The following is a 57,671-nucleotide window of genomic DNA, read 5'->3' on the forward strand; positions in this document are numbered from 1 at the left end:
CAATATTACTTGACTTAATTATATCATATATTTTCATACCGTATTATTCAATTTTCAAAGACTATTAGTTCGTAATAATTACAAATTGCTATTTAAAATGGCATTGCTTCTCCATCTTCCACTTCTACTGGTAATGCAAATATTGGCTCTACTATTTCAAATAGCTTTAGTTCTCTTAATTTCTCGGCATTGTATTCATCCATTCTTACAGTTTTAAAGTTGCCTGCTGGTTGTTTCATGCTTGTGGGAACACTTTCATTTATTAAATATCCCGCTTTCTTAGCCTGTTTCTTGAAGTCTTTTAATTTTAATGGAATTATATCCGCTCCAAATCTTTGAGTATGCTCATAAATTAAATTAATCATTTCACTAGTTTTTATATATGTCCTTATATTTTTTTCAGTAAATACACTATCTGGATAAGCAACTCTTGAATCTTCAATCATCTGATTAAAAGTTATAAGCATTTTCTCGACTACTGAATTAACTTCCTCGGCTCCTTCAAGAACTTCATTTTTTATATTATCTACTAAATGTTCTTCAAATCCCTTTATCTCTTTTTCTCCTAGCTCTTCAGCAACTTTATTAATTATTTGCATACCGCAATGAATATTTATCGCAGTTGTAAGTGTTCTATTTGAAAGTTCCTTGATCTTAGCATTTGCTGTTTCCCTCATTTTTGCATATTCTTCTGCTGATAAATTTAAAACTACATCAATTAAACTTCTTCCTAGCTTATTAAGTAATTCTTGATTTTTTATTATCCATTCCATTGATTTTGTATGAGATTCTAATCTTTCATTTCTTGATAGATATACAATACAGCTTCTTTCTATAAGTGCCTTTTCTGAATTTGGATAACTTTCTTCTCCTACTAAAACTATTGGTCTATCTAACTTAAACTCTACTGTTTCAAGGCTTCTATTTCCTTTTGATACACTTGTCCCATCGTAAGCATTTCTCAGTATTTCCGAAAGTTTAAGAATTTTAAATCTATCTAAAGATGAGGGCTTGAATTCTTCTAACAACAAAGTATAATTTCCCTCGGATAAACTTTTTATTAATCCAAACGGTGATGTTAATCCTATAGACTTAATATCATTCTTACTCATATTCAGTAATGGAACTATAACGTTATCTAAAATTGTACTTTTCCCTGATCCAGACTCTCCTACAATTAAAAGGTGATGTAATTTGTTTTTTACAGCTCTGCTTTGATATATTGTTAAATTATTTATTAATGTTCCTATAATACTTATACTTTTTTCAGGAGTAGCGAATTTAAATATGTGTTTTCTTAACTCATTGAATTCCTTCTTGCTTATTTTCTCTACTGAGTTTATTCCACTAGCTATATTACTATCAGTCTTAATTGATATATTAAACTTATTTTTTGATATTGCACCTTCCTTAGTTATCAATAATAATTCATCATTACTTTGTAAAAACTTAGTTCCTCCATGGATCTCTTCATTTTCAACTGCAAAGTATTTATTTATCCATATCTTTAACTCAGTAAGAACTTTAACGTCTCCTATAAATGATAGATCCATCGTTCCTAGAAAGTTTTTAAAACTTTTGGTATCATCAAACACTGTTGAAAATCCATATTTTTCAAAAGTCTCTCCTGTATTAGATTTCAGCACTAGTTTTATTCCTTCTCTATCATCATCTACAAATCTAATTCTTTTTGCTTCCATTACTTTGAAATTAGTAATATACTCCTTGTAATAATCATCTTCTTTTTTGTTCCATATCCATTTATAAACACCATTTTGATTTTGCTGCATTTCATATCTAGACTTTAAATCCAAACTTCTATTAAAGGCTTTTTGTAAATCTTTTTTAGTGTGTCCGTATTCAATCCAATCAGTGACATCTTTATTGTCACCTAATGAAGATAGTCCTGGTAATTTTATAAATTTAAATTCAGCTGATCCTAGGAATAATTCATTATAGATTTTCCATGCATATTGCTCCCCAGCGTTTCCAGTATCACTGCAAACATAAATTCTAGCACCTGCAAAGTCTATATTTTCTGTTATTCCTTTAAAGCTTGTAGATTCATACTCAATACCTTTAAAGAGTGAATTTATTGTATTTGCATCCTTTTCACCTTCAACTATTACAATTACTTTTCCATCTTTAATAGCTTTTAATGTTCTGTAGTAATTATAAGGAACTTCATCGTGTCCTCTATTAGCCTTGACTTTATCTTCTTCGAAATGATAGTAACCATGCTTCTTTTTACCCTCTTTATGGTCAAAAAACTTAGCTTTATAATAGATAGGCTTATTATCTTTATTTACAAAAGTAAATAATCCTAGAAGCTCTTGGTCTTCTCTATATTTTGTTAGTTCCCATCCTATGAAACTTTTAACTTTATCTTCTAAAATTTCTATGTCTGACTTTTCTAAAGGCATCCCTAAATATTCTCTAGTCTTTTTGTAATCCAGATCTTTAAGTTTAGATATAAAGTCTATTGCATCACCACCAGCATCACATCCAAAACACTTAAATTTATATTTATTTTTATCCGGGAAAAACTTTATACTCATAGAAGGAGTTTTTTCTCCATGAAAGGGGCACTTAATGAACCCCTCTCTATTGAATCTCTCCCCTGTTTCTCTTTCTATTAATTCCTTTAAATTTATATCTTCTAGCAAAAGTTACTCACCTCCTCAAAAGCCTTTTAGTATCTCTTCTTTAGTCATTTTCCTACCTAATCTATTTTCTATATTTGTTCTTAAGTTACTTAACCCTATTATTATTTTGTAAAGTTCTAGTATGTGTTTTTTCTTAACTTCTCCCTTTGAAAAGAATTCTTCTGCTTTATTATTTCTATTCAATAAAGCATTGTATTCTTTCTTTAGATCATCAAGGCTCAAATTATCACCCTCTTGCTCTTCTATATCTGTAATCCAAAACTCCTTTTTTAAGAAGCTCTTTTCTTTTCCAATCAACACTTGCTAAACTTCTACCTAGTTCCTCAGCTATTTCAATATCAGTTAATCCTTTCTTTTTCATATCTATAAGTAAATTAACTTCTACAGGTTTCCACTTTATTTCAATAACTTTAGACAATCCTAGTTTCCTAGATTTAATCTGAACTGAGCTTACAGTTCTATTTAGGTCTCTTGCTATTTCATTAAAGGTCTTTATTTTATGATTAGCCTTTAAATAATCAACTTCTGCCTTAGTCCAGTTTTGATTATATCTGGTCTTATTCCTTATATCTTCTTTCCGCTTTTTATCAACCCAATCTGGCTCAGGACCTAACATATTCTTCTCCAAGTTAGACAAATCAATTAAATCTTTATTATTTTCTAACCATTTCCAAAAATCGCTTATATCTATTCTCCAGAATTTCTTTTTGTTAAGTACCACTTTTTTCTTACCTGGTAATCCTTTCTCTTGTATATAATTCCATACTGTTTTTCTATCAATTCCTAATGCCCTACCTATATCACTAGTATTCAATAATCCAGTATTTCCTAATGCACTTGTCAAACCTAACCTTAAACACTTTCCTCTTATTGCACTTTCAGTTCTATTTAAGTTTTTAGCTAATGTCCTCAAAGAATATTTCCCATAGTTTTCTTCTAAATAATATACTTCTTCGTCTGTCCAAAACTTAGTACTTTTTATTCCATACTCTTTGCAATAGTTCCATAAAGTTGATTTAGCTATTCCAAGCTTTTTAGCTGTTTCATCTTTAGTCAATCCTTGGTTTATATAAAGCTGTTCAATTTGATTCTTGGTAACTAAAGGCATAGATCATCAATCCTTTTTGATAATGTCTTTCTATCTATCGCACTAACAATTGCATGGTTACTCTCAACAATGATAACTGATGAAGATTTTTTCCCATGAGTTGCATCAATTAACATCATTTCATCTTTTGCATTTTTTATCAATCTTCTTGCTGGAGCACTATCTACATCCAATATAGAAACAATTTTATCTGTTGACACTGTATTGTTATATCCAATGTTAAGCATCTTCTTCAAAACTCCATCCCCTTTCAATTAACTTTTTGAAATGTTCATCTTGTCCGTTAGCTATTATCTCTATTGGAATTCCTAATAATCTTAATGCATTTAAAGATGATGTAATCTTATCGTGAAATTCTTCAATGGCATTTCCTAAATCCCCTCTAACTATTGCAGTAAGAAATTCTTTATCTTCTTCTTCACACTTATGAATTTGACTTAATAGTGTAGGTTTGATTTTAAACTTTAAAGGCTTCAACACTATTTTCATTGATTTTCTTCCTCCTCCAAATCAATCTCTCCGTTCTTTAGTAAGTTTCTAATTGAATAATATAGCTTACTATAAATAATAGCCGCGCTATCATCTTTATTGACAAATGTGCTCCCTTTTAAATACTTGTCCTCTAAAGAATTGAATTTCCCCCATAATGCCTTTGGCTTGTATTCACTTCTATATTTTCCAGCTCTCATATTTTGAATTCCGTCTTTTTCTTCCACTACTAAATAAATCTTAATTCCTTTGACTAGGGCCCTATTAAATTCATCTTCAAACCTATCTGCATCTTTTATACTTCCTATAAGTTCATCTATGCTATTTTTACGTTCTACAGCTACATTGAAATATAAATCTCTGCTGATTCCCATTTCAGGTCTAGCAGTAATTATTCCTGTATAATCTCCTTCATCAACCTTTTGCCTTTTGTACTTTATACCCTTTTCATCAAACACCTTTAATATGTGATCATTCTTTTGTTCTCTTGTATCATAAATAATTACTAAATTTTCTTTTAGTAGTTTATTTATCTCTGTATCAGTAAATTTATATCTATACATATTTTCCTCTCTTTCTTTCTTCCCATCTACTTATTCTGCTGCTATTAATACATAATGCTAAGTCAATAAGAACAAATATCACTCCTATTATTATTAATAACGCTCTCATATCCTTGCCCCCTTCAAATTAAAATGGCATATCTCCGTCATCCACTGGGGTCATATCCTCCTCAAAATTATCTCCTAATCCATTTCCTGAGTTATTAAATCCTCTAGAATTGCTACTATTCATGTTATTATTTTGATTGCCACCTATAAACTCAAATGAATCCACTACTATGTCAGTTGTATATCTTTTAGTTCCATCTTTAGCATCATAACTTCCAGTTCTGATGTTTCCAGTAACCGCTAATTGTCTACCCTTTGTGAGATATTGTGCTATTGTTTCACCAGTTTTACCAAAAGCTATACAATTGATAAAATCAGTTTCATCTTTTTTAAAAGGTCTTGTTACTGCTAAAGTAAACCTTACCACTGCTTTCCCTGTTCCTGCCGCATGATTAAGCTCTGGATCTTTTGTTAATCTACCTAATAGAATCACCTTATTCATTACTTCACCTTCCTCATGCAATATTCTTTTCCATTTCGAGCATCTTGAACTACTACCATTAATTGCCCTTTAACGTCTTTTGCTATAAGTCCAATTTCTGCTTCTTCACACAACTTATGAACCATATCTACAATAAAATTTATTTCATTAATTCTATCTTCCATTACTAAGCCTCCCTATGTTCTTCCATTAAGTAGCTTGCTTCTAAATCTGATGTGTGAAGTAATACTGCTGGTCTACACATATTCCAGGCTGCACTAATTGTATTTAGATTTTCTTTCGGCTCATATCCACCCATATGCCATCTAATGCAATAAAGTTCTTCCTTCGTAAGCTTTATAAAAGTTTGAAGTATTAAACAGCTTTTTTCTCCATGTCCTAAAGGATTTTGGTCCTCTACTGTGTAGTAAGGTACTTGTATCCACTTTCCATCTTTTTTTACATTCCTGGTGCTAGGTACATAATAATTTGCCTTACAAATATCATGTAATAAAGCTGCAATTATTATATTATCTCCGTCCAATCCAGCTTCATTATCTTCGCATTTTTTCTTGAATACCTCATAGACATTTAAACTATGTTGGCATAATCCACCTTCATAATTACTGTGAAATCTTGTAGATGCTGGAGCTGTAAAAAAGTCTGTGTTTTCTAGCCATTTTATTAAATTTTCAATTCCACATCTACCGGTCTTTCTAAGTAATTCTAAGAACTTTTCCTTGTTATCTAAAGTAAACATATCCATATCTTATCTTTCCTCTCTAAATCTCAACTCCTGGAGCTGCTATAATTGTTTTAATTCCTGTAAGAGATTCTATCTCTTCTTTAAATCTTTCTGGGTCTCCATTTCCATCACTTATGTGTATTAAGGTAATATCTTTAGTCCTTGATAAATCCCAAGAACTAAGGGTTTCTTTTAATGTTTCTAAATTCATATGGCTTTTTAATAATCTAGCTCTATATGCTTCTAAATTCTCCAATATATTCTCGCTGTAGTTACACTCTATCAACACATGATCTACGTTTCTAAATTTGTATTTAAGATAATAAGTATCAGTAGCAAAAATTACATTTCCAATGTCTTTATGATATATTAAGAATCCAAAAGGCTCTTTAGTATCATGTTGAGTATTAAATGGAACAATCATAAAGCCACCAATTTCAAAAGGTTTATTGTGTTCAATCTCAAAACAACGTCTATTTATAATAAATCGTTCCTGTATCTCTTCTTTTGTCCCCTTACTTGTGAATACATCAGTGAATTTTAAAACTTCTTCTATAGCCTTGCAATGGTCATTGTGGCTATGTGATAATAAACAACCTACAATTTTACTTAAATCGAAATTTAAAGCTTTTTTTATATCTTTTATACTAATTCCACATTCTAGAAGGAGAATTTCTTCTCCAGCTTCTAGAATGTAAAAATTTCCTCTTGATCCAGTTGCTATTACTTTAATCATTAGAAGTCACAATCATCATCTTTATTTGAAGGTTCTTTTACTATTTCGACTTCGACTTCTTTGGGTTGTATTTCTTCTACTGGAACATCTATAAATTCTTTATTGGCTTCTTCCTTTATTTCTTCTTTTACTTCTGCTTGAATAGTTTCAATAATATCTTCCTGATTATATTTATCCTCTAAGCTATCATTAGTGTTATATAGAGATTCAACTAATAAATCATTATCATCACTTGTATTAAAGAACTTCTTACAAGCCCTATTGATTACAGTTTTCTTAGCCATTTCTTCAGTAAAATCATTGTGGACCTTTGATTCATTCTTATATGTTTTACTCATAGACCAAGCCTTCTTTATTTGCTCCATAGTCATTATTTCTGTATGAAGCTTTTCTCCGTTATCACCAATTACTATTGCAAATGCACCTTTGATTTTCTTGTTATCAATGTTTTGGAATTTAGGCTCATACTCAAAATCAATATTATAAGTATCCTTGTTAAAAGCCATATCGAATTTATCCCCTTCATATATAGCAAATGCCTTAACATCCTTAACACCTTTTAATCTTTTTGTTACTGCTACAGTACCCATATAAGACCTCATGAGAGTTAATTTTCCACTATAGGGAACAAAGTAGCATTGTTTCTTTACTGGATTTAACCCTTGTATTGTCATGTTGTATAATGCTTCTACAATTGAATTTTTACTACATACTTCTAATGCAGGCTTATAATCATTTCCTACTTTACATTTAACATCTTGTAACATTAACCATGCTGCATTAATTGCATTTGCTTCATTATAATTAGCTGGTAAAACTATCTCGTTACTCTTCTTTAAACTTTCTATTTTTGCAACCACATTATTTAGTGCATCTTCCTTTGTTAAAGTTAATCCTGTATCTTTATTTCCCATTAATCTATTACCTCCAATATTATTGCTCCACCATCATTACTGCTTAATACTTTACTAATAATGTCATCATTAGGCTTGCATAGAATTGTATACTGCTCCTCGTATGGTGCAATCTCATGTGCTTTAACTCCTTCTCTTGTTTTTAGTTCATTAACTAAATCGCATGTTGGAATATCATTTATTTTAAAATTTCTATTTATATTTTCTTTGCACTTTTTGTTATAAAAATCTAATATACTCTCTAGTTCGTATATTTTATTTTCAATTGCTTTCTTCATATGAGGTGGGACTTCGGAATTCATATTTCTTGTATGTGCATCTATTAAAGCTTGTATATATCCTTCTAACATTATTGAATTACCTCCACTTTTATTTTTTTATCTAAAGTAACTATCAATTTAATTAATTGACTATTACATAACTCTAGGTTGTTTACACTTTCTGCATTATCTACGAATATAGGAGCAGTAACGTCATAGTGTTCACACAATGTATTTATAATTTGTAATCCTGCATTAATCTGACTTGCAGTATTAGCAGCAGTAAATGGAACACCATCTACTAAAGCTTCACAAGTTTCTTCAAGTCCTCCATTAACAAGTTGATTGAATAACTTGAATGAAACTCCTTTGAACTTTCTATTAATATTGCCCTCTAAAAGCTCTACTTTAGTTCTTATGAACTCTTCACACATAAAGTCTTGTCCTTCTAATTCAGCCTGTTTCACTGCTAATTCCTTCTCTTCTTGCTCAAGTTCTTTAATTCTTAACACAAGCCTTTCATTATTGGACTTCTTTCCTAGTTGGGTATTTATTTCATCAATCTTATAGTATAATGAATTATATTTAGCTTTTAATTCAAGATTATTCTCTGCTGATATGTTTTCTATTTCTTGAATAAGTAAGTTAATTTTATTTTCTAGATCTTCTTTTCCTTCAAATGTAACTTCTTGTGATACATTACATTTATATAATTTTGCTTCTATTTCTTTACCTTCTGTTTTCAAAACTTCAAGTTTAGAGTTTAACTCTACTAAATTATCATTATATTTTTTCATTAGTTTTTTATCTTCTTCTATAGTCAATTTAATATTTTCTATTACTTCACCTAATGCTTTACCTTTAGTTCTTATTCTGTTAATAACTGTATTTTTATAGTTCTCAAACTTCTCTTTGTAATCTTCTCTTATTTCATCTAATCTCTCATGGTCATACTCTCTCATGCAAGTAGGACAATATTTAGCATCTTCATCAAATTCAAAAGTCTTAGCTTTTTCTTCTTTGAATCGAATTCTTAATTTCTCTTGCTCTTTTTCTTTTTCAAGAATACTTTCTTCACTAAATCCTATTCCCTCATTAGCTTTAAATATTTTTCTTTCAGCTCTTTCGATCTCAAGCTCTATATCTTGAACTTTATAATTAATATTTCTTAATTTAGATTGAAGTTCCTTTAAAGGCGCATTTAAAGTATTTTTAGCTTGATTAACCTTATCTGAGTATTCAGTTTTTAATTTATATAATTGGTCCTGCAACTTTAACTTTTCTTCATTAACTTTGGACTTGTCTATCATTAATGCATTAATATTTTCCATTTCAGCTTTTATAGATTTCTTCTTTTCTTCCAAAGCTTCAAAATCTTCTTCTACTATCTGTAAGTTGCATTCATCTATTCTGTTTGGTATAGCCTTAATTTGCTCTTTAATTTTCGCTATTTTAGCCTTAACTTGCTTTCTTAATGTTTCTACATCATCACTTCCCAAAAGCTTCTCTAATGGCTTAAGAGATTTGTTATAATTAATTACATTCTCTGTATCTACATCACCAATTATTTCAAGAAGTATTTCTCTTTGCTTTTTCCAATCTAAAGATGTAAAATAAAGTGGATTAGTAATCAACTTGAAAGTGTTATCCGCCAAGATATCATTTACTTTCTCGTTGTATTCTTTCATTGTGGCAGGCACATCATTTATTGAATAGTCAGTAGTGTGTCCTTTTAATTCTGATGTTGCTTGTCCCCTTTGTTTAGTCCATTTTTCTTTATGGGTTCTTTGTAACTTAATTAAAGTTCCGTCAACCTCTAGCGTTCCAATAACTGTGTGTTCCAATCCATGAAGCTCTTCCCCGCTATCATCTATTGTTTTTATCTTATAATCTTTTCTATCCTTGCTATCCTTTCCAAATAGTAACCACATAAATGAATCCATTATTGTAGTTTTACCTGTTCCATTATCACCACTAATTCTTGTTACTGATCCAAAATTGATTTGCAATTCCTTAACTCCCTTAAAGTTCTTAAGTTCCAACCTTCTCAAAAATATCTTCACTATTATTTCTCTCCTTTTTGATTATTAAATTTTCTAACAGCTTCTCTTAATGCTGCTTCATTGTTTAAACTACTGTTTAAATAAATATCTTCAGTGTCCTTAGCTACCTTATAGGCTTCTTCAACTGATAATTGAGTTTGACTTGGTGATATAAGTTCTTTAATCATAGCTGATTTAAACTTTTCCATGATTCCAAAATACTTTCTATCTATAACTAGTCCATTACTATTGAGCAACAAAGTTCTATTCATTTTTTCACCACCTATCTTCTTTTTAATTTCTCTTTTTAAATCTTTAGCCTTACAGCTAATTACAAAACTATTCATGGTTCACTTCCTTCCCTAAGCTACTAATTCTTTTTTCATCTTCTTTAAAGAAGTTCTTATTATTCTACTAACATGTGCTTGAGATATTCCTGTATTTTCTGATATTTGACATTGACTTAATTGTTTATAGAAATACAGATACACTATTTTCTTATCTCTTTCACTTAATAAATTAAATAGCATTTTAACAGTCATTCTATTTACAACGTTATCTTCAATATTTTCTTCATCTTCTAGAATCTCTTGCATTTCAATATTATTTGTATCATCTATCACATAATTTGTTGAAAGCATTACCTGAGAAACTCCACGTTTTACAAAGTACCATTTATCATCTCTAAACATCTTTTGTATTTCCCATTTAATGTTTGGGATTGCATAAGTAGAAAACTGAACTCCTTTTGATTCATCAAATCTTTGTCCTGCTTTTATTAATCCAATAAATGCTGTTGATTCAATTTCATCATAAGAATATTTCTCTTTAGAATACCTATAGTATTGATGTGCTACTTTTCTAGCTAAGCCTAAGTGATCTTCTATGTTAATCATCTTGCAACAACTCCTTTCTTATAATGTATTTATATCTTTCCAATTCCTCACCTTAGCATCTACTGGTGTGCGGTTTGTAGTAGAGCTTGACTAATATTTTGTTATGTTGAATTAAATATTATTGAAGTTTTTCAACTTTTAATCTTTAGTATCTTTTACTTACCACTTTCTTTAGAATTTACTATTTCTAATAATTTCTTTATGTTTTCAGCGCCATACCTATCAATTAATATTTTCGCAGCACACTGATTACACATTTCTATAGTCTCTTGTGTTGGTGCAATCCCAACTTTGAATTTAAACTCCTTCATATATTCCCTCTAAAATTAATCATTACATTATATTTCTTCTTTTATAAATTGGTGAATATATACTTTAATTTTTTTCAAATTAATCTTTTAGCTATGATAAAAATAGCTCTTTAGACTCATTTCCGTTTATAGTTGGTTAATTTCTTTTATTAACTCATTAAACTGTCCCAAACTCTCAAATCTTATTTCCAATCCTGTATTTAGTAAACGTAATTCTTCAAGTGCCAAATGTACTGAAAAACCATTAGTCAAACTAAACTCTTTAGAATTTATTGAAATATATGGTTTTTCATTAATACTTTTTATTTGTATGTTCATTAATCATTCCTCCTTTAAATCTGGAAACAATTCTTTTATATCTACATTTAATGCAATAGCTATTTTATTAGCAGTATCTAATTTAGGAATTTGATTTCCACTCATAATATCGTAAAAACTACTTCTCCCTATTCCAATGGCTTGTACTATTTCAGTAATGCTTTTCCCTTCTTTCTTTAGATTATTTACATATTCAGCAATATTATTATTCACGTTAGTCCCTCCTTTTAATATCCGGTCAACCGATATAATAATCATAATTCTCCCTCACCGGATAATCAACATTCAAATATCCGGTTTTCCGGTTGAGTTGATAGAATAAATCTCTAGTTATCAAAATTTCTCTATAAATCTTAGATTTTCTATTTGCTTTACCGGATTTCAAGTGTTATAATTGTACTGTTAACCGGACTTAAATAATGTTATAATGTTACAAGGAGTGTTTTTATATGACAAAACTAGGTGATAACATAAAAAAATTGAGACTTCACAATAAATTAACTTTAGCTAAATTATCTGAGCTATCAGGAGTTGGGCAAAGCACAATAAATGATATAGAAAATGGTAAAGCTAAAAATCCTAAAACGGATACGTTAACTAAGTTAGCTGATGCCCTTGGAGTGAATATAAATGAATTACTATGCCAATATTGGGATGATTCTATTAATACTAATCAAGTAAGAGAAGAAGTTGAACTTTATGAAACTGGAGAATTTAAAACTGCTGAAGCAGCTATGCAATTTATTTTAAAACAACCAGCTATTATGGGATATGGTGGATTTGATGCTGATAAGCTATCAAAAGAAGAAATCATTGAATTTGCGAATGAATTATTAAACCAATTACAACTATTGGGATTAAAATATAAAAAATAATTTTAAAGGTGACGACATATGTATTTGTGGGTAGATGAAATTATAGTTGGTTTAAAAGAAATGTATAATACTGATAATGTATATGAAATTTTTGATTATATGAATATAAAAATACATAAAATTGAGAATAATAATATCTTATTAAAAAATAATGATAGCTTTTATTATAGAGATTATTTAGGAAATGAACTTATTTTTATTAGGAATGATTTGAATATAAATCTTGAGAAATTTATATTACTTCATGAATTAGGGCATGCTCTTTTACATACTAATAGTTATGAAGCTGCTTTTAATATCAAACATATTAATAAAGGGAAGCTTGAAAAGCAAGCCAATTACTTTGCTTTTAAGTTATTACAACCTTCTTTTGATCCAACAGATTTAGAAGGATTAACTTTACAACAAATAGCTTCACTATTAGAATTACCATATAAACAACTATTAGAATTTATAGAAATCGGGTGATATTATGAAAGGAATTGCTATTTATACTCGTAAATCTAAATTTACAGGTAAAGGTGAATCTATAGAAAATCAAATTTTAAAATGCAAAAAATTCATTGAATTTAAATTTAATGAGTGTGATGACATAAATATATACATAGATGAAGGATTTACCGGAAGAAATGAAAATAGACCTCAATACAAAGAAATGATGGATAAAGTTAAAAGTGGTGAAATAAATCACATAGTATTGTATCAGCTTAATAGATTTGGCCGTAATGCTAGAGATATACATAATTCCCTTCAAATTTGCGTTGACCATGACTGTATTATATATAGTGCTAATGAAGGGTTCGATTCTTCTACTAGCTTTGGAAGAGCTATCATTGGTATCATGGCTTCACTAGCACAACTAGAAACTGAACAATTAGCTGAAAGAGTTAAAGATAATATGTACACTCTTGCAAAAATGGGCAGATGGTTAGGTGGCCAATCTCCTTTAGGGTTTGATGGAACCAGGGAATATTATTTTGATGAGAATGGTAAAGAGCGTTCTATTACCGAATTAAAACCAAATAAAGAAGAATTAAAAATAGTTGAATTAATATATGAAAAATACTTGCAAGAGAAATCTATATCTCAAGTTTCTAAATGGGCACTATCAAATCATTTAAAGGGTAAAAACGGTGGTGATTTAAATAAGTCAGCTATAAATATAATTCTTCAAAATCCTGTATACGTCAAATCTACCAAAAATATATTAAGTTATTTTGAAGAACAAGGGTATGAAGTTCATGGAGCCGCTAATGGAAATGGATTACTTAGATATGGTAAGAAAGATGAACAAATAATCGCCACTTCAAAACATAAAGGTGTAATAAATTCAAAAGACTGGTTAGAAGTTCAAAATATACTTAAATCAAACATAGATAAAGCACCTAGACGTGGTAAAACCAATACGGCTTTATTGACAAGTATCTTAAAATGTAGCTGCGGTTCATCAATGAATATCGCACATAGTAGACTTAAAGATGGTAAGAAAATGTTCTATTATCAATGTGCGATGAAAGTAGCTTCTGGCGGAACTAGATGTAAGTCTAAGAATATAAATGGTCCTTTGCTAGAAGAAAAACTAATTGAATATCTTAAAAACTACTCCGAACTTCAGATAATTGCAGATTTAGAAAATACATTAAAAACATCAAATGAATTATCATCTAAGTTAACTGCAGAATCTCTTGATACTAACATAGAACAATGTAATAAATCTATAAAACTATTAGTAAATAAATTAAAAGTCATCGAAGATTTAGAGATTAGTAAAATAATAATTAGTGAAATTTCAGCTGAAAAAGAAAAAATTACTAAACTTGAAAAGCAGAGAGAAGAGTTACTAAATGATCAGGCTTCTAAATCATTATCAGATTCGGAAATAGTAGAAGTACTAGCTCTGATTAGTGATTTTAAAAACAATATAGATTCTCTTGAGTTTAACGAGAAAAAGAAATTATTGAATGAAATTATAGAATCTATTGTGATTGATAATGATGAGTTTATTATAAACTTTAATATAAAAAAAAACTAGATAATGCATTAAGAACGTTGTCTAGTTTATTCTCTAAATATAAAATGTTGCAGTTTAGACCAGCTTGCTTCTGTATGCCCAACAAAAAGACCAGATTTTTCACCTGCACAAAATAAATTATCTACGCCTTTTACTTTTAGATCATTAGTTCTTGGCGCAACTGATAAATATCTTATTGAATTTCCTTTACTACCTGCATATGGATCTACATATTTTGCATTTTCTAATCCTTTAATTTTTCTTAGTTTCTTCAATGGATAGTACGTAGTCATAAGTTTAGCATGTCCAGTATCTAGAAGTATTATATTTTCTGCAAATTCTTTTAAGGCATATTGCTGACATACTTTGGCATTAAGCTTATCATAATTTACATCTTCCTTTGGAACTTCCAAAATAACGCATCCAGTCTTGTCTAGTTGTTCGACTATTTCCTTTGACAAACTTTCCTTAGCTAATTTACAAGATCCTGAAAAAGCACCTAATGTATCTTCATCTCTTTCTCCTTGTATATCGGCTACTCCACATCTTTCACTTATACTAAGTCTTGGTCCAAAAGCTGGACATCTTAAGACGCACATTGAACATCCATTTCCATATCTTAAGCAATTTCCCATTGGACCTGTTGTTCCGGTAGTTTCAATAAATACATCTCCTTCTTCATAAGTACCATCACTAAGATATATTCCTTTTATCTTACTTCCTTCCAACTTAACATCAGTAACTCTGCTTTCTATATGAATATTTATACCCATTTCCTCTAAATATTTACTTACTTTACCTTCAATTAAATTTACGTCATATAATGTTGCATGCTTATGACCTGGAAATTCTATATTTTTATGCCTTGCAGTATCATCTACAATATTAATTAAATCTCCAGCCCCAAGCTCTATTAATTCTTCTGAAGCTGTCCATCTTCCGTTATTTCTCATTATCCCCCCAACATTTCCAAGACCTAATAATAAATCTGTCTTTTCATATAAATGCACTTCTGCTCCTGCCTTCTTTGCAGTGATAGCTGCGGCGCATCCAGACCAACCTCCACCGACGATAATTGTCTTTATCATATAAATCTTCTCCCTTCAAATACATTCCTTGGATCAGCTTGAACTTTACAAAAACGTTTTACTCTATGCCCAGAAAATCTAGCTGTACAACTGCCACATACTCCTTCTCCACAGCACATTTTTATATTATTGCAACAAGATAATTGAATATTTTCTCCTTGTATCGTATCTAAATATTCAATTATTTTTACAGTTAATATATCTGCTCCAGCAATGTGAATATAGTTTACATTTTTATCTCTTATATAAGATTTTATAAGAACCTTTACTTCATCAGTTAATTGCCCCTTATCTAGCACTGATTCTTCTATCATATTCAAATCATATTCTGATAAAAATTCTTGAACATAATTATCTTTATATGGCGCCTTATCTAGAATTAAATTTATATTATTATTATTTAAAGACAACTTTCTAATTACTGGCATCACAGGAGCCATTCCAATCCCTCTAGCTATTACTAATACATTATTATTAGTTTGCTTATTTAAATTTTTAAGTCCAAATACTCCATTCCAGTATGGACCTCTAATAGTTATTTCTTCACCTTCTTTTATATCTAATAATTTCTTTGTTTTAATTCCCCTTATTTCAATCATTATAGTTACTATATTTGTTTCTATATTAGATTCTAAAATAGAAATAGGTACATCAAAATAAACATTTTCGTTTGTTCTTATAAATATAAAGCTTCCAGGCTTAACTAAATCAATTGCTAATTTATGTGGAGCTTTGAATTTTATTAAAAGAACATCATCTTCATAAAGAGTCTTTTTTTCAACTAAACAATTATATGTTTTTCTTCCCTCTTTTGCCTTAGATCCATTATTTATAAATTCATGATATATACATACTCCATTCCAATTTAAGCAATCACAAAAGCAGCTTCCTTGTAATTGAGAGCATAATATACATTCATTTGATTCCGCCAGATGACAAGGACAAAACTCTGTTCCAGCATCTATACAATCAACAGCTTCTTTCATTATTTGAATCTCCCCACTAGATTTCTTACATATTAATAGATTATTTTCTATTTTTTATTTTGTTACACTATATTTATATATAATAAAAAAAGTAGAAGATACCTCTTCTACTTTTTAAAGATTATATTTTCAAACTCTTCTTTACTCATATTTATATTGCTTATTAACGGAAATTTATTTTTTTCTTGTTTTTCATCTTTTATTGATATTTTCCCTAGTATATCTCCAGTTTCAACATCCGAAGTCCTATTAAACACCTCTACTTCAACTATATCCTTTTCTTTATATCCATAAGTTATATCTTCTTCTTGTATTATATTACCCAATCCTGCAAGATTTTCTTTTTGTAATATATCTTTATTAGATATTTCTGCAAAAGTATTTGTGCTTATAACATAATTAAAGATTTTTTCTGTTACATTCCATCTATCTACACAATTTAAAACAACAATAATAATATTTCTTCCATTGTGGTTGACAGATGAAACTAAGCATTTCCCTGCTCCGCCTGTATATCCTGTTTTTACCCCATTTGCGCCAGGTATTCTATACAATATTTTGTTTATATTTTGATAATCTCTTGTAAAATTATATTTATCTTTATATATAACTTTTTCTCCTACAATTTCTCTAAAAACATCATATTCCATTCCCTTAGCTGTTAAAATTGCTAAATCATATGCCGAAGAATAATGTTTTGCACTATCTAGTCCATGAGGTGATTCAAAATGTGAATCTATAATTCCTAAACTTCTTGCAAAATCATTCATTATATTAGAAAAATTTTCTACTGATCCGCCTATATCTTCTGCTATTGCAATCGCAGCATCATTACCAGATCTAAACATTAATCCAAATAACAATTCTCTCATTGTTATTTCTTCACCAGCTTTATATCCTACAGTTGAACCCCTAATAGATGAAGCATTTTTACTGATGGTTACTATTCTATCTAAATCTCCATAATTTATTGCTATAAGGGATGTCAAAATTTTAGTAGTACTGGCCATTGGAACAATTTCATATCCACTTTGATTCCATAGTACTTGCCTACTTTCTGCATCTATAGCTATGGCATTTCTAGCCGAAACCCTTAATGGAAGTTTACTGTCAACTTTATTTCCGTCAATATCAATATAATCTTCATCAAGCATTTCTACTGTCTCATCATCCATATCTACATCATCATCAATAAATGCTTTTACTGAATAAATATTCCATTGTAATGTCAATAATACTAATAAAATAGTAAAAATAACTTTTTTTAAAACTTTCATAAAATCACCCTCTACACTAACCATCTATGAGTAGTTTGTTCTAAAAGTTATTTTTTAAACATTTTTTTGTTATTTTTTTATTTTTAATTATAGTAATTATTAGAATAACTTAGAAAGGAGTGTGAAAATGGCTTTAATATTAACACTTTTAATTATTATATTACTACTGATTTTTCCTATACCAATGAAGATTGAAATTAGTTTTAAGGAAGGTATATTTAAATTAAAATTGTTTAATTTAAATATTTTTTCATCAAATAACGGTGTTGAAAATAAATTATTAAAAAAACTAATTAATAAAACTAATATAGATTTAAAAAAAGAAACTACAATAGAATATAAAAATAAAAAAGCCATTAAATCCTCACCCCTTAAACGTAAAAAAGTTATGAAGAAAATATCGATACGAAAGTTATATACCAATATTTCTTGTAATAAATTTAAACCATTTATAAAAATAAATGGGCACTTAACTTTTGGTATTGATGATGCTGCATTTTGCGCAATTCTTTATGGATTATTATGTAATACTCCAACATTACTTAGATTAATATTAGAAAAAGTATTTAAAGTTAAGGATATAAAACTTAATATTACTCCTAAATTCAATGTCAATACCATATATTTTGGTATAACTAGTATATTTTACTTTAATGTTGCTAATATTATATATATATTATTTTTAATATATAAATCTTTTGAAATTAAGGAGGTGACTCCCGAATAGGGAGATATATTATGTCAAATGAACATCCTGTTGAAAATTTAATGAGAAGTACCATGGAAAATCTAAGAGATATGATAGATGTTAATACAGTTATTGGGGAAGCCGTAGAAACACGTGATGGTAGCTATATAATCCCAATATCAAAAGTAACCTTTGGTTTTGCATCTGGAGGAAGTGAATTTGGAAATCAATGCAGTCCAGCTCCTGATAAAGAAGCTAAGCACCCTTTTGGTGGTGGTTCTGGAGCTGGTGTTACAGTTAAACCTGTTGCATTTTTAGTTCTTAGAGATGATGCCGTAAGGCTTCTTCCTGTTGATCAAAATAATACATATGATAGAATCGTTGATTCTGTCCCTCAAATCCTTGATATGTTTAAAAACTTCTTTAATAATGATAAAAAGAAATCAAATTCTCAAAATCCTAATGTTGAAGATACAGTATGTAATTGTAACCCATGTGATGATAGTGATTCATCTTCTAACAATCTGTTCTAGAAATTTATAAGATATATTTTAGAAAAATTCTAAAATATATCTTATATTTCTTTCATCATATCATTCATAATCTCTACTGTTGCTTCATCATTTTCTGAATACAAGTCTAAAGATGGCAATTCATTTAATTCTTTTAATCCAAATTGTCTTAAAAATTCTTCAGTCGTTCCAAATAAAATAGGTCTTCCAGGAACATCTAATCTTCCAACTTCTTTTATTAAATCTTTTTCTAATAATTTATTAATAGCACTTTCAGATTTTACTCCTCTTATTTCATCTATATCAACTCTAGTTATAGGTTGCTTATACGCAATTATAGCTAAACTTTCTAAAGAAGCTTGTGACAAAGATTGTCTCTTATTCTTTTTTAGTAACTTTTGTATATAATCACTATTTTCAGCCTTACTAACTAGTTGATATTCACCATTTATTGATATTAATTTTATTCCCCTTTTTTCTTCTTCATAATCTAAGATCATTTCATTTAAAATATTTGATATTATTTTAGGTGAAACTTCTATAGAATTACTTAAATCCTTAAGAGTTAAAGGTTCTCCACTTACAAATAATAACGCTTCTATTGCAGATTTTATTTTAGGCTTTGATGAAATTTCTTCAAATTCATATTGCCCAATTTCAGTTTTATTCACTTAATTTTCTCCTTTCAATTAATATGTCATCAAAATTGTCATTTTGATAAGCTTTGATCATTCTAAGCTTTATAAGTTCAAGAAGAGCTAAAAATGTTACTACAGCTTCTAACTTACATTCGCTTTCTCTTATTATATCTCTAAATTTAACAATTTTTTCATTTTCAATATTACGTAATAGCTCGTCCATTTTATCTTCAATCTTATATTTATCTACATAAATTTTTCTTTGAATTACATTTTCTTTATTTTGTTTCATAAGGAAATTTTCTATTAACTTATTATAAATATTGTAAAGATCAAGTAACGTAATATTTTTAAATATATCTTCTTCTTTTTTATCACTTTTGATTTCTTCAATTATTTCTGGCTTTTTTGTATATATATCTCCAGAATTTATGTATTTTTCTCTAAAGAATAAAGCAGCCCCTTTAATTTTCTTGTATTCTATAAGCTTTTCCATAAGATTTTTTTCTATGTCTTCTTCATTTTCTTCTGAAACCTTAATATTAGGCAATAGCTTTTTAGATTTTATTTCTATAAGAGTAGCTGCAACTACTATAAATTCTGATGTAATCTCTAAATCCATAATTTTCATATCATCTAAATATTTTAAATATTGACTAGTAATTTTATATATCTCTACATTGTAAATATCCATTTCATTTTTTTTAATTAAATGCAGCAGCAAGTCAAATGGACCTTCAAAGTTTGCTACCTTTACTTTTGGCATTTCCATAAATATCATCCGCCTTTGATAATGCTATATTCCTTCTAATATATAATATCAATTTTAATAGTAAAGAACAACCTTTGTTTAAAATTGCAAAGCAATTTTAAAGTGAAAAGTTAAGAATGAATAATGAAACGTTTATGATTTTTTGCTACACGGAACTTAAATTATATATGAAAAATACTTTTATTTAAAAACCCAACAGGGATTTTCTCCTTAATTCTTTTGCTTTGCAAATGATAGAAAATATAAAATATCGGATATAAGTATTTTCACTTAATATCCGATATTTCATTATGTATATTTTAAAATATAATTATTTTTACTATACTCCTTTTTTAAACATGTTTTTCATATTAAATTTGAAGTTTTCAAATATTCCACCAAGTTTTATATCTCTATCTGAATATAATTCTACTTCTCCAATCTTTTCTTCTCCTAGATAAACTTCACATTTACCTACGACATCTCCTTGCTTATATTCCTTTTTAACTTCATCTATTACTATTCTCTTTTCTAATTCTGCATTTGTTCCCTTTGGTACTATTGCAACTAAATCTTCCTTTGCTCTAGCAACTAAGAACTTATCAGTTTGTTTGCTTAAATAAATATTCTCTACATCTTCATCCTTGGATAAAATCTTTTTACCTTCAAATTTAGAGAATCCATAATTTAAAAGCATTCCTGCATCTCTATTTCTTACCTTATATGTTGGTGCTCCCATAATAACAGATAGCATTCTAACGCCATTTCTAGTTGCTGTTGCAGAAATACAATATTTTGCTTCTTCAGTATATCCTGTTTTTAACCCATCGCAACCTTCAAAAAATCTTACGAGCTTATTATGATTAACTAATTCTATAGGTGATTTTCTTCCTTCAGATATAGTTTCCATATAAATTCCTGAATATTTTAATATTGTTGGATGTTTTAAAAGCTCCAAGGACATTATTGATATATCTCTTGCTGTAGATAAATGACCTTCTGTAGGTAAGCCATTACAATTTTTAAATGTTGTATTAGCCATACCTAATTCTTGAGCTCTTTTATTCATCATTTCTACAAAAGCTTCTTCTGTTCCACCTAAATATTCAGCTAATGCTACAGCAGCATCATTCCCAGATGCAATGGCAACACCTTTTAATAATTCTTCTACTGTTCTTATTTCTCCTGTATCTAGAAGCATTGTGCTTCCACCCATTTTCTTAGCATTTTCGCTACATGTTACCTTATCTTGTAATGTTATCTTTCCGCTATCTACAGCTTCCATAGTTAAAAGCATAGTCATTATTTTTGTTACAGATGCTGGAGCAAATTTTTCATCGATATTTTTCTCATAAAGAATTTTTCCACTTGTTGGCTCTATTAATAATGCTGATCTCGCATCTACATTTATTCCTTCATCACTAAAAACCTCTGTAGTCCATTCTTCATAAGTTTCTATAGACGTATCATATGGTTCTATATCTGCCTTTACTGGAACTACAGATATAGATAATAAACTTAAAACAATTGCGACAACTTTATTCATAAATTTTTTATTCATTATATTGCCTCCCTTCAAAGCTTATTATTACCAATAAAAATAAAAATATGATAAAAAGAACTAAATTCTTCTTATCATATTTTTTTATTTATTCTATAACATCATATATTAGAGGAATTTCCTTATCTAGAGAGTTAGATATAATCATGTTCTTAATTATATCATTCTTAGCTTTTTCTATGTTACTTTCATCATTACTATGAATATAAGCTAGTATATCCCCCTCTTTTACTTTTTCACCTCTTTTTTTATTTAAAACTATACCTACAGATAGATCTATTGTACTTTCCTTAGTTTCTCTTCCTGCTCCAAGTTCCATTGCAATTAACCCAAAGGCTTCTGCATTTATTTTTGAAATCACACCCTCTTGAGTGGCTTTTACTTCAACTATATATTTTGCTTTAGGGAATTTATTAGTATCATCTACAAAACTTTCATCTCCACCTTGGGCCTTAACAAATTCCTTAAGTTTTTTTAATCCCTTACCATTATTAATATTTTCTAGTAATAATGCCTTACCTTCTTCGAAGTTTCTTGCTTTATTTCCACAAACAAGCATATAACTACCTAAAGTTAATGTTAATTCTAATAAATCTTTAGGTCCATTTCCTTTTAATAATTCTATAGCTTCTTTAACTTCAAGAGAATTACCTATTGCATATCCTAAAGGTTGATCCATATCTGAAATTATACCTATAGTTTTTCTTCCTACTGAACTTCCTATATCAACCATTTCTCTTGCTAGATCTTTAGCATCTTCAGGAGTCTTCATAAATGCTCCATCTCCAACTTTTACATCTAATACTATAGCATCTGCTCCTGAAGCAATTTTTTTACTCATTATACTTGATGCTATTAATGACATATTGTCTACTGTTGCTGTAACATCTCTAAGGGCATATATTTTCTTATCAGCTGGAGCAATATTTCCTGTTTGTCCAGTTAATGCTATCCCTATTGTATTTGAATTTTTTATAAATGTTTCTTCAGAAAGTTCTACCGAAAATCCATTAAATGCTTCTAATTTATCAATAGTTCCACCAGTATGCCCTAACCCTCTACCAGACATCTTAGCAACTGGAACTCCAAGCGCTGCAACTAATGGTGTTAAACAAATGCTGGTCTTATCTCCAACTCCACCAGTAGAATGCTTATCTACCTTTACTCCATTTATTGAAGATAAATCAATTTTATCTCCTGAATCGACCATTGCCATAGTTAAATCTGCAGTTTCTCTTTTATTCATCTTATTAAAAAATATAGCCATAAGTAATGCTGATGCTTGATAATCTGGAACTTCTCCATTTGTAAATCCATTTACAAAAAACTCAATTTCTTCTTTAGATAATTCTAGACCTTTTCTTTTTTTTAATATAATGTCATACATTCTCATAAGAACATGACCTCCTACTTTAGTATATTATTTTAAAATTTTTATCTATTTAATTTGCTATATTGCAATAATAAATTTGCTTTTCTTAATTTCTAGAAGCTACTTTACATTCTTTTTGTATTTTAAAATTCTTAATTTAATACTTTTAATTTATCTAACTTCTTAAATTATATTATTTCATATAAATATTCCATATTATTATGCTCTAGGATGGGAATTTTTATATACAATATTTATTTTATCATTATTAATTATTTCATAATATGTGTCCATATAAGTTAGAACTTGATTTCCTAAAAGTTTTTGCACAGCTCTTACATTAGCTCCATTTTGTAATAAATGTACCGCAAAAGAGTGTCTAAAAGTATTTAAATTAACTTCTTTTTTAATTCCTGCTTTATGGGAATATTCTTTTACTATTCTCCATACACCTTGTCTTGTTAAATGATTTCCATTTAAATTAACAAATAGGGTATCAACTCCTGCAGATGCAATTTGATCTCTTATTTTTAAATATTCCTTCAATGCTTCTGTAGCACTTCTTCCAATTGGAATAAGCCTCTCATAATTTTTATTATCATGACATTTTACAAAGTTTAATTCTAAGTTAACATCCTCAACATTTAATCCAATTATCTCTGAAACCTTCATTCCAGTAGCATACATAAGTTCCAATAAAGCATTATCCCTTATTCCTTTATTGCAATCTTTATCTACAATTTTAATTATTCTGTCTACCTCATCTATAGTTAATATTTCAGGCAACTTTTTAGTTGTAGTTGTATTCTTATAATATATCTTAGGTATTTCACTTACAACTTTTTGATCTTTCAAATAATTATAAAAACTTCTCAGACTTATAACTATTCTATTTATCGATCTTTCAGACTTACCTTGACTAAGTAAGTATTGTATATATCCAAGTACTGATACATTATCCGTTTCATCAATACTCATATTTTTACTCTTTAAATACTTAACATATAAGTTTACATCAGTTACATAGGCATAAACAGTGTTTTCACTTTTATGACTTTTTAATAAAGCTTCCTTATAATTATTCACAATTTCTTTCATAATTCTCCCCTATCCTAATACATTATTAATTCGACAAAAAAATTCTTATTCCTTCTTTATTTTCATTGGATTAGGTTAATTTATAAACTTTCGTTACTACCATTTTTATTAACCCTGGGCTCATATAGCACTCAATTATAACCCCTATGGCAAATAGGATAACAAAGAAACTTAATTTCATTACTAGTCCATTAAACATCAACTTACTACTTCCAATTCCATTAAAAAACTTTTCTTTTAACTTTACTGAAGATAATTCTAAAGAAATAATACTTATACCTATAAAGAAAGGTATATAAAATATGTTTTGCGGAACTGTCGATGCTAGAGCAAGCCAAACACCTTTACCTTCAAAGGTAGTTAATAAAAAACTAAAGGTATAACCTAAAGTAAATCCCTTTATTAAATCTATTATTAAAATTATAGGTGCTCCAAAGACAGTAAATCCTAGTGCTATTATAAGTAAAATAATCACTATATTATTTTTTATTATGCTTATAAGCAATTCATTTGTTTTTACCTCTTCAACATTTATACTTTTAATGAATCCTGTAAAGTAATCAGCTAAATCCTTTGCATCTACTCCATCCATATATTTTATGGTATATGAACCTAGTAGTATACCTACAAAGAAAAAAGTTAATACAAGTAAATAAAATATTTTATTTTCTCTAAAGTTTGAATTCAACTTTTCTATTAAATTCATATTATTCCTCCTCCATAGTTGCTATAGAACATAATATGTTTAAAGTTTCCTCATTATTCATAATTGAATATATGTAAAATATTTTTTTATAAAAAAATAAAAAAAATGGAGATAAACTACAAGTAATAGTTTATCTCCATTTATTTTTATCATATTAAAGTTTATAAGTATGAAAATACACTTATGGTTTTACCATCAATTATTTCACCTTTTTTTATCATTTCTTTAACATTATTTATATTTAATATTTTTACACTTGTAAACTCGTCTTCATCCTCATTTTTTTCACCTAAAGATAAATCCCAAGCCTTATATAAATGTATAATTTCATCACAAAAACCAGGTGCTGTTGCAATAGAACCTAAATATTCTATTTCTTTTGCAATATATCCAGTTTCTTCTTGCAATTCTCTTTTTGCACACTCCATCGGATTTTCATTTTTATTAAGCTTTCCTGCTGGTATTTCTAATAATATCTTATTTAATGGTAATCTAAATTGTTCTACTAATATTATATTTTCAGAATCTAGAAATGCTATAACTGCACAAGCTCCTGGATGTTTTATAATATCTCTATTGCTATTTTTACCATTAGGTAACTCTACATCAATATTTACAAAATCTATAAAATTTCCTTTATGAATTAATTTTTCATTTAATATCTTTTCAGTTAAATCCATTATATTTCTCCTCATATTCATAAAAATTTTCTTAATAAAATTAATCATAGTAATTCTAGGCTAATTACTGCTGCTTTGACTAGTTAATTATTTAAATAATTCATTATATTTATATGTATAATTTTAATTCTACTTTAAATTAACCATTAACAAATTATTATAATAATTTAATAAAATCTTTAATATCTTCGACTTTCTCTTTAAAAATCATACTTATTCCGAACTCTTATTTATTGGTATATTTTCTTAAAAAACTAATAATTATATCAATTGTATCTTTGCAATAAAACAAACTGCCGCCATGATCTGCATCATCTACACAATAAAAATCTACATTCTTATTATGACTTGAACACTTTTCGTACAACTCAATACTTTGTTCAAATGGAACAACTCTATCTTTATTGCCATGAATTATTAATAGTGGATCATCATTTGAATAATCATTAATATAAAAAATAGGTGAAGCTTGTAATGCTAAATCCAAATTATCTGAAAGACAATCAACCCCAATTATATCAGTTGCCGGTGAATTTCTTTCATGATCAAAAGCTGAACAATATTTATTCATAGTAGCCAAATTACTTACTCCATACAGATTTATAAATCCCCTTACGTCACATAACAGTTCATTTGTATAATCTATTTTATAATTATTCCAAGTTGCCCAACATAAAGAAGCAGTATGTCCTCCGCTTGAATCACCTGATATAAATACATTATTTATATCAATATTTAACTCATTACTATGCTTTTGAATATATCTCATTGCACATTTTGTATCTAATACTTGTCCTGGAAATAATGCAACATTACTTGGACGATACTCAACAATAGCTAATACATATCCACTAGTAACAATATCTTTAAAATCCAAAACATGCTCATTTAAATCTTGTTTCATCCATGCAGACCCTTGAACATGAAGAAATAAAGGATACTTTTCATTTTCTTTAAGCTGTTCTGGATAAATAAATCTTAATTTTAATTCCATACCATCTTTTTCACAGTAAACTATATCCTTTCCAATAAACGCTCTTACATTTTTTTTATCGCCTTTTATTACCTTTGTTCTTCTTGGATAATTTGTTACCTTTGGCATATCATCATATGTATATTTGATAATTGAATCCATAACATTACCTCTCATAATCTGACTCACTTCCTGTGAGCCTTTAATTTATTCATAGTATTAGTATATCATTTATTTACAAAAATTTAATAAATAATTATAATATAAATGTGCATTTTCTTTCCAAGCTCTAGAATTTTATCAAATAAAAAACACCTCCTAAACAGTATGGAATAAACCCAACTGATAGAAAGTGTTCTGTCTACTTAAGTTAATATTAATTTATTAGTATAAAATATACTTTGTTGCTATAAACAACATAGATTTAACTTTTTCAAATTACTTGTTCAACAGCCATTTTACTGACTTTAATAAGTATTAGCTAACTTTATTCTTAAGTCTTAGCTTGTCAGCTATGATTGCTATGAATTCACTATTAGTTGGCTTACCTTTTTCATTGTGAATTGTATATCCAAATAGCTTGTTAATAGCATCAACTTGGCCTCTTCCCCAAGCAACTTCGATAGCGTGTCTTATTGCTCTTTCAACTCTTGAAGCTGTTGTGTTATACTTTTTAGCTATTGATGGATATAATTCCTTTGTAACAGCAGACAATAATTCCATATCGTTAACAACCATTGTAATTGCTTCTCTTAAATACATATATCCCTTAATATGAGCAGGCACCCCAATTTCATGGATTATGCTTGTAATTTCAGTTTCTAAATCTACTGGTCCTCTAGATTGATGCTTAACTTCTTGTTCTATTACAGTAGATTGTTTCCTAATTACTTCGTTTGAAGATCCATTAAACATTTCTCTTATTCTCTTAGTGAAAACATCCATATCGAAAGGTTTTACAACATAATAATCAGCACCTAAAGTAATAGCTCTTTGCGTAATTTTATCTTGTCCAACTGCAGAAAGAACTATAATTCTTGGCATTTTTTCTAAATTCATTGAGTTTAATTTTTCAAGCACTCCTAGACCATCTAAATGTGGCATGATTATATCTAAAACTACTAAATCTGGTTGTTTTTCCTCTATAAGAGCTAAGGCTTCCCTTCCATCCTTAGCAACTGCAGTAACTATAATATCTCTTTGATTTAATAAATAATCGTTTAAGATACTGCAAAACTCCTTGTTATCATCAGCTATTAAAACTGAAATTTTTGAATCATTCATACTTTTCTCCCCCATCTTCCCAAAATACTCGAATTAATCCGAGTACATACTAAGTTCTTTTAAAAATTTATCTTTTAAAATTCATCTATAAATATTATATATAGACATAACAGAAAAAAACAATCCTTTTCAAGATTAATTAATATCATTATAACACAATTTATTTGATTTTAATAGTTTTTTTACATTTTTTTCAAAATTTTATTATAATATTTATTTTTTATATAGATAAATTTCATTTTTCTGACAGCAAAAATGATAAGAGTACTAATATACCCTTACCATTTTATATAATTATAACACTAAAAGTATTATAAAACTATTCAAATTTACTAATATTTTATTCAATTATCCCTGCATCTTTTAGCATCCATTCAATATATATTCCATAACCTACATCTGGTTTATTTATTAATACATGAGTTACCGCTCCAACTAATTTATCATTTTGAATAATAGGGCTTCCACTCATTCCTTGAACTATTCCACCTGTTTTTTCTAGAAGTTCTTCATCTGTAACTTTTATTACCATACTCTTAGGTCCAGGTTCCTCTTGAGGTAATAATTTTACTATTTCTATATCATACATTTTAGGACCATTTTCATCTATTGTTGTTATAATCTGTGCTGCTCCTTCTTTTATCTCATTTCTAAATCCTACTTTTAATGGTTTATCAAAACTTTCATTAACTAAGTCAGTACTTGCTTCACCAAATATACCCGCTTCTGTATTCTTTTCTATTTTAGCTAAACTTTCTTTTTCATTCACAAATAATCCTTTTAATTCTCCTGGTGAGCCTTTTTCCCCTTTTCTAACACTTATTACTGAAGAATTTAATAAATCTCCATTTCTTACTGTAAAAGGTTTATTAGTATCACCATCTGTTATAGGATGCCCTAAAGCACCAAATATTGAAGTATTTTTATCATAAAATGTTAATGTTCCTATTCCTGCAGTTGAATCTCTAACCCAAAGCCCTAATTTATACTCATTATTTTCTTTTTGTAAATCTATTTCTTTGCTTTCTATATTACCATTTCTAAGATAATCAACATTTATTTTAGAATTATCTAGATTTTTAATTTTTTTTGATAAATCCTTTGAGCTTTGTATTTCCTCTCCGTTAATCTTTATAAGTACATCTCCAAGTTCTATACCTGAATTTTTGGCAGGACTTTCAACCTTACCTTCTAATGATTCTATATCAGAATGTCCCACAACTAAAACACCTTTAGTTGATAACTTTATTCCAACACTTGTTCCACCTGGATACACCTCTAAATCATTCACTTTAGATACTGCAACAGACTTAATAGGAATAAGACCTAAAAGTTTTACTTGAAGCTCATCCTTCTTTATTTTGCTGTTCTTCATAAATATATTATCTGATAGTACTACATCAGAAGTTGAAGAAGCTTCATTTACATATATTTTTTCTGGAATACTACTTAAGCTAAAGAAAGTAATTAAACCCAGAATCAACATTGGAGTTATTATTACGCCTAAATATTTTAACTTTTTCATCCTCATATCATCTCCTCCTTTGCTTCTGTATTTAACTTTCCCTCATCTACATTCTTATATGCTGTATTAAGTTTGTTAAAAACGTTAAAAATTTTAAAGATATAACTACAAAAATATAAAAAAATAAAATCATGGTAAATAACCATGATTTTAGTGTATTCATTTTTTTATTAAGTTATGTATCATATTTATGAATAACTTTTTAATATTTCTTGTTTTTTTAACTCTGCAAAAGCGACCATTTCTGAAGCATTTTCTAAAGTAACATCACTTACTTCATCTCCACTTGTCATTTTTGCAATTTCTTTAACTTTGTCATATTTATCTAAAGTTCTGATTTGTGTAAATGTTTTTTCATTTTCAACTTTTTTTGATACAAAATAATGACAATCAGAAAGTGCCGCTATTTGAGGTAAATGCGTTATACACAACACTTGATGTTTAGTAGAAACTTCATACATTTTTTCTCCAACTCTTTTAGCTATAGTTCCACTTATTCCAGTATCTATTTCATCAAAAATAAGAGTTGGTATTTTATCCTTATCAACAAAAACACATTTAAGTGCTAACATAATTCTTGAAAGCTCACCACCTGAAAGAACTTTTTCTAGTGGTTTTAAAGGTTCTCCTGGATTTGTAGAAATCAGAAATATAACTTCATCAAATCCTCTAGAATTAAATGATTCACATTTTTCTATTGATATTTTAATTTCTGCTTTTTCCATTCCAATATAAGATAGCTCATACTTTACTTTTTCTTCAAGATTCGCAGAATTTATTTCTCTTATATTATGCATTTCTTCAGAAACTTGTCTCATTTCTTCTTCTAATTTTTCTTTTTTTAAATTTAATTCTTTAATTATTTCTTCAGAATTAATTAGTTCATCATATTGTAATTTTAACTTTTCTAAATAACTCAAAATTTCTTCTACTGATTCCCCGTATTTTTTCTTATATAAACTAATTTCATATATTCTAGAATTTATCTTTTCTAATTCAAATTCATCATAATAAATTTCAGATGATAAATCTCTTACTTCTCTTGAAATTTCCTCTAAAGTGTAAAGGGCTTCTTCCATTCTTTCTCTTTTATCTATTAATTTTTCAAAATGCTTTTCAACTATTGATAATTCATTAACAGCTTTTGATATTCCTTCAATAACTGAAATACCTTCCATTGGATTATCTAAAACAGAATAGGTTTTACTTAGAGCTAAAGAAATTTTTTCAGCATTTGAAAGCAAATTAAATTCCTCATTTAAACTTTCTTCTTCACCAACTTTTAATTTAGCTTTTTCTATATCATCAATTTGAAATTTTATATAATCCACTAACTTTTCTCTATCTGCATTACCATTTAACTCTTTTATCTTTTCTAAAATCAAATTTTGTTCTTTTCTTAAGTCTTCAAACTTTTCTAAATATGGATTTAATTCTTCTCCTATAAAATCATCTAAATAATATATGTGAAACGCTCTATTTAGTAAATTCTGATTTTGATGTTGCCCATGTATATCTAATAGTTTTTCTCTTATTTTCCTTAGATATGAAAGTACTACTGATTTTCCATTTACTTTTATTATGCTTTTACCAGATAAAGTTGTTTCTCTTGAAATTATTAATATTTCTTCATATTCAATATCTAGCTCTTTTAAAACTTCAATGATTTCTTCATTTTCAAGTGAAAATATTGCTTCAACAAAAGTTTTCTCTTCCCCATATCTTATTAAATCCTTTGAAAATTTTCCACCTAAAACATAATCTATAGTATCAATTAATATAGATTTACCAGCACCTGTTTCTCCTGATAATATATTAAAGCCTTTTCCAAATTCAACACTTAATTCCTGAATTAAAGCAAAGTTCTTTATATTTAATTGTAATAACATATTATATCACCTTTAATTTTATAAAATCATTTTTCTAACTTTCTCTACTAATTCTTCAGCTTTATCTAAACTTCTTACTAAGATAAAGATTGTATTATCTCCAGCAATTGTTCCTGCAACTTCTGTATCAAATAATGTATCTATTGCTTCAGCAACTGCCATAGCAGATCCAGTTAGTGTCTTTACAACAACAAATTTATCTACATTTTCTACTGATACAGCAGCATTTGATAAAATGCTCGATAACTTATCATTTATATCCTTTGATTCCTTAGATGATGCAACATATCTGTAATTTCCTGAAGCCCCTTGCATCTTTATTAACTTTAGTATTTTTATATCTCTAGAAACTGTTGCTTGCGTTACATCAAATCCTGCCATTTTTAACTCTTCTGCAAGCTCTTCTTGTGTTTCTATATCTTTTTCACTAATTATCTCTAAGATTTTATTATGTCTTTTTGATTTCAAATTAATCACCTTCACATTCTTTCCAGTTATTTAGAATTTTTGCCCGTAGTACTTTAAAATAATCATAATCATCAAACAAAACTATATTTGCATATTCTTCTGCTTTTTTTATTTTTATTATAGTTTGATTTGTTGTTTTTATAGCTTTTTGTCCATCAAAAGTTATATATACTTCTTCTTCTTCATTTTCTGCTTTAATTTCAATTTCGCTACTACTATTTAAAACAATTGTTTGCATTCCTTTGGGATGAGGACAAATTGGAGTTAAAGTTATTACATCTACATCTGGATAAATAAAGGGACCTCCAGCTGAAAATGAATATGCCGTTGATCCAGTAGGTGTTGCTATAATTAATCCATCACCTTTAAAATTATAATATCTTTTACCATCTATAAATATCTGAAACTTTACCATTCTTGATAATGTTCCTCTTGCTACAACTATATCGTTTAGAGCCAATGATTCATTTTTTATGCCTTCTAGAGGTAAATCGCATGTTAAAAGCATCCTTCTTTGAGAAATATAATCCCCTTCTTTTAGTTTTATAAAAGCTTTATCCATTTCAGAGACTTCTATACTTGATAAAAAGCCCAAATTCCCAATATTAATCCCTAAAATAGGTACATTTAATTTTCCATTTATACCTCTAGCAACACTTAAGATAGTTCCATCTCCACCTAAAACTATTATAAGATCAAGCAGCTCCTTAAATTCATATTTTATTATATCATAACTATTTAACATAATTATTTCTACATTATTAAAATATTTATAAAGCTTTTCTTTTACTTTCATAGCAATTTTATTATTTTTATCTTTAGATGGATTGATTGCAATGGCAACTTTCTTCATAATCACGCCCCCTTATACTGTATTAATATCTCATATAAATTTCATTTAAGACTTCAAGTATTATCCTGAAGCCTTAAACAAAAACTATTTTTAATATATTTTATAGTGAATTATGAGATTCATTTACTATTTTTTCTATATCATCTAATGTAAATGTTGATTCTTTCTTTGTGTCTTTAGTGAAATAAACTAAATATTCAATATTTCCCTCTGGTCCTTTAATTGGAGAATAACTAACTGATAGAATATTTAGGTTTTGACTAATTAAAAATTCTACTATGTCTAAAACTACTTCTTTATGAACATTAATATCTCTAACTACACCTTTTTTTCCTACTTTTTCTTTTCCAGCTTCAAATTGAGGCTTTATTAATGCAACAACTTCTCCACTTTCATTTAATAAACTTAAAGTTGCAGGCATTATTTTCTTTAGTGAAATAAAAGATACATCTATAGAAGCAAAATCTGTTAGTTCTCCTAATGTTTCAGGCGTTACATATCTGATGTTAGTACGTTCCATACAAACAACCCTAGGATCTGTTCTAAGCTTCCAAGCAAATTGCCCATATCCAACATCAATTGAAAACACTTTCTTTGCATCATTTTGTAACATGCAATCAGTAAATCCTCCAGTAGAAGCTCCTATATCCATACAAATCTTATCTTTTAAGTTTACTCCAAATTCCTTTACAGCTTTTTCAAGCTTTAATCCACCTCTACTTACATATGGTATCTCCTGACCTTTAAATATAATATCTGCATCGACACTAACCTTTTCTCCAGCTTTATCAACTCTTTGCCCGTCTACAAATATTTTACCAGCCATTATGTTAGTTTTAGCACGTTCTCTTGATGTGAATATGCCTTTTTCAACTAAAAGTATATCTAATCTTTCTTTTTTCCCAGACATCTTTATCTCCTTTTTTTGTTAAGTTCTATGATAACTTCTGCTATTCCTTCTGGATCTAATTTATTTTCTTTATATAATAAATCTACATTTCCTTGTGGAATAAATTTATCTTTGAATCCTAATGCTTCAAATTTATTTCTAAAGCCTAGCTCATATAACTTCATTAGAACATAGCTACCAAATCCACCATTAGTTATATTATCTTCAATAGTCACTATATCATAGCCTTCTTCTACTAAACTCTCTAGCATATTATTATCCAATGGTTTTACAAATGTAGCATTTATTATTGTAGGATTAATGCCATTAGCTTTTAATATGTCTTTAGCTAGTAATGCATGTTGAAGCATTTTTCCTACTGCAATTATAGCAATCTTTTCTCCATTTATAATTTTTTCCCACTTACCATAACTTATTTTTGTTAATGGATTCATTTCAGTACAACAATCTGCACCCCTAGGGTATCTTATAGCTACTGGTCCATTTTGTGTAAGAGCCCACTTTAACATAACCTTTATTTCATCTAAATGTTTTGGCGCCAATACAGTCATATTGGGAACTTGAGATAAATAGGATAAATCAAACATTCCTTGATGTGTTTCTCCATCCTCTCCAACTAATCCTGCTCTATCTATTGCAAAAATAACTGGCATATTTTGAATACACACGTCATGAATTAATTGATCGAAGGCTCTTTGCAAGAATGTAGAATATACAGCAAAAATAGGTTTTAAGTTTGCACTTGCAAGACCTGCTGCAAGTGTTGTTGCATGTGCTTCAGCAATCCCTACATCAAAAAATCTATTTGGAAACTCTTTTGCAAAACTCTTAAGTCCTGTTCCATCAGGCATAGCAGCAGTTATTGCAACTATTCTATCATCTTCTTTTGCTAAATCTATCATAGCATCACCAAATACCTTTGAGTATGATCTTTCGCTAGGAATATATGCTTCTCCACTTTCTAAATCAAAAGGGCTTACTCCATGGTACTTATTTGGGTTTTTTTCTGCTAATTCATAACCTTTTCCTTTATTTGTAACCACATGTATTATAACAGGCTCATTAATTTGTTTTGCCTTTTCTAATACTTCCGTCATCATTTCTATATCATGTCCATTTATAGGTCCTATATACTTTAATCCCATATCTTCAAAAAGCATAGATGGCACTACAAATTGTTTAATACTATCTTTAAATCTTGATATACAACTTGCAATTTTTTTACCTGCTTTAGAATTACTTAAGGTTTCATTTATATTTGATTTTAGTTTATTATATTTAGGTTCCATCCTTAAGTTATTTAAATGTGTTGATAATCCACCAACATTAGGTGATATAGACATTTGATTATCATTTAAAATAACGATCATTTTTGTCTTATTAAATCCTACATCATTCAATGCCTCTAAAGCCATTCCACCTGTCAATGCTCCATCACCTATAACTGCAATAACTTCATTATCTTCATTTTTAATATCTCTAGCTCTTGCCATTCCTAGTGCAGCAGATATTGATGTGCTACTATGTCCTGTATCAAAAGCATCATATTTACTTTCACATCTCTTTGGGAATCCACTTAATCCATTATACTGTCTAAGATTATTAAATTGATCTTTTCTACCTGTAAGTATTTTATGAACATAGCTTTGATGACCAACATCCCAAACTATTTTATCTTTTTCTAAATTAAAACTTTTAAATAGACTTATAGTCAGCTCTACAACTCCTAAATTAGAAGCTAGATGTCCTCCTGTTTTAGATACACTATCTATTAAAAATTCTCTAATTTCTCCAGCAAGTACTTCTAATTCAACATTTGATAACTCTTTAACTTCTTTTGGAGAAGTTATCTTATCTAACATTTTACCCATAATTAAACCTTTCTTTCTATTAAAATTCTCTATTTAATAAATCTAAAGTTATTGTTTCTAAATTTATCGATTCTACAGAAAGGCCTTTCAACAATTCAATACATTCTTTTGTTAAATTTTCACATTCTCTTTTACAATATTCTAACCCAAATAAAGATATAAAATTGGATTTATTATTATTTTCATCGCTTTTAGTGTTTTTACCAAGCTTTGAAATATCCCCTGTTATATCTAAGATATCATCCTTAATTTGAAATGCTAAACCAAGCTTTAATCCGAAATCATTTAAAATTTCTATATCTTCTTTAGGAGCATCTGCAAGTATAGCTGCTGCTACAATAGATACCCTTATTAGTTCTCCAGTTTTTTTACTATGCATATAAAGAAGTTCTTCTTTAGATATTAACTTTCCTTCATTTATAACATCTACTATTTGCCCGCCTATCATTCCTTCTGGCCCTGCTGCTTCTGCTATTTCCCTTGATGCTAATAGTGCTTTAGAACCATTTTTTATAGAAAATTTCATCATTAAACTCATTGCCTCATTTAATAGCATATCTCCTGCTAATACGGCTATATTTTCACCAAATTTTTTATGATTAGTCGGCATTCCTCTTCTTAAATCATCATTGTCCATACATGGAAGATCATCATGTATAAGAGAATAGGTATGAATCATTTCTATTGCTGAGGCCATTTCTATTATGTCTTTATAATTTTCTTTGTATAATTCATAAGTCAATAAAAATAATATAGGTCTTATTCTTTTGCCTCCTATATTTAAACTATAACTTGCTGAATCATATATAATTTTATTATAACTTCCTTTGTCATTAAAATATACATTTAAATACTCATTTATAAAATCTCTATGTTTTTCTATAATATTACTCATTCTTTAGCTCCACTTCCATATTCTCTTTTATTGTTGTTAGCTTTCCTTCTAAAGAATTTAGTGTCTTGTATAATTTATTAATAAGTTTAACTCCACTCTCGTACTCTTTCATTAACTCTTCAAGCGGAAGTTCATTATTTTCCATATTACTCAAAATAGTTTGTAGGCCTTTAACCATATCATCGTAAGATTCTTTCTTTGCCATAAACTCTTCAACTCCTTAATCCATGGAAATAATTTTTCCTTTAACTTTTCCATCTTTAAATATTATATTAAATTCATCTAAATCCTTTATATCTTCTTTAGATGAAATTATATTCTTTTCATTATCTTCAATAAATGTATATCCTTTTTTCAACACATTTATTGGGTTATGAGCCTCTAAAATATCATTTAACGATTTAATTCTAATCTTTTCTTTTTCCATTCTACTGAAAACTAATTTTTTCATTCTATCTTCTATTCTATCTAGTTCCAAATAAGAATTAGATAAAATTACTTCTGGACTATTTAAAGATAATATTTTTTTATAATTCGATAACTTTTCTTTTTCATAACTAAATTTATTAAATACTATTTCATTTATTCTTTTGTTATAGCTATCTATTTCATTTATTATATCAATTTCTAGTGGCACAGCAATTTCTGCAGCCTGAGACGGAGTTGATGCTCTATAGTCACTTACAAAATCAGATATTGTAAAATCAACTTCATGCCCAACAGCTGAAATTATAGGTAGCTTAGATTTGAATATTTCTTTAGCTAAAGCTTCCTCATTAAAATTCCATAACTCTTCTATTGAACCTCCACCTCTACCAATTATTATAACATCCACACTTTTAGTATCATTAAAATATTTAATTCCATCGATTATTGTTCTGTAAGCGCCTTCACCTTGAACTAGAGCAGGATATAATACAATATCAATTAAACTACTCCTTCGCTTTGATACATTTATTATATCCCTTATAACAGCTCCAGTTTCTGATGTTACAACCCCTATTCTCTTTGGCATTCTAGGTATTGTTTTTTTATACTTCTCATCAAAGTAACCTTCTTCTTGAAGCTTTTTCTTAAGTTTTTCAAATTTTATATGTAGTTCACCAATACCTTCTTTTTGTAACTTTTCTATATATAATTGAAGTGATCCAGTTCCTGGATAAATTGAGCACCTAGCATTAGCTACAACTTCCATTCCTTCAGTTAATTTAAAGTCTAAATCCACGCTATTACTTTTAAACATAACACAATTAATTTTACTTACTGAATCTTTTAAAGAAAAATATATATGTCCACTACTATGATATTTTAAATTTGATATTTCTCCCTTTACTAAAAGATTGTTTAAAATAAAATCATTATCTAATGTCTTTTTGATATAGTTATTAAGTTCACTAACTGTTAAAGTTTTAATTCTCATTGTTCTCTAACGCCTCACATGAATTTTTTATAAGTAGAGTCGTAGTTAAAGCTCCAACTCCTCCTGGAACTGGTGTTATCTTTTGTACAATCGGCTCTACTTTATCAAAATCTACATCTCCAGTAATTTTACCATTTAAAGATGAGGTTCCAACATCAATTATTATAGAATTACTATTTACATATTCATCAGTTAAAAATTTAGGCTTTCCTATTGCTACTACAATAATATCTGCTACTTTACAAACCTCTTTTAAGTTGTTAGTTTTTGAATGGCAAATTGTAACTGTAGCATTTTTATTTAATAATAATTGTGATACTGGTTTTCCTACAATATTACTTCTTCCTATAACTACAACATTTTTACCCTCAAGTTCAATATTTGATCTCTCCAATATTGTTATTATTGAATTTGGGGTACAAGGCAAATATGTTTTTTCATTACAATATAATTTGCCTTGATTAATATATGTTAAACAATCTATATCTTTTGCTGGGGAAATGGCATTTATTATTTTCTTCTCATTAAATCCTTGCGGAAGAGGAAGTTGCAATATTATTCCATCTACTTTTTCATCAGAATTTAATAGTTCTATTTTTCTTAATAGTTCCTCTTCTAATATATCTTCATTAAGTAATAGTTTTTCAAAATTACAACCAAGTGAAGTTGCTACTTTTTCTTGACTATTAATGTAGTAGACAGATCCACCATCATTTCCTACTAAAATTGATACTATCTTTGGAGGTCTAAGCCCTAACTCTTTTCTTTTTAATATGTACTCTTTTATTTCTTCTTTTACATTATTTGAAATTTCTTTACCATTTAAAATTTTCCCCATGAAAAATACCCCCATTACATTTTATAAACTCTTAAATGCTTTATCTAAAACTCCATTTACAAATGAAACACTTTTTTCGTCTGAATATTTTTTTGTTAATTCAATTGCTTCATTTATAGCAACCTTTTCTGGAACGTCTTCTACATAAAGCATTTCTGCAATTGCTAATCTCAATATTGAAAGATTAACCTTTGATACTCTATCTAGCTTCCAATTTGTTAATGCTTCTTCTATTTTTTTATCTATTACAGTTATATTTTCTTCAACCTTAGCTAAAATCCCTTTTATGTATTCTAAATCTATAGTTTTTAAATTCATTTCATAATCTTCTATAAATGTTTCTATTGTTTCCTCTAATGTATTTTTGCTTAAAGTCATCCCAAAAAGTAATTCCATGGCTATTTCTCTAGATCTTTTTCTATTCATCTTATCCTCCTAAGTGTTCTTACTACTAATATTATTAACCTTCTAAAACTTTCTAATCATAAATATACTACAACAAATTTATTTAAAGCACAAGGAAAACACCCTCTGAAAAATCAGAGGGTGAAATTAATTTTCCTTACTTTCTTCTTTTTCAGTTTTTGGTAAGTAAATGCTTTGAACATTTATATTAACATATTCAACATTCAATCCAGTCATTGCTTCAACAGTCTTTTTAACATTTTCTTGAACTGCATTTACTACTTCTGGTATTTTTACACCATACTCTACTGCTAAATTTAAATCTATTATAGCACTATTTTCGCTTAATGTTACTTTTACATTTTTTCCTACATTCTTCTTACCTTTTAGCAATTGTGATATGTTGTTACCACCCATTTGTTGTAAGTCTTCTACGCCTTTAATTTCTTCAGCTGCAATTCCTGCTATTACACTAACAACTTCATCAGAAATTTTTACTATCCCTAGATTATCATCATAGTTTTTATTTTCCATGTACTTACCTCCTAAGCGTTTTGATGACAAAACTCTTTTTTTCTTATGTTTATTATATCAAACCAATAATTATATTACAATGAATTATTTCTTTGATTCTATTATCACATCACTAATCCCAGAAACATTTTCAGCTATTTCTTGAATTGCTGCACTATCAGCTTCTGTTACTTCATCAGCTTTAACAACTATTCTAACTTTATTACCTTCTATTGAGCATAATGCATCTTCAAATCCTTGATTTTTAACATTTACTTCTATTCTACTTTCTTTATCTATAAGCATAGTCTTTTCTCTTAATTCATTATCTGCAAGATCTTTTTGTTCTTGAGATGTATTTACATCATTTTTTAATGAAGTTAATTGTTGGATAGTTGCTGCGTCCTTTTGATCTCTTTCACTTCTTAAGCTATAGAAATAATCTTGAGTTCCTAAAGTTTCCTTATCATCTTTCTTTTCATTATCCTTATCTTCTTCTGTTCCTTGTGATATTACTTGGCTAAAATCTGTTGGATCATTTAACCCCGTCTTATTTAATTTTGCTGCAATAACTCCTACACATACTATAAGAGCCATTAGTGTGAAAATAATACCAAATTGTTTTTTTGTCATTTTAATTTCCCCCCATCTTTTTTTCATTTTAATTATATGCTAATTTTTCATAGGATATACATTAACCTTATCTATAGAAATTCCATATAAACTAGACACAGCTACCTGTATATCATATTTAACTTTACTACTGCTTGCGCCTTCGGCTACTATAACCACTCCACTAATTTCTGGCTTATTAGTCTGTAAAATATATGGTTCATTTTTGCTTCCATCACCTGCCATAACAACTTTACTTCCACCAGTTTGCTGAGTATTCGTTCTCTTTCCACCTTGATTATCTGTTTCTTCTGTTGTTGCTTCTTGGGTAGTATTTTCTGTTGCTGGAACCTTTACTTCTCCACTTTTAAAGTAAATCATAACCTCAACTTCTCCTACGTTCTCTATTTTTGTTAAAAGATTTTTCAACTCTTTTTTTTCTTGAGCTTCATAACTATCCATTATTTCATCTGATTGATTTTGTAAATCAGATGAATTTTGCGTAGTAGTGTTTACACTTGTTGGTTTTGTTTCTTTTTTTCTGCCAGTTGTCAAAAAGCTAATAGCTAATAAAACAAAAGCTAAGACTAATGCAATACAAACTGCATTTAAAAACTTTTTATCATTTATAACGTTAGCTAGCTCTTTTTTCCAATCACCTTTCCCCATTTTCTCACTCCCATCAATTTACTTTATACACTTCTATTTTATCTTGAGAAACATTTAAAGCTTCTGCTAAGTAACTTATTATTTCATCTTCGTTATTTACTTTTCCATCCTGAGAAGATACGCTTTGACTGTCTTCCTGTGCATTTATAATTATCTTTTGTACTTTCGAAACATCTTTATTTTTAACCCCTATTTGAACTTTTTCAATAGAGTAGTTAATGTTACTCATATCAACTTTACAATCTATGTCACTAATAAATTCTTTATCAGAAAACTTTTCTTTTAAAAGTCTATTACAATTTTGCTCTAAATTTTCCTTAAATGCATTTTCATTATTAATCTTATAATTCTTACTTACTTCGACACTTTCATTTTCGCTAAGCTCTATATAATTTTGTATCTGTAAAGAAATACTTTCTTCACCTTTACTAAACAAAGAAATTATTGGAGATAACATAGCAGATATAAGAATTAAGCCTAAAACAAATTTTAAGTACTTTTTCATATTGTTATCAGGAGCTATAAATTCAATTGCCGTCATTAATATAAGCATAGTAACTAGGGTTATTACAAATCCTTTTATTTCTTCCATATCCCTCTTTACCCTCCTATAACAAATTTGCCTGCTGATGCCATAATTCCAAGTAATACAAAGAACATGAGGCTTACCGATAATACACATGACATTATAAGTATCAAAGAATCACCTGCTGATGCTATTGAACTTGTTATTCTTTTATCGCTTATTGGCTCTATAATTGCTGCTGTCAATTTATATACAAATGAAATTAATACTAACTTTATTATAGGATATAGCATCATAAGTATTATTATGATTAATCCAATAGAGCTTACAGCATTTTTTATTATTAGTGAATATCCTGCTACAGACGCTATAGCATCTGAAAAAGCTTTTCCTACTATAGGTATAAAATTATCTATAGCAAATTTAGCAGTTTTTAATGTAACAGCATCAATAGTTGATGATGTTATCCCCCTTACCGTTAATAATCCTATGAAGATAGTTAGAATTATACCTTGAAGCCATATAGTAATTTGCTTTGTTAATTTACACAAATTACTTATTTTATGTTCCGTAGAAATATTGTTTGCAAATTCTAAAACAAAGGTAATAAGTATTAATGGTATTATTACTGTTGTATATATTCTTGGAATAATTAATGTTGCTCCAACTACTATAGGATCCATAGTTGCTGCTTGTGTAAATCCTCCAATTGTTCCAATCATCATAACTAATACAGGTAAAACAGCACTCATAAAATTTGATAAATCTTGTATTATATTAGTTGCTATATTTATAGAAACTATGAAACTTCTAGATAATATAACTATCAGTAAAGCATAACATGCAAAGAATGCTATATTTGATATTCCTTCATTTGAAAATGCTGTTTGTAAATTTTTAAGTAGTGCACATATTATTGCAATTACTATTATGCTTATTGATAATGCAAGTACTGTTTTAACTTCCTTAAATAAGAAACTTATAACAGCATCGCTAATAGTTTTAAACGATAAATTTCCTTCTCCATTTTTTATATATCCCTTAATATAATCAACTGGATCTAGGTCATTCATTATCTCAATATCTAATTTCATATTATTTATATAGTTATATAGTGAATCTAATTTATTATTGACTTCCTCATTTTCTATCTTAATTTCTTCCTTAGATGTTTGATTATTAATATTTATACTATTAATATCATTTTCATTAGCTAAAGCACTTTTACTAGGAAGAAATACAAAAGCTATAATAATTATACTTATAACTAATATAATTCTCTTTGTGAAAATATTTTTTATCATAAAAACACCTACAATATTTGTAAAATTGATTGAAGGACAGCCATAAGTATTGGTATTGCTAATGTTAATATCAAAATTTTAGCCGAAAATTCAACCTTACTAGCTATACTAGCAGCTCCTGCATCTTTGCATATTTCACTGCAAAATGTGGCTAAATATGCTATAGCTAGTATTTTTAAAACAACTCCTATATATACCATATCAATATTAGCTTTATCTGCTATATTCTTTATAAAGTAAATTACATCATTAAGTTGTGTAATTACAACTAAGAAAATTATAGCTCCTGCAGATAAAGATATTAATGTTGATATATCGCTTCTTTTATCTTTAAAGAGAAGAAACATAAATAATGCAGCAAAAGCAAATGCAACAATCTTAATAATATCCATAATAACACCTATAACATAAACATAGTTCTTACAGTATTAAATAGATCTCCTATAAGGCTTATTACTGTAATTAGAATTATTACTATCCCTACAATATTTGCTATTGTTGCAATTTCATCTTTACCACTAGCTTTTAATACTTTCTCTAAGACTACAAGAAGGACACCCATAGCCCCTATTTTAAATATAATAGTTACGTCTAGCATTTATTACCCTCCTACTAAATTAAAAAAATCGAAATCATAGCGCCTATACATACCCCTATAGCTCTATACATCTTTACATTTTTCTTTGCTAATTCTTCAGCAGATTTGCAGTTTAATTTCATATTTTCTATTGTTAGGTTAAATAATTTATCTTGTCCGTAAACTCCTGATTCCCCAAGTGATCTCAAAAAATCTTTTATTATTCTTTTATCCTCTTCATTTAAATTAAATTCTGATTCATTGTTTTTGAACTCATTTTCAAAGGCTTCATATACACTTGTACTTTCTCCATTCAAAAGCTTATCTGACACAGCTGATAAAATAGAATTTATAGGAGCTTCAACCTTTAATGAAATATATTTTAAAGCTTCAGGAAGAGGTGTATTTGCATATATTACCTCATTATTTAAAAACAAAATTGATTTTAATATCGAATTAAGTTGCTTACTCCTCTTTTTAAAATTTTCACCATAGTAAAATCCTATATAGGTACAAGATAAAAATATAATGATAACTGCTGTTATCTTAAGCACTTAAATTCCCCCTCCAATCCTATTGAATATATTTGCTCAATTGTTCCTACGCCATTTCTATTGCTTAAAATTACTATTCTATCTAAAATAGAATTTTCTAATAAATCTTTAAAAACTTTTCTTTTATATATATCATCTATACTATATCCATGAATAGTAACAATAATATTAACTCCAGAATTAAATGCCATGTGAAGAGCCTCTATATCCCCATCAGTTCCTATTTCATCACAAATCAGTATATCTGGAGATAGGCTCCTAATAGCCATTATCATTCCATCTTTTTTTAAGCAATTATCTAAAATATCACTTCTAATCCCAACATCTAATTGTGGAACTCCATTAAAACAAGCAGCTATCTCACTTCTTTCATCTATAATCGATACTTTTTTCCCTTTCAAATTTACAATAGGCATCCCAGTTGAAATGTTTTTAGCTATATCTCTTAAAATAGTTGTTTTACCACATTTAGGTGGAGATACTATCAAGGTATTAAATACTCTGTCTTCTTTAGTTATGTACTTCATAATTTCATTTGAGCATCCTATTACTTCTCTACATATTCTTATATTTAAAGAAGATATATTTCTTATAGTTCTTACCTCTCCATTTACTAAAACACATTCTCCAGCTATTCCTATTCTATGTCCACCTTTAATTGTAATATATCCTTGCTTTATTTCTTCTTCATAAGCGTATAATGAATAATTTGATATCTTCACTAAAATTTGTTTTATATCATCAACTGTAGTTACATATTTTAATATTATTTCCTTATATGCTAAATTAACTATTATCGGCTTATGAGCTTTTATCCTTATTTCTTGGACAGGTTCTTTTAAAAGTATTTCTCTTAGTTCATTACTAATCTTTAAAGGCAATACCTTTAAAATCTCCTCCTCATTTCTCACTTCATCACTTCCTTTTCTAATGTTATATATCAAACTTGTTTCTCTCTATAAAATAATATTCATACTTATAATAAAATATGTAAAATATTTTTAATTAACTAAAAAAAATTAAAGTTAATTATAGAGATATGTTTTTTATAAATATCTATTAGTTTAATTAATATTTTAAAATTCTCTCTTGTATTCGTATATTTTTTTATATTTACTTAAGTTAATTATTTATATAATTAAAATCAATATTAATATACTTATTAGATGAGATATTAAATACTTATTGTAACTCACAAATCAATATTATTTTGCTATTAAGCTGTAATATAAGTTATTTTAAATTTCATTCTCAATATAAAATCTTATTAAAACAAAAAAACTATCAGCTAACCAACTGATAGTTTTTTTGATAATAATTTCTTATTCTTAATTTAATTAAATTGCTTCTTCCTGACAAAATGGACAAGGTATTGATTTATTGTTATCTATAGCATCTTTTTCAACAAAAAGTGGCTTATTGCAATTTTTACAATTTACTTCGATATATTCATCTTCCATTTCTATAAGATCTTCTATTGAAACTTCTTCAAATAATTCATCTTGTAAACCTGTAAGATCTTCATCTATGTATTGCACATTTTCTTCTAAATAATCTTGTCTATTATTCATATCTTCAATTACATCTGACATTTCATCTAAAACTGATAAAATACTGCTAAAAATATTTTGATATTTATCATCACTTATGTTAGTAACATTAGTTTTAATATTTTCTATTTTATCTTTTATATCCTTCACATCTTCACTTCCTTTTAAATAGAAATACTGTCTATTCAAATTATACCCTAATATTGGATATTTTATATATAAATTTATGTTTATTTAACTTTTATTGTAATTTTTATAGAATAAAAAAGCTAAGTAAAAACTTAGCTTTTGTTATTATACTCTTTCCATGTATTCACCAGTTCTAGTGTCTACTCTGATTACGTCTCCTTCATTAACGAACATAGGAACATTTACAACTGCACCTGTTTCTAATGTAGCAGGCTTCATTGCATTTGTAGCAGTGTTTCCTTTTATTCCTGGGTCTGCTTGAGTTATTAATAATTCAACAAAGTTTGGAGCTTCTACTGAGAAAGCTTCTCCTTTATAGAACTTTATTACAGCAAACATATTTTCTTTTATGAACTTTATAGCATCTTCTACTTTTTCGTAGTTTAATGGAATTTGTTCAAAAGTTTCTTGATCCATGAAGTAGTATAGTTCTCCATCTGAATAAAGGTATTGCATTTCTTTTCTTTCAATTACCGCTTCTTGTAATTTAGCTGTTGGGTTAAAAGTTGTATCAGTAACACCACCAGAAATAACATTTCTTAATTTTGTTCTTACAAATGCTGCACCTTTACCTGGTTTAACGTGTAAGAAGTCTATTACTGTATAAACTTGTCCTTCATGCTCGAAAGTAGTACCTTTTCTTAAATCTCCTGCTGATATCATTAAATATCCCTCCAAAAACTTTATTCCATATATTTAGTATAACTCTTTGTTACCTAAATAGTCATAACTTCAACAATGTTTATGACATAACAAAAATATTTTATCAAAATTCACAAATAAATGCAATTACTTATAATAACTTCTAAAAAATATTGTCATTATTTACTTTTTAACTCCATCTCTAGTAATATATTTTCTTTGTCATAATTTAAATTATAATTATTTATATAGTAATCATCTAATTTATTTAATGCATCTAGAATCTCATTTTTATCACCTTTTAAGACGCATTTTACTATCCAATTACTTTCATCTATCTTATTATAACTTAATATCGTTGAATTATTTACATCATTAAATTCATTCTCTATATCTTTTATATATTTAACATTTTTCACTTCCGTTATACATGGTACAACTTCTTTAGATAAATCTTTTTTATAAAAAATTAATAGACATACTTGGATAATTGTTATAACTATAACTATCAAATGCAGTGTTTTAATTCTTTTCATATACTAACCTCTAATGTGAAATCATTTTGTTCATCTTTAATAATGGATTTTATCTTTATTATACCTTTCTCTTCTATTATAAAAACATTTTCTTTTCCCTTCACCTTAATGGATCCATTATTATTTTGTATATTCATACTTAAAATATTAGGTAAGATATTATTTATCAATTCCTTTATATCTTCTTTTTTAAAACCTTTTTCAGTATTTATATTATCATCTAAATTATTATTATATACTTCTACATTTTCTTTATTATGTAAAACTCTATTTGCTGATGTAGGAATAACTATTATATTTAGCATTAATAGTATTAATATTAGTTTGTTATTTTTCTTATTTTCATTTATACCTATCTTCTCTATAAACTCATTTGGTATAAAGTTCTTATTTTTTAAATATTTTTTCATAAATTTTTTCTCCTATATTTATAATATAGTCATAATTATTATCAGTCACATCTTTTATACTTTTATCAATAATTAGCTTTTTATTTTGAGTTTTATACTCTATTATAAATTTCTTTATATCTTCAGCATCATTAGTTATATAAGAATTTTCAAGAGCTCCATTTTCTATATTTATTAAATGAAATAATCCCTTAATTCTATATATTATTATTGATGATTTGCTTCCCTTTATCTTTTTTATAATATATTCTTTTACTAAAAATTGTACTGGCTCTACCTTAAGATAATTAATATCTTTACATAAATCAAGTAAGTTTTCACATCTTATAGAATAGATATAAAGAATCTTTGAACTTTTTAAAAATTCATAATGAAATAATAAATTTTTCTTATCTGAGAAATCCTCTGATATCTTCTTTTCAATGAATCTATCAACATTTATTCTTTTATTATAAATTTCATATTTCTTTATAAATATTTGTTGTGATAAGATTAATAATTTTCTTTTGCTACCTAGCTTTTCTAACAATGAATTTATATTATAGCACTCATACTCATATCCATTGCAATAATACTTATTTTCAAATATACCTATAGAATTAACCATTTCTTTACTCCTTTATATAAATATATTTAGTTTTATAAGTAGTTGGGGTAAAATAAGTTTTATTATCAACTTTATTTTCATTTAATTCAATATACATAGCTGAATTTTCCTTTTTCTTTTTTAAGTAATAGCTTCCATCTTGGTATATGAATTCTACTTTTGTTAATTCAGGATAATCTTCAGACTTTTTTTTATTCACTTCCTTTAAAAGTTTTTCCTGATCTAGATTATTACCTTCTGCCTTAGTATTTATAATTTCTAAAACCCTTTCTTCATCTACTTCTAGAGTATACAAATCCTTATATGTTAAATAATTTTGAGATTTTAAATAGTTATTGTATATTATTTTTATTGAAAGGTTTACAATAAAAATTACAAATAAGAACACTATTAAGCTTTCAATAAATGCATATCCTCTTTTTTTAAACCCATTTTTTATATGCATATTACTCTTTCCTCACCACTAAGACTATTTATCTTTAAATAATATATTTTCTCTTTCTTCGTTATTATAAAACTAGACACTTCTCTCATTATTATGTTAATACCTTTTCTTTTGCCATCTTTATATGTTTCTAAAACTATTTTTCTATTTACATTATCTAAAAAAATTCTTTTATCTTTAACTTCATTTTTATTGTGATCAATTTTGTATGTTATTTTTATCATAGCATTATTATTTAAGTCACTCTCTTGAATCTCTATTGATTTAACCATTTGTGTTTTTAGCAATCTATCGATATTCAATATTGCATCATCAAAAGAATCTTGTGATAATGCATCTTTTATTAATTTTGTATAGTTTTTATTAGCAGTTAAGGCAATTTTAAAAGATAAACTAAGTAAAATTAATTGGATAAACATAACTAAAATAAGTTCTATTAAAGTAAAACATCGCTTTCTTTTATTACTTTTACTTCTTTTCCATCCAATAAGATTTAATAAATTCTCTTTCACATAAAATCCCTCCCTCTTCATCGCTAACTCTTATTTTTAATAAAATTGCTTTTGAAGCTTTTTCACCAGTAAAAATGGAATTATTTAACTTCTCCACTGTAATACCATTCCCCCTCTCTATCTCTAGTATAGGTGTGGTAATAAGTTTATTTAAAATATCTTTTGAGTAGTTATACGATAATTTGCCTCCATTAAAAGCTCTATTTAGTTCTTCTAATGTAACATTATATTTTATTTCACTTTCTATTGCATAAGCTACTCTATCTGCTTCATTTTTTATATTTCTTATTTTTCTAGACTTAGCAGCAACTATTCCAATTTCTACTGCTAAAGTTGCTGCAATTAATAAAATTCCAAGTGCTACTATACTTTCAACCAAAGTACTTCCTTTTTTCAATCTATTATATCTCCTTCATTTTCATCTATATCATTTCCTCTTATAATATCATTTCCAACAGATACTGTTATTTCAATAAATTTATTATTTTTATATGATAAACTTATAGTTCCTGCTGTCTTTATAAAACCTTCTCTATTAATATTATTAATTCCACCTTGAAAATTTGATGATACATTAATATCATTATCCAGCTTTAATATCTTTGTTAATTTATGATTTAATTCAAGCACTTCAAATACAACTTCTTTCTTGTTCTTATTTATAGCTATATTTCCAACCACTTTATTTTTCCTACAATAGCTCTTTGCAAAACTTAACAATGCTCTAACTTCATACACATTATTTTGAAGTTTTAAACTTTCACTTTTATCCTTAAAATATTTAACACCACTAAAGCCAACTGTTGCCAATAATGCAATTATTGATAACACTATTATCAATTCTATAAGTGTATAACCACCTTTTTTCATTATAATCCACCATCTAATAATGAACTAAATAAAGGAACAATAAATATCATCAAAAAAATTATTACAAAAGCACCCATAATTAAAATTGATGCTGGTTGTAGAATTGCCATATATCTATTTATATCTGATAATAATTTCTTTTCTAAATGAGTAGAAAGGGATTTTAATCTTTCATCCATAGCTCCACCTTCTTCTCCCAGCTTTATTATAGAAATTGTATAATTGGAATAGTTACCTTGTTTCTTTAAGCTCTCAGATATTGTTTCACCTTTCAATATACTTGAATTTAAGAGTATGAATTTTTCTTTTAAATTTGAATTTTTAAAGCTTGTTGCAGAGTACATTAATCCATTTGACAAATTCACACCACTTCTAATTATTATAGATAGAAGTGAAATAAAAACAAATTCGTTAAACTCTCTAATTATTTTTATTTTATTAAATAACACTTTGATATACTCTTTTAAATAAAACCTATAGATTATATATGGTAGCAAAATTCCCCAAGAAAGAAAGTATATCAAAGAATATATTGGATTAGTTTTTATATAATTTACAATATTATAAAGAAACTTACACACACTAGGTATTTCTATGTTTAAGTTAAGATAAAAATCATATAAACTAGGTATGGTTACAAAAGCAATGAATATAAAAACTGTAATAATAGATAAGAATAATAAGATTGGATATGATAAAACATTTTTAATTGTAGATTTGATAAAGCTAATTTTATCATAATACTCTTCTAAACCCTTTAAAACTTCCGATAAATTACCACTTTTTTCTCCCATAGAGACCATTCCAACAAAAAACTCTGGATACAAATCATTAAATTCGTTAAAGCTTTCATTTAACGATTTTCCTTCAACAATAAAGTCTTTAATATTTTTCATACTTTCTCTATAAGATTTTCTTAATGGTAATTCCATAATTAAATCTATCATAATTAAAAGAGAAATTCCTTCTTTATGAAGCATTGCCATATTCCCTGATAATAAGCTTAAACTATTAAAATCGGGCTTATTAAATATCAATTTTATTTTCTTCATAACTAATACCTTCTTCTATTATGAAATTATTGTAATCTGTAACAGATATTTTTCCATCAGTTAATAGTTCATTTAAGTTATCTATCATTTCTTCATTATTTAGACCTCTTATTTCCTGGAAAATATTTGAAATATCTTTTTTGATTTCTTTATCAATAAATATAACTGAGCTCACTACTTTTCTCCCTTTATAACCTGTATAGTTACAATTACTGCATCCAATAGATTTATAATTTATTACTTCTTTTCCTTTAAAATAAAATTTTATGTCTTCTCTTTTGCAGTTATCACAAAGTACTCTTATCAACCTCTGTGAAATTATTCCAATCAAAGAATCCTTAATTAAATATTGTTTTACCCCCATATCTTCAAGTCTAAAATATACTTCTTGGGGAGTCTTTGTATGAATTGTAGAGTATACTTTATGTCCAGTTAGAGATGCAGTAACTGCCATATTAGCAGTTTCTTCATCTCTAATTTCTCCAATCATTAGAACATCAGGATCTTGTCTTAATATACTTCTTAGTCCAGTTGCAAATGTAATGTTTGCTTTCCTATTTAAACTAACTTGATTTATACCCTTAATTATTACTTCCACTGGATCTTCTAAAGTTGTGATATTAATATCTTTTTTATTAATTTCTTTTAAGATACAATATAGAGAGCTTGATTTTCCACTTCCTGTAGGGCCATTAATAATTACTAATCCATTTTTTAGTCCAAGTATCTTTTTTATTTTTTTTATTTGATTTGTATTTAAATTTAAACTATCAATATTATAATTAAATATTTCTCCATATAGGATTCTAATTACTAATTTTTCGCCATAGATTATCGGAATAGTAGATAATCTTAAATCATAGTTCTTTCCATTTACTTTTATTAGACTTTTACCATCCTGAGGCCTTCTTTTTTCTGTAATATCCATATTCCCACATACTTTTATTTTGGATAATAATTTTTGATATTCTGCATTTTTTATTTTTGTAACTCCTATTAATATACCATCAACTCTAAATCTTATGAAAACATCTTCCCTATGGGGCTCAAAATGAATATCTGATGCATTTAATTCTATTGCTTTAAGTAATAATACATCAAATAGCTCCTCTAGTTCTCCTAAAAATATATTTTTAATTAGTTCATTAATAAAGTCTTCACTTAATTTTATAATTTTTATTTTTTTATTAAACAAAAACTCTATTTCCTCTTTATTTTCTAATATCTCCTTTGATGCTAGTACTATTACTCTATCTTCCTTTATCATAATAGGTAAACATATATTTTCTATAGCTTTTAATTTATTTAATTTTCTAGCTATTTCTAAATTAACTTTCTCCAAGTCAAATTCAAAAATACTCATATAACATCACCATTTAAATTTATATCCAATAAAGTTAAAATTATACATATAAAATTAAAGAAAAAAGATATTTATAAAATAAATTATAAATATCTTTATCTACACTCTATAAAATTGTATGTTCCCGACTCACCATCAATTATGCTTATAGCATCGTTAGTACATCTATATACTTTTTCTGTTATAACATCTTCACCACCAACAAAGATTATATTACCATCCTTATCTTTAGAAAGACCTTTTTCTAAATTTATTAATTTTGGGAAATCATACACTAATCTCCTAGCTTTCTTATCATGATACTTGTATAATGAATAGCTATTATTTTCCAGTTTACCCAGTATGAATATACCATCTGGAGTAGACTCAACATCACTAACATCCAAAACATCTTCTATTACTTCATTAACTTCCCCAGATTCGTCTATAACTTTTAATATCTTTTGTTTTCCTTCTTTTTCTTGAACAAAAACTATTCCATTATCTAAAACTTTTAAAAATTCAACGTATCCTAAATCTAATTTATATAAAAGCTTTTCTTCATTATTATTAATGTTATAAGTAAATATTCCATTAATTTTATCTTCACTTATTCCATAATATACTAAAGTATTTTCATTTAGCCAGTCAACTAACTCACCTGAAATTGAAACCTTAGTATCAATTGATATATTCTTATTTTTAGACAAATCTTTAATTTTTAAATCTAAGAATTCATCCTTTAAAAAATAAGCTAAATATTCTCCATTTTGTGCTATCTTAGGTGAAATGACTTTCTTCCCGTCTTCTATTCTTTCTTCTTTCCCTAGATATTTTATTTTATATTCACCATTTTCATTATATATAAAATTACCACTTTCTAAATCATAAGCTGTAATTATATATTCAGTATCTACTTTTTCATATTTATCATTTGTTAAATTATAAATTTTGTATTCCCCTGAATTTTCTATGGCAATTGCTCCATTTAGTATATCAACTTTATTTTCTTCTTCTATTTCACTTTTACATCCATAAAGAAATATACTTATTAACAAAATAAAATTAACAAGGAAAATATTCCTTATTCTTTTTTTATTCATCTTTTACCTCTTTTAATTAATATAGCTCACCTTTACAAATAAACTCTGCAGATCCTATCATATATACATCATTATTTATAATCTCTACCACTAAATTTCCTCCTAAAGTTTCTACATTAACCTTATTTGAGCATACCCCTAATTTTTTTAAAGCCACAACTGAGGCACAACATCCTGTTCCACAAGCCAAAGTAGCTCCAGCACCTCTTTCCCAAGTTTTTACCTCTATATTGTTAATATCGATTACTTTTACAAAATTAACATTTGTTCCTTCAATAAATAAACTATTTTTTTCTATAGCTTTTCCTTCACTAATATTATATTCATCATTATTATTAATTAAAATAGTATGAGGTACTCCCATCAATAAGGTAGTTAATTGATATTCCTTTTCTTCAATTTTAATTACTTCATTTATTAATGAGTTTTTATTATTTAAAGGAATATCTTTGCCGCTGAAACTTGCCTTTCCCATATTGACTTTAACTAATTCAACCTTATTTTTATCATTTATATAAAGTTCTACAAACTTTATTCCATCTCCAGTTTCTATGCTAATTATATTCTTTTCCACTAATTCATATTCATATAAATATTTTGCAAAACACCTAATAGCATTTCCACACATATTAGCACGAGATCCATCACTATTTATTATTACCATTTTAGCATCTGCAATATTAGATTTTCTTATTATAACTAATCCATCTGCCCCTATTCCAAATCTTCTATTACAAACAGTTTTAGCAATTTCAGTTTCAGTTTTAATCAGCTCATTTTCATCATCTCTAATAAAAATAAAATCGTTTCCTAATCCTTGCATTTTTATAAAATTCATAAAAACTCCCCCCTTAACCTTATATGCCATTGATAAATTTGCTAATTAAGTGTTATACTATCTTTATCTTATTACCAAAGAAAGGATGATACTTATGGCTTTGGATGGCATCTACTTATATAGTTTAGTATATGATTTAAAAAAATCAATATTAAACTGTAAAATAGATAAAATTAATCAACCAGAAAAAGATGAAGTAATTTTAACTCTAAGAAAAGATAGACAAAATATAAAATTATTAATTTCAGCTTCTTCTAAGTTTCCTAGAATTCATTTAACTAATATAAGTAAGCCTAACCCCTTACAAGCACCAATGTTTACAATGGTTATGAGAAAATATTTAATTGGTGGTCGAATAACAGACATAACTCAATTAAATGGTGATAGAATTCTTCAATTGCATATTGAGTCTACCGATGAATTAGGATTCGATAGTAAATATATATTAATAGTTGAAATTATGGGAAGGCATAGTAATATAACTCTTGTTAGAGAAAGAGACAATAAAGTTATGGAATGTATTAAGCATATTTCGGCTGATATAAATACTTATAGAGTTTTATATCCTGGTGTAAATTATGTATATCCTCCTAGCTCTAACAAACTAAATCCCTTTGATTTCTCAATTAATGATTTTGATTCATATTTAAATAATAATGATATAAGTATTGATGAAGGAATATTTTCGAAGACATTTACTGGTATAAGTAAATCTCTATCAATAAGTATATATGAAAATTTCCTACAAGATAATAATACCATAAATCAAGAAAATATTTTTAATTTCTTTAAAAATTTTATGATAAATCTAGAAAATAATTTTAATTTTAAGATCTATAAAGATAAAGAAGTTTTCAAGGATTTCCATTGTGTCAAATTAAGTAATTTAGAAAGTGCTTATTCTTCAATATCTTTTGAAAATCCAAGTGAATTGCTTGATGAATTTTTTACAGTAAAAGATAAACAAGATAGATTATTAAATAGATCTACAGATTTGCAAAAATTAATTTCAACTAATATAGATAGATGTAACAATAAAGCTAAGAAATTAAAAAATATTCTTAAAGAATGTGAAGAAAAAGAAACATATAAGATTAATGGTGATTTATTAACCTCATATATATATATGTTAAAAAAAGGATTAAAAGAAATATCCTTATTAAATTTTTATAATGCTGAAGAAGAATATGTAACTATAAAACTGGATGAAAATAAGACACCATCTGAAAATATACAATATCTTTATAAAAAATATAATAAACTAAAAAAATCTGAAGAATCTGCATTAGAACAATTAGAAAAAAATACAGAAGAACTTGAATATCTAAATTCAGTTATGACAAACATATTAAATTGTGAAAGCTATATTGAAATAGATGATATAAAAAAAGAATTAATTGAAACTGGATACTTAAAATTCAAAAATACTAATAAAAATAATAAAAAAGATAAATCATCTAAGCCTATACATTTAATTTCTTCTGATGGAATAGATATTTATATTGGTAAAAATAACATTCAAAATGACTATTTAACATTAAAGTTTGCTAATAAAAACCATACATGGCTCCATACAAAAAATATTCCTGGGTCACATGTTATACTTTGTAGCGATAATCCATCTGATATAGCTTTAGAAGAAGCTGGAATACTTGCTGCTTATTATAGTAAAGCTAAGAACTCTACAAAAGTTCCTGTTGATTATACTAAAGTAAAAAACTTAAAGAAACCTAATGGCTCAAAACCCGGTATGGTTATATATCATACTAACTATACTTTATATACAGAACCATCATTATATAGTAATTTAAAAATTGAAAATAATAAAATAATAAAATAATAAAAAAGAAACCATATCTTGTATTTGCAAATATGGTTTCTTTAATTTAGCCTTCAATAAAAATTTTATACTTAATTAAATGCATCCAATAATTAATAATGTTTTGTTGCTTTTGTAATTTGTAGTATTACTTAAATTAAATATTATATATGATTTATGAGCATATCACCATCATTTTTAATAAGCTCATTATCAAAATATTGGTAGTAATAGCATTTTAATTTACCATTATATAATTTCCTATTTTTACTTGATTTTTTTCCAAATGGCCCTTCAAATCCTTCATAAGATGTAAGAATATTATAATCCCAATTGAAAAATTTCTTTTTAAAACTTCCAAATGTTTTATATAACTGCTCTACTTCTTTTTTTTCTCCTAATCTTTCTCCATATGGAGGATTAGAAATTATAAATCCATATTTATTACTACTTGAAAAATCCTTAAAATCTCTTCTTTGGAATTCAATATATTTTGAAACTCCTGCCTTTTCAGCATTACTTCTTGCTACTTTAAGAATTCTACCATCTATATCATATCCTATTAACTTAATATCTTTATTTTTAATTGCTCTTTCAGCACCTTCTCTTACTTGTTCAAAAATATCTGAATCCATTGTTGGCCAAGTTTCGCACGTAAAACTTCTACACATTCCAGGTGCAATATTTTGCATAATCATAGCTGCTTCTATAAGGATAGTACCTGAACCACAAAATGGATCAACTAAAACAAAATCTTCCTTCCATCTTGAAATAAGAACCATTGCTGCTGCTAAAGTTTCTTTAAGTGGTGCTGCACCTGCCTCTTCTCTATATCCTCTCTTATGTAATCCTGGTCCTGATGTATCTATAGTTAATGTTACTACATCTTTTAAAATTGATACTTCAATTTTATATAATGGACCACTTTCTTCAAACTGGTTTATTCCATAAGAATTGCTCATGCTATCTACAATAGCTTTTTTTACTATAGATTGACAATCTGGAACGCTATGTAAAGTTGATTTAACAGATTTACCATTAACATGCATTATACCATCTTTAGGTATTATTTCACTCCATTTTATATTTTTTGTACCTTGGAATAGTTCCTCAAAACTTCTTGCTTCAAACTCTCCCATTTTTATTAATATTCTATCTGCAGTTCTTAAATGGATATTAGCTATTGCAATATCCATTTCATCTCCAGTAAAATGAACTTTACCATTTTCAGTTTTTAAATCTTCATAGCCTAAAGCTTTTAATTCTTTTGCTGTAATACCTTCTAAACCAAAGGTAGTAGTTGCAATTAAGTTATATTCCATATTTTTCTCCTCTATTTTCCTTCGTAAATTTTTACTGAATCATTTCCATCGATTTCTGCTATTTCAACTGCTATTATTTCACTCTTAGCCGTAGGAAGATTCTTTCCTACGTAGTCAGCTCTAATTGGTAGTTCTTTATGACCTCTATCTATTAATACAGCAAGTTGAATTTGTTCTGGTCTTCCAGAGTCAATTATAGCATCAATTGCTGCCCTTACTGTTCTACAAGTATATAAAACATCATCTACCAAGATAACCTTTTTACCTATAACCTCTACCCCTAAGTCAATATTATTTACTCTTGGTGTGTCTTTTATCTCTGTAATATCGTCTCTATATAAAGTTATATCTACATAACCAACAGGAACTTTTACTCCTTCAATACTTTCTATATTTTTTGCAATTCTTTCTGCTAAAGGATATCCTCTTCTTTTAATACCTACTAAAACTACGTTTTCTACACCCTTATTTTTTTCTATTATTTCATGAGATATTCTTATTAAGGTTCTTTTAATAGCTTTGTCATCT

69 protein-coding genes and 2 pseudogenes (1 of these 71 running past the window's edge) are annotated in these 57,671 nt (G+C 27.5%); 6 read left to right on the forward strand and 65 right to left on the reverse strand.

Annotated elements, in window-relative coordinates; translation table 11 throughout:
- Positions 1 to 92 precede the first annotated feature (92 nt).
- From I2E83_RS01805 to I2E83_RS01890, 18 genes are all read right to left on the reverse strand, one after another.
- Entirely contained in the window at positions 93 to 2,666 is a 2,574-nt protein-coding gene (locus I2E83_RS01805; protein ID WP_195428333.1) for a CHC2 zinc finger domain-containing protein, read from the reverse strand.
- 15 nt (positions 2,667 to 2,681) lie between these two features.
- Positions 2,682 to 2,888 carry a hypothetical protein gene (locus tag I2E83_RS01810; RefSeq protein WP_195428334.1) on the reverse strand — a complete coding sequence of 69 codons (207 nt, stop codon included), beginning with the start codon at positions 2,886 to 2,888 and terminating at the stop codon, positions 2,682 to 2,684.
- Between the two features lie 4 nt (positions 2,889 to 2,892).
- The gene (locus I2E83_RS01815; protein ID WP_195428335.1) at positions 2,893 to 3,774 is read right to left on the reverse strand and encodes a helix-turn-helix domain-containing protein; all 882 of its coding nucleotides are present in this window, start codon (positions 3,772 to 3,774) and stop codon (positions 2,893 to 2,895) included.
- The gene (locus I2E83_RS01820) at positions 3,765 to 4,001 is read right to left on the reverse strand and encodes a DUF370 domain-containing protein (protein ID WP_195428593.1); all 237 of its coding nucleotides are present in this window, start codon (positions 3,999 to 4,001) and stop codon (positions 3,765 to 3,767) included. The genes I2E83_RS01815 and I2E83_RS01820 overlap by 10 nt, the downstream gene beginning before the upstream one ends.
- The gene (locus tag I2E83_RS01825; RefSeq protein WP_195428336.1) at positions 3,994 to 4,263 is read right to left on the reverse strand and encodes a hypothetical protein; all 270 of its coding nucleotides are present in this window, start codon (positions 4,261 to 4,263) and stop codon (positions 3,994 to 3,996) included. The genes I2E83_RS01820 and I2E83_RS01825 overlap by 8 nt, the downstream gene beginning before the upstream one ends.
- A complete protein-coding gene (locus tag I2E83_RS01830; RefSeq protein ID WP_195428337.1) occupies positions 4,260 to 4,826 on the reverse strand; it encodes an ERCC4 domain-containing protein in 567 nt (188 codons plus the stop codon). The genes I2E83_RS01825 and I2E83_RS01830 overlap by 4 nt, the downstream gene beginning before the upstream one ends.
- A 127-nt stretch (positions 4,827 to 4,953) precedes the next feature.
- Positions 4,954 to 5,376, reverse strand: coding sequence for a single-stranded DNA-binding protein (locus tag I2E83_RS01835; protein WP_195428338.1), 423 nt, complete (start codon positions 5,374 to 5,376; stop codon positions 4,954 to 4,956).
- Positions 5,376 to 5,540, reverse strand: a complete 165-nt coding sequence (locus I2E83_RS01840; protein ID WP_195428339.1) for a hypothetical protein — start codon at positions 5,538 to 5,540, stop codon at positions 5,376 to 5,378. Before I2E83_RS01840 ends, I2E83_RS01835 begins: the two co-directional genes overlap by 1 nt.
- Before the next feature lie 2 nt (positions 5,541 to 5,542).
- Positions 5,543 to 6,121 (reverse strand): HD domain-containing protein, encoded by a 579-nt coding sequence (locus tag I2E83_RS01845; protein WP_195428340.1) that lies wholly within the window; start codon positions 6,119 to 6,121, stop codon positions 5,543 to 5,545.
- A 16-nt stretch (positions 6,122 to 6,137) separates the two neighbouring features.
- Positions 6,138 to 6,836 carry an MBL fold metallo-hydrolase gene (locus I2E83_RS01850; RefSeq protein ID WP_195428341.1) on the reverse strand — a complete coding sequence of 233 codons (699 nt, stop codon included), beginning with the start codon at positions 6,834 to 6,836 and terminating at the stop codon, positions 6,138 to 6,140.
- Complete coding sequence (locus tag I2E83_RS01855; RefSeq protein WP_195428342.1) at positions 6,836 to 7,750, reverse strand: RecT family recombinase; 915 nt, start codon at positions 7,748 to 7,750, stop codon at positions 6,836 to 6,838. The genes I2E83_RS01850 and I2E83_RS01855 overlap by 1 nt, the downstream gene beginning before the upstream one ends.
- Positions 7,750 to 8,100, reverse strand: coding sequence for a BC1881 family protein (locus tag I2E83_RS01860; RefSeq protein ID WP_243249530.1), 351 nt, complete (start codon positions 8,098 to 8,100; stop codon positions 7,750 to 7,752). The genes I2E83_RS01855 and I2E83_RS01860 overlap by 1 nt, the downstream gene beginning before the upstream one ends.
- Complete coding sequence (locus I2E83_RS01865) at positions 8,100 to 10,073, reverse strand: AAA family ATPase (protein ID WP_347708051.1); 1,974 nt, start codon at positions 10,071 to 10,073, stop codon at positions 8,100 to 8,102. Before I2E83_RS01865 ends, I2E83_RS01860 begins: the two co-directional genes overlap by 1 nt.
- Before the next feature lie 2 nt (positions 10,074 to 10,075).
- A complete protein-coding gene (locus I2E83_RS01870) occupies positions 10,076 to 10,399 on the reverse strand; it encodes a hypothetical protein (RefSeq protein WP_195428343.1) in 324 nt (107 codons plus the stop codon).
- Positions 10,400 to 10,414: 15 nt separating this feature from the next.
- The gene (locus I2E83_RS01875; protein ID WP_195428344.1) at positions 10,415 to 10,948 is read right to left on the reverse strand and encodes a sigma-70 family RNA polymerase sigma factor; all 534 of its coding nucleotides are present in this window, start codon (positions 10,946 to 10,948) and stop codon (positions 10,415 to 10,417) included.
- Between the two features lie 155 nt (positions 10,949 to 11,103).
- Positions 11,104 to 11,259, reverse strand: a complete 156-nt coding sequence (locus I2E83_RS01880) for a hypothetical protein (protein ID WP_195428345.1) — start codon at positions 11,257 to 11,259, stop codon at positions 11,104 to 11,106.
- Positions 11,260 to 11,385: 126 nt separating this feature from the next.
- Complete coding sequence (locus I2E83_RS01885) at positions 11,386 to 11,577, reverse strand: hypothetical protein (RefSeq protein ID WP_195428347.1); 192 nt, start codon at positions 11,575 to 11,577, stop codon at positions 11,386 to 11,388.
- A 3-nt stretch (positions 11,578 to 11,580) separates the two neighbouring features.
- Positions 11,581 to 11,790, reverse strand: coding sequence for a helix-turn-helix transcriptional regulator (locus tag I2E83_RS01890; RefSeq protein WP_195428349.1), 210 nt, complete (start codon positions 11,788 to 11,790; stop codon positions 11,581 to 11,583).
- Between the two features lie 236 nt (positions 11,791 to 12,026).
- Here I2E83_RS01890 and I2E83_RS01895 point away from each other — a divergent pair, with 236 nt between their 5' ends.
- The 3 genes from I2E83_RS01895 to I2E83_RS01905 are packed head-to-tail and all read left to right on the forward strand — an operon-like array spanning position 12,027 to position 14,484.
- Positions 12,027 to 12,452, forward strand: coding sequence for a helix-turn-helix transcriptional regulator (locus I2E83_RS01895; protein ID WP_195428351.1), 426 nt, complete (start codon positions 12,027 to 12,029; stop codon positions 12,450 to 12,452).
- Between the two features lie 18 nt (positions 12,453 to 12,470).
- Positions 12,471 to 12,920: an ImmA/IrrE family metallo-endopeptidase gene (locus I2E83_RS01900; RefSeq protein ID WP_195428352.1), complete on the forward strand. Its 450-nt coding sequence runs from the start codon at positions 12,471 to 12,473 to the stop codon at positions 12,918 to 12,920.
- 4 nt (positions 12,921 to 12,924) lie between these two features.
- The gene (locus I2E83_RS01905) at positions 12,925 to 14,484 is read left to right on the forward strand and encodes a recombinase family protein (RefSeq protein ID WP_195428354.1); all 1,560 of its coding nucleotides are present in this window, start codon (positions 12,925 to 12,927) and stop codon (positions 14,482 to 14,484) included.
- 65 nt (positions 14,485 to 14,549) lie between these two features.
- On the opposite strand, the pseudogene I2E83_RS01910 reads toward I2E83_RS01905, so the two are convergent.
- The 3 genes and pseudogenes from I2E83_RS01910 to I2E83_RS01920 form a co-directional block, all read right to left on the reverse strand.
- Positions 14,550 to 15,548, reverse strand: a pseudogene (locus tag I2E83_RS01910) (FAD-dependent oxidoreductase); the annotation flags it as partial.
- Entirely contained in the window at positions 15,548 to 16,540 is a 993-nt protein-coding gene (locus tag I2E83_RS01915; RefSeq protein ID WP_195264609.1) for a sulfide/dihydroorotate dehydrogenase-like FAD/NAD-binding protein, read from the reverse strand. The gene I2E83_RS01915 and the pseudogene I2E83_RS01910, both read right to left, overlap by 1 nt.
- A 386-nt stretch (positions 16,541 to 16,926) precedes the next feature.
- Positions 16,927 to 17,691: pseudogene (locus I2E83_RS01920) on the reverse strand (D-alanyl-D-alanine carboxypeptidase family protein); the annotation flags it as partial.
- A 250-nt stretch (positions 17,692 to 17,941) separates the two neighbouring features.
- Here I2E83_RS01920 and I2E83_RS01925 point away from each other — a divergent pair.
- Complete coding sequence (locus tag I2E83_RS01925; RefSeq protein ID WP_195264507.1) at positions 17,942 to 18,541, forward strand: DUF2953 domain-containing protein; 600 nt, start codon at positions 17,942 to 17,944, stop codon at positions 18,539 to 18,541.
- 11 nt (positions 18,542 to 18,552) lie between these two features.
- Entirely contained in the window at positions 18,553 to 19,035 is a 483-nt protein-coding gene (gene ytfJ, locus I2E83_RS01930; protein ID WP_195428357.1) for a GerW family sporulation protein, read from the forward strand.
- A gap of 41 nt (positions 19,036 to 19,076) precedes the next feature.
- On the opposite strand, the gene scpB is transcribed toward ytfJ, so the two are convergent.
- The 42 genes from scpB to dapF form a co-directional block, all read right to left on the reverse strand.
- Positions 19,077 to 19,685: an SMC-Scp complex subunit ScpB gene (scpB, locus tag I2E83_RS01935; RefSeq protein WP_195264505.1), complete on the reverse strand. Its 609-nt coding sequence runs from the start codon at positions 19,683 to 19,685 to the stop codon at positions 19,077 to 19,079.
- On the reverse strand, positions 19,678 to 20,424 hold the full coding sequence (locus tag I2E83_RS01940; RefSeq protein WP_195264504.1) for a segregation/condensation protein A: 747 nt from the start codon (positions 20,422 to 20,424) through the stop codon (positions 19,678 to 19,680). Before I2E83_RS01940 ends, scpB begins: the two co-directional genes overlap by 8 nt.
- 319 nt (positions 20,425 to 20,743) lie before the next feature.
- Entirely contained in the window at positions 20,744 to 21,964 is a 1,221-nt protein-coding gene (locus I2E83_RS01945) for a D-alanyl-D-alanine carboxypeptidase family protein (protein ID WP_195428358.1), read from the reverse strand.
- Between the two features lie 88 nt (positions 21,965 to 22,052).
- Positions 22,053 to 23,357: a pyrimidine-nucleoside phosphorylase gene (locus I2E83_RS01950; protein WP_195428360.1), complete on the reverse strand. Its 1,305-nt coding sequence runs from the start codon at positions 23,355 to 23,357 to the stop codon at positions 22,053 to 22,055.
- Positions 23,358 to 23,555: 198 nt separating this feature from the next.
- Positions 23,556 to 24,434, reverse strand: a complete 879-nt coding sequence (locus I2E83_RS01955; protein ID WP_195264501.1) for a tyrosine-type recombinase/integrase — start codon at positions 24,432 to 24,434, stop codon at positions 23,556 to 23,558.
- Between the two features lie 70 nt (positions 24,435 to 24,504).
- Positions 24,505 to 25,140 (reverse strand): stage II sporulation protein M, encoded by a 636-nt coding sequence (spoIIM, locus tag I2E83_RS01960; RefSeq protein WP_195264500.1) that lies wholly within the window; start codon positions 25,138 to 25,140, stop codon positions 24,505 to 24,507.
- Between the two features lie 161 nt (positions 25,141 to 25,301).
- Entirely contained in the window at positions 25,302 to 25,820 is a 519-nt protein-coding gene (locus tag I2E83_RS01965) for an NUDIX hydrolase (RefSeq protein WP_195428362.1), read from the reverse strand.
- 226 nt (positions 25,821 to 26,046) lie between these two features.
- The gene (locus I2E83_RS01970) at positions 26,047 to 26,955 is read right to left on the reverse strand and encodes an alpha/beta hydrolase (protein ID WP_195264498.1); all 909 of its coding nucleotides are present in this window, start codon (positions 26,953 to 26,955) and stop codon (positions 26,047 to 26,049) included.
- Between the two features lie 315 nt (positions 26,956 to 27,270).
- The gene (spo0A, locus tag I2E83_RS01975) at positions 27,271 to 28,077 is read right to left on the reverse strand and encodes a sporulation transcription factor Spo0A (protein WP_195428364.1); all 807 of its coding nucleotides are present in this window, start codon (positions 28,075 to 28,077) and stop codon (positions 27,271 to 27,273) included.
- 340 nt (positions 28,078 to 28,417) lie between these two features.
- Positions 28,418 to 29,608 carry a SpoIVB peptidase gene (gene spoIVB, locus I2E83_RS01980; RefSeq protein ID WP_195428365.1) on the reverse strand — a complete coding sequence of 397 codons (1,191 nt, stop codon included), beginning with the start codon at positions 29,606 to 29,608 and terminating at the stop codon, positions 28,418 to 28,420.
- Between the two features lie 182 nt (positions 29,609 to 29,790).
- The gene (recN, locus tag I2E83_RS01985; protein ID WP_195428367.1) at positions 29,791 to 31,491 is read right to left on the reverse strand and encodes a DNA repair protein RecN; all 1,701 of its coding nucleotides are present in this window, start codon (positions 31,489 to 31,491) and stop codon (positions 29,791 to 29,793) included.
- Between the two features lie 18 nt (positions 31,492 to 31,509).
- Positions 31,510 to 31,959: an arginine repressor gene (locus tag I2E83_RS01990; RefSeq protein ID WP_195264494.1), complete on the reverse strand. Its 450-nt coding sequence runs from the start codon at positions 31,957 to 31,959 to the stop codon at positions 31,510 to 31,512.
- 1 nt (position 31,960) lies between these two features.
- Positions 31,961 to 32,812 carry an NAD(+)/NADH kinase gene (locus I2E83_RS01995; RefSeq protein WP_195264493.1) on the reverse strand — a complete coding sequence of 284 codons (852 nt, stop codon included), beginning with the start codon at positions 32,810 to 32,812 and terminating at the stop codon, positions 31,961 to 31,963.
- A 100-nt stretch (positions 32,813 to 32,912) separates the two neighbouring features.
- Entirely contained in the window at positions 32,913 to 33,722 is an 810-nt protein-coding gene (locus I2E83_RS02000; RefSeq protein WP_195264492.1) for a TlyA family RNA methyltransferase, read from the reverse strand.
- A 2-nt stretch (positions 33,723 to 33,724) separates the two neighbouring features.
- Positions 33,725 to 35,593 (reverse strand): 1-deoxy-D-xylulose-5-phosphate synthase, encoded by a 1,869-nt coding sequence (gene dxs, locus I2E83_RS02005; protein WP_195428369.1) that lies wholly within the window; start codon positions 35,591 to 35,593, stop codon positions 33,725 to 33,727.
- Between the two features lie 19 nt (positions 35,594 to 35,612).
- Positions 35,613 to 36,488, reverse strand: coding sequence for a polyprenyl synthetase family protein (locus I2E83_RS02010; protein ID WP_195264490.1), 876 nt, complete (start codon positions 36,486 to 36,488; stop codon positions 35,613 to 35,615).
- Complete coding sequence (xseB, locus tag I2E83_RS02015) at positions 36,481 to 36,693, reverse strand: exodeoxyribonuclease VII small subunit (RefSeq protein WP_195264489.1); 213 nt, start codon at positions 36,691 to 36,693, stop codon at positions 36,481 to 36,483. Before xseB ends, I2E83_RS02010 begins: the two co-directional genes overlap by 8 nt.
- Positions 36,694 to 36,708: 15 nt before the next feature.
- Positions 36,709 to 37,908: an exodeoxyribonuclease VII large subunit gene (xseA, locus tag I2E83_RS02020; RefSeq protein WP_195264488.1), complete on the reverse strand. Its 1,200-nt coding sequence runs from the start codon at positions 37,906 to 37,908 to the stop codon at positions 36,709 to 36,711.
- Positions 37,898 to 38,746: a tetrahydrofolate dehydrogenase/cyclohydrolase catalytic domain-containing protein gene (locus I2E83_RS02025; RefSeq protein WP_195264487.1), complete on the reverse strand. Its 849-nt coding sequence runs from the start codon at positions 38,744 to 38,746 to the stop codon at positions 37,898 to 37,900. The genes xseA and I2E83_RS02025 overlap by 11 nt, the downstream gene beginning before the upstream one ends.
- 21 nt (positions 38,747 to 38,767) lie before the next feature.
- On the reverse strand, positions 38,768 to 39,172 hold the full coding sequence (gene nusB, locus I2E83_RS02030) for a transcription antitermination factor NusB (protein ID WP_195264486.1): 405 nt from the start codon (positions 39,170 to 39,172) through the stop codon (positions 38,768 to 38,770).
- A gap of 126 nt (positions 39,173 to 39,298) precedes the next feature.
- Positions 39,299 to 39,685, reverse strand: coding sequence for an Asp23/Gls24 family envelope stress response protein (locus I2E83_RS02035; protein WP_195264485.1), 387 nt, complete (start codon positions 39,683 to 39,685; stop codon positions 39,299 to 39,301).
- Positions 39,686 to 39,769: 84 nt separating this feature from the next.
- Positions 39,770 to 40,297 (reverse strand): SpoIIIAH-like family protein, encoded by a 528-nt coding sequence (locus tag I2E83_RS02040; protein WP_195264484.1) that lies wholly within the window; start codon positions 40,295 to 40,297, stop codon positions 39,770 to 39,772.
- 39 nt (positions 40,298 to 40,336) lie between these two features.
- A complete protein-coding gene (spoIIIAG, locus tag I2E83_RS02045) occupies positions 40,337 to 40,945 on the reverse strand; it encodes a stage III sporulation protein AG (RefSeq protein WP_195264483.1) in 609 nt (202 codons plus the stop codon).
- A 13-nt stretch (positions 40,946 to 40,958) separates the two neighbouring features.
- Complete coding sequence (spoIIIAF, locus tag I2E83_RS02050; RefSeq protein ID WP_195428370.1) at positions 40,959 to 41,537, reverse strand: stage III sporulation protein AF; 579 nt, start codon at positions 41,535 to 41,537, stop codon at positions 40,959 to 40,961.
- A gap of 8 nt (positions 41,538 to 41,545) precedes the next feature.
- Positions 41,546 to 42,775 (reverse strand): stage III sporulation protein AE, encoded by a 1,230-nt coding sequence (gene spoIIIAE / locus I2E83_RS02055; RefSeq protein ID WP_195428372.1) that lies wholly within the window; start codon positions 42,773 to 42,775, stop codon positions 41,546 to 41,548.
- A gap of 8 nt (positions 42,776 to 42,783) precedes the next feature.
- Positions 42,784 to 43,167, reverse strand: a complete 384-nt coding sequence (gene spoIIIAD / locus I2E83_RS02060; protein WP_195264480.1) for a stage III sporulation protein AD — start codon at positions 43,165 to 43,167, stop codon at positions 42,784 to 42,786.
- Positions 43,168 to 43,175: 8 nt separating this feature from the next.
- Positions 43,176 to 43,373: a stage III sporulation protein AC gene (gene spoIIIAC / locus I2E83_RS02065; protein ID WP_195264479.1), complete on the reverse strand. Its 198-nt coding sequence runs from the start codon at positions 43,371 to 43,373 to the stop codon at positions 43,176 to 43,178.
- Positions 43,374 to 43,387: 14 nt separating this feature from the next.
- A complete protein-coding gene (gene spoIIIAB / locus I2E83_RS02070; RefSeq protein WP_195428374.1) occupies positions 43,388 to 43,906 on the reverse strand; it encodes a stage III sporulation protein SpoIIIAB in 519 nt (172 codons plus the stop codon).
- Positions 43,894 to 44,817, reverse strand: a complete 924-nt coding sequence (gene spoIIIAA / locus I2E83_RS02075) for a stage III sporulation protein AA (protein WP_195264608.1) — start codon at positions 44,815 to 44,817, stop codon at positions 43,894 to 43,896. The genes spoIIIAB and spoIIIAA overlap by 13 nt, the downstream gene beginning before the upstream one ends.
- 426 nt (positions 44,818 to 45,243) lie before the next feature.
- Positions 45,244 to 45,606, reverse strand: a complete 363-nt coding sequence (locus I2E83_RS02080; RefSeq protein ID WP_195264477.1) for a CD1247 N-terminal domain-containing protein — start codon at positions 45,604 to 45,606, stop codon at positions 45,244 to 45,246.
- Positions 45,607 to 45,750: 144 nt separating this feature from the next.
- Entirely contained in the window at positions 45,751 to 46,308 is a 558-nt protein-coding gene (gene efp / locus I2E83_RS02085; RefSeq protein ID WP_008679144.1) for an elongation factor P, read from the reverse strand.
- A gap of 158 nt (positions 46,309 to 46,466) precedes the next feature.
- A complete protein-coding gene (locus tag I2E83_RS02090) occupies positions 46,467 to 46,823 on the reverse strand; it encodes a hypothetical protein (protein WP_195264476.1) in 357 nt (118 codons plus the stop codon).
- Positions 46,820 to 47,233 carry a hypothetical protein gene (locus I2E83_RS02095; protein ID WP_195264475.1) on the reverse strand — a complete coding sequence of 138 codons (414 nt, stop codon included), beginning with the start codon at positions 47,231 to 47,233 and terminating at the stop codon, positions 46,820 to 46,822. The genes I2E83_RS02090 and I2E83_RS02095 overlap by 4 nt, the downstream gene beginning before the upstream one ends.
- Positions 47,211 to 47,840, reverse strand: a complete 630-nt coding sequence (locus tag I2E83_RS02100) for a hypothetical protein (RefSeq protein WP_195264474.1) — start codon at positions 47,838 to 47,840, stop codon at positions 47,211 to 47,213. The genes I2E83_RS02095 and I2E83_RS02100 overlap by 23 nt, the downstream gene beginning before the upstream one ends.
- Before the next feature lie 4 nt (positions 47,841 to 47,844).
- On the reverse strand, positions 47,845 to 48,285 hold the full coding sequence (locus I2E83_RS02105; protein ID WP_195264473.1) for a hypothetical protein: 441 nt from the start codon (positions 48,283 to 48,285) through the stop codon (positions 47,845 to 47,847).
- Positions 48,276 to 48,797, reverse strand: a complete 522-nt coding sequence (locus I2E83_RS02110; protein WP_195264472.1) for a prepilin-type cleavage/methylation domain-containing protein — start codon at positions 48,795 to 48,797, stop codon at positions 48,276 to 48,278. The genes I2E83_RS02105 and I2E83_RS02110 overlap by 10 nt, the downstream gene beginning before the upstream one ends.
- Positions 48,754 to 49,194: a type II secretion system protein gene (locus I2E83_RS02115; RefSeq protein ID WP_195264471.1), complete on the reverse strand. Its 441-nt coding sequence runs from the start codon at positions 49,192 to 49,194 to the stop codon at positions 48,754 to 48,756. The genes I2E83_RS02110 and I2E83_RS02115 overlap by 44 nt, the downstream gene beginning before the upstream one ends.
- Positions 49,191 to 49,667: a type II secretion system protein gene (locus tag I2E83_RS02120; protein ID WP_195264470.1), complete on the reverse strand. Its 477-nt coding sequence runs from the start codon at positions 49,665 to 49,667 to the stop codon at positions 49,191 to 49,193. The genes I2E83_RS02115 and I2E83_RS02120 overlap by 4 nt, the downstream gene beginning before the upstream one ends.
- A complete protein-coding gene (locus tag I2E83_RS02125) occupies positions 49,667 to 50,719 on the reverse strand; it encodes a type II secretion system F family protein (protein ID WP_195264469.1) in 1,053 nt (350 codons plus the stop codon). Before I2E83_RS02125 ends, I2E83_RS02120 begins: the two co-directional genes overlap by 1 nt.
- Complete coding sequence (locus tag I2E83_RS02130; RefSeq protein WP_195428376.1) at positions 50,694 to 52,082, reverse strand: GspE/PulE family protein; 1,389 nt, start codon at positions 52,080 to 52,082, stop codon at positions 50,694 to 50,696. The genes I2E83_RS02125 and I2E83_RS02130 overlap by 26 nt, the downstream gene beginning before the upstream one ends.
- Positions 52,083 to 52,177: 95 nt before the next feature.
- Positions 52,178 to 53,164 carry a hypothetical protein gene (locus tag I2E83_RS02135; protein WP_195428378.1) on the reverse strand — a complete coding sequence of 329 codons (987 nt, stop codon included), beginning with the start codon at positions 53,162 to 53,164 and terminating at the stop codon, positions 52,178 to 52,180.
- Positions 53,165 to 53,180: 16 nt separating this feature from the next.
- The gene (dapF, locus tag I2E83_RS02140; RefSeq protein WP_195264060.1) at positions 53,181 to 54,002 is read right to left on the reverse strand and encodes a diaminopimelate epimerase; all 822 of its coding nucleotides are present in this window, start codon (positions 54,000 to 54,002) and stop codon (positions 53,181 to 53,183) included.
- A 94-nt stretch (positions 54,003 to 54,096) separates the two neighbouring features.
- Between dapF and I2E83_RS02145 the strand changes: the two genes are divergently transcribed.
- Positions 54,097 to 55,842 (forward strand): NFACT RNA binding domain-containing protein, encoded by a 1,746-nt coding sequence (locus I2E83_RS02145; protein ID WP_195428380.1) that lies wholly within the window; start codon positions 54,097 to 54,099, stop codon positions 55,840 to 55,842.
- 143 nt (positions 55,843 to 55,985) lie between these two features.
- Here the strand turns inward: I2E83_RS02145 and I2E83_RS02150 are convergent, their stop codons facing one another.
- Both I2E83_RS02150 and pyrR read right to left on the reverse strand, forming a co-directional pair.
- The gene (locus tag I2E83_RS02150; RefSeq protein WP_195264058.1) at positions 55,986 to 57,143 is read right to left on the reverse strand and encodes a class I SAM-dependent RNA methyltransferase; all 1,158 of its coding nucleotides are present in this window, start codon (positions 57,141 to 57,143) and stop codon (positions 55,986 to 55,988) included.
- Between the two features lie 11 nt (positions 57,144 to 57,154).
- Positions 57,155 to 57,671, reverse strand: partial view of a bifunctional pyr operon transcriptional regulator/uracil phosphoribosyltransferase PyrR gene (gene pyrR, locus I2E83_RS02155; protein ID WP_195264057.1) — the 3' portion only. It continues 23 nt past the right edge of the window; only the last 517 of its 540 coding nucleotides appear in the window; the start codon falls outside the window, past its right edge; the stop codon is at positions 57,155 to 57,157.

The organism is Clostridium sp. D46t1_190503_E9, assembly GCF_015555225.1.
Taxonomy (GTDB): domain Bacteria; phylum Bacillota; class Clostridia; order Clostridiales; family Clostridiaceae; genus Clostridium.

What these genes read in the sequence shown, in the direction of transcription:
- I2E83_RS01950 (WP_195428360.1), bottom strand. Translation starts at nt 23,357, where the DNA reads ATGAGAATGTATGACATTATATTAAAAAAAAGAAAAGGTCTAGAATTA.
- I2E83_RS02010 (WP_195264490.1), bottom strand. Translation starts at nt 36,488, where the DNA reads ATGAGTAATATTATAGAAAAACATAGAGATTTTATAAATGAGTATTTA.
- I2E83_RS02135 (WP_195428378.1), bottom strand. Translation starts at nt 53,164, where the DNA reads ATGAATAAAAAAAGAATAAGGAATATTTTCCTTGTTAATTTTATTTTG.
- I2E83_RS01885 (WP_195428347.1), bottom strand. Translation starts at nt 11,577, where the DNA reads ATGAACATACAAATAAAAAGTATTAATGAAAAACCATATATTTCAATA.
- I2E83_RS01905 (WP_195428354.1), top strand. Translation starts at nt 12,925, where the DNA reads ATGAAAGGAATTGCTATTTATACTCGTAAATCTAAATTTACAGGTAAA.
- I2E83_RS01970 (WP_195264498.1), bottom strand. Translation starts at nt 26,955, where the DNA reads ATGGATTCAATTATCAAATATACATATGATGATATGCCAAAGGTAACA.
- spoIIIAC (WP_195264479.1), bottom strand. Translation starts at nt 43,373, where the DNA reads ATGCTAGACGTAACTATTATATTTAAAATAGGGGCTATGGGTGTCCTT.
- I2E83_RS01940 (WP_195264504.1), bottom strand. Translation starts at nt 20,424, where the DNA reads ATGGAAATGCCAAAAGTAAAGGTAGCAAACTTTGAAGGTCCATTTGAC.
- spoIIIAE (WP_195428372.1), bottom strand. Translation starts at nt 42,775, where the DNA reads ATGATAAAAAATATTTTCACAAAGAGAATTATATTAGTTATAAGTATA.
- I2E83_RS02105 (WP_195264473.1), bottom strand. Translation starts at nt 48,285, where the DNA reads ATGCATATAAAAAATGGGTTTAAAAAAAGAGGATATGCATTTATTGAA.
- I2E83_RS01840 (WP_195428339.1), bottom strand. Translation starts at nt 5,540, where the DNA reads ATGGAAGATAGAATTAATGAAATAAATTTTATTGTAGATATGGTTCAT.
- recN (WP_195428367.1), bottom strand. Translation starts at nt 31,491, where the DNA reads ATGTTATTACAATTAAATATAAAGAACTTTGCTTTAATTCAGGAATTA.
- spoIIIAD (WP_195264480.1), bottom strand. Translation starts at nt 43,167, where the DNA reads ATGGATATTATTAAGATTGTTGCATTTGCTTTTGCTGCATTATTTATG.
- I2E83_RS02025 (WP_195264487.1), bottom strand. Translation starts at nt 38,746, where the DNA reads ATGGGGAAAATTTTAAATGGTAAAGAAATTTCAAATAATGTAAAAGAA.
- I2E83_RS02120 (WP_195264470.1), bottom strand. Translation starts at nt 49,667, where the DNA reads ATGAAAAAAGGTGGTTATACACTTATAGAATTGATAATAGTGTTATCA.
- dapF (WP_195264060.1), bottom strand. Translation starts at nt 54,002, where the DNA reads ATGAATTTTATAAAAATGCAAGGATTAGGAAACGATTTTATTTTTATT.
- xseA (WP_195264488.1), bottom strand. Translation starts at nt 37,908, where the DNA reads ATGAGAATTAAAACTTTAACAGTTAGTGAACTTAATAACTATATCAAA.
- I2E83_RS01815 (WP_195428335.1), bottom strand. Translation starts at nt 3,774, where the DNA reads ATGCCTTTAGTTACCAAGAATCAAATTGAACAGCTTTATATAAACCAA.
- I2E83_RS01830 (WP_195428337.1), bottom strand. Translation starts at nt 4,826, where the DNA reads ATGTATAGATATAAATTTACTGATACAGAGATAAATAAACTACTAAAA.
- I2E83_RS01880 (WP_195428345.1), bottom strand. Translation starts at nt 11,259, where the DNA reads ATGAAGGAGTTTAAATTCAAAGTTGGGATTGCACCAACACAAGAGACT.
- I2E83_RS02040 (WP_195264484.1), bottom strand. Translation starts at nt 40,297, where the DNA reads ATGACAAAAAAACAATTTGGTATTATTTTCACACTAATGGCTCTTATA.
- I2E83_RS02095 (WP_195264475.1), bottom strand. Translation starts at nt 47,233, where the DNA reads ATGAAAAAATATTTAAAAAATAAGAACTTTATACCAAATGAGTTTATA.
- I2E83_RS02145 (WP_195428380.1), top strand. Translation starts at nt 54,097, where the DNA reads ATGGCTTTGGATGGCATCTACTTATATAGTTTAGTATATGATTTAAAA.
- I2E83_RS01825 (WP_195428336.1), bottom strand. Translation starts at nt 4,263, where the DNA reads ATGAAAATAGTGTTGAAGCCTTTAAAGTTTAAAATCAAACCTACACTA.
- xseB (WP_195264489.1), bottom strand. Translation starts at nt 36,693, where the DNA reads ATGGCAAAGAAAGAATCTTACGATGATATGGTTAAAGGCCTACAAACT.
- I2E83_RS01995 (WP_195264493.1), bottom strand. Translation starts at nt 32,812, where the DNA reads ATGAAGAAAGTTGCCATTGCAATCAATCCATCTAAAGATAAAAATAAT.
- I2E83_RS01845 (WP_195428340.1), bottom strand. Translation starts at nt 6,121, where the DNA reads ATGGATATGTTTACTTTAGATAACAAGGAAAAGTTCTTAGAATTACTT.
- I2E83_RS01965 (WP_195428362.1), bottom strand. Translation starts at nt 25,820, where the DNA reads ATGGATTTAACTGAAAAGATATTAAATGAAAAATTAATTCATAAAGGA.
- I2E83_RS01895 (WP_195428351.1), top strand. Translation starts at nt 12,027, where the DNA reads ATGACAAAACTAGGTGATAACATAAAAAAATTGAGACTTCACAATAAA.
- I2E83_RS02125 (WP_195264469.1), bottom strand. Translation starts at nt 50,719, where the DNA reads ATGAAGAAAATAAAATTGATATTTAATAAGCCCGATTTTAATAGTTTA.
- I2E83_RS01900 (WP_195428352.1), top strand. Translation starts at nt 12,471, where the DNA reads ATGTATTTGTGGGTAGATGAAATTATAGTTGGTTTAAAAGAAATGTAT.
- spoIIIAF (WP_195428370.1), bottom strand. Translation starts at nt 41,537, where the DNA reads ATGGAAGAAATAAAAGGATTTGTAATAACCCTAGTTACTATGCTTATA.
- spoIVB (WP_195428365.1), bottom strand. Translation starts at nt 29,608, where the DNA reads ATGAGGATGAAAAAGTTAAAATATTTAGGCGTAATAATAACTCCAATG.
- I2E83_RS01870 (WP_195428343.1), bottom strand. Translation starts at nt 10,399, where the DNA reads ATGAATAGTTTTGTAATTAGCTGTAAGGCTAAAGATTTAAAAAGAGAA.
- I2E83_RS02100 (WP_195264474.1), bottom strand. Translation starts at nt 47,840, where the DNA reads ATGGTTAATTCTATAGGTATATTTGAAAATAAGTATTATTGCAATGGA.
- I2E83_RS01925 (WP_195264507.1), top strand. Translation starts at nt 17,942, where the DNA reads ATGGCTTTAATATTAACACTTTTAATTATTATATTACTACTGATTTTT.
- spoIIIAG (WP_195264483.1), bottom strand. Translation starts at nt 40,945, where the DNA reads ATGGGGAAAGGTGATTGGAAAAAAGAGCTAGCTAACGTTATAAATGAT.
- efp (WP_008679144.1), bottom strand. Translation starts at nt 46,308, where the DNA reads ATGATATCAGCAGGAGATTTAAGAAAAGGTACTACTTTCGAGCATGAA.
- I2E83_RS01875 (WP_195428344.1), bottom strand. Translation starts at nt 10,948, where the DNA reads ATGATTAACATAGAAGATCACTTAGGCTTAGCTAGAAAAGTAGCACAT.
- ytfJ (WP_195428357.1), top strand. Translation starts at nt 18,553, where the DNA reads ATGTCAAATGAACATCCTGTTGAAAATTTAATGAGAAGTACCATGGAA.
- I2E83_RS01835 (WP_195428338.1), bottom strand. Translation starts at nt 5,376, where the DNA reads ATGAATAAGGTGATTCTATTAGGTAGATTAACAAAAGATCCAGAGCTT.
- nusB (WP_195264486.1), bottom strand. Translation starts at nt 39,172, where the DNA reads ATGAATAGAAAAAGATCTAGAGAAATAGCCATGGAATTACTTTTTGGG.
- spo0A (WP_195428364.1), bottom strand. Translation starts at nt 28,077, where the DNA reads ATGAATGATTCAAAAATTTCAGTTTTAATAGCTGATGATAACAAGGAG.
- I2E83_RS01860 (WP_243249530.1), bottom strand. Translation starts at nt 8,100, where the DNA reads ATGTTAGAAGGATATATACAAGCTTTAATAGATGCACATACAAGAAAT.
- spoIIM (WP_195264500.1), bottom strand. Translation starts at nt 25,140, where the DNA reads ATGAATTTAATAGAAAAGTTGAATTCAAACTTTAGAGAAAATAAAATA.
- dxs (WP_195428369.1), bottom strand. Translation starts at nt 35,593, where the DNA reads ATGGGTAAAATGTTAGATAAGATAACTTCTCCAAAAGAAGTTAAAGAG.
- I2E83_RS02090 (WP_195264476.1), bottom strand. Translation starts at nt 46,823, where the DNA reads ATGAAAAGAATTAAAACACTGCATTTGATAGTTATAGTTATAACAATT.
- I2E83_RS02035 (WP_195264485.1), bottom strand. Translation starts at nt 39,685, where the DNA reads ATGGAAAATAAAAACTATGATGATAATCTAGGGATAGTAAAAATTTCT.
- I2E83_RS02000 (WP_195264492.1), bottom strand. Translation starts at nt 33,722, where the DNA reads ATGTCTGGGAAAAAAGAAAGATTAGATATACTTTTAGTTGAAAAAGGC.
- I2E83_RS01955 (WP_195264501.1), bottom strand. Translation starts at nt 24,434, where the DNA reads ATGAAAGAAATTGTGAATAATTATAAGGAAGCTTTATTAAAAAGTCAT.
- I2E83_RS01850 (WP_195428341.1), bottom strand. Translation starts at nt 6,836, where the DNA reads ATGATTAAAGTAATAGCAACTGGATCAAGAGGAAATTTTTACATTCTA.
- I2E83_RS02130 (WP_195428376.1), bottom strand. Translation starts at nt 52,082, where the DNA reads ATGAGTATTTTTGAATTTGACTTGGAGAAAGTTAATTTAGAAATAGCT.
- I2E83_RS01820 (WP_195428593.1), bottom strand. Translation starts at nt 4,001, where the DNA reads ATGCTTAACATTGGATATAACAATACAGTGTCAACAGATAAAATTGTT.
- I2E83_RS01945 (WP_195428358.1), bottom strand. Translation starts at nt 21,964, where the DNA reads ATGAATAAAAAATTTATGAATAAAGTTGTCGCAATTGTTTTAAGTTTA.
- I2E83_RS01855 (WP_195428342.1), bottom strand. Translation starts at nt 7,750, where the DNA reads ATGGGAAATAAAGATACAGGATTAACTTTAACAAAGGAAGATGCACTA.
- I2E83_RS02150 (WP_195264058.1), bottom strand. Translation starts at nt 57,143, where the DNA reads ATGGAATATAACTTAATTGCAACTACTACCTTTGGTTTAGAAGGTATT.